This window comes from Lolliginicoccus suaedae, from assembly GCF_008312885.1.
Classification (GTDB): domain Bacteria; phylum Actinomycetota; class Actinomycetes; order Mycobacteriales; family Mycobacteriaceae; genus Lolliginicoccus; species Lolliginicoccus suaedae.
The window spans coordinates 115,343-172,666 of record NZ_VSSO01000006.1 but is presented as its reverse complement, the minus strand read 5'-3'; the positions used below and the strand labels follow the sequence as shown (position 1 = coordinate 172,666).

Annotated in this window: 53 protein-coding genes, 1 pseudogene and 1 riboswitch (2 of these 55 only partly in view); of the genes and pseudogenes, 30 read left to right on the top strand and 24 right to left on the bottom strand. The window is 68.8% G+C overall.

What is annotated here, in order from left to right; all coding sequences use genetic code 11:
- Positions 1–1,420, bottom strand: partial view of a 2-oxoglutarate dehydrogenase, E2 component, dihydrolipoamide succinyltransferase gene (gene sucB / locus FXO18_RS15740; protein WP_149362086.1) — the 5' portion only. The gene continues 335 nt to the left of window position 1, outside the view; only the first 1,420 of its 1,755 coding nucleotides appear in the window; its start codon is at positions 1,418–1,420; its stop codon lies beyond the left edge, outside the window.
- A 259-nt stretch (positions 1,421–1,679) separates the two neighbouring features.
- Between sucB and FXO18_RS15735 the strand changes: the two genes are divergently transcribed.
- A complete protein-coding gene (locus FXO18_RS15735) occupies positions 1,680–2,039 on the top strand; it encodes an oxidoreductase (protein ID WP_149362085.1) in 360 nt (119 codons plus the stop codon).
- Between the two features lie 237 nt (positions 2,040–2,276).
- Here FXO18_RS15735 and FXO18_RS15730 read toward each other — a convergent pair whose 3' ends face one another.
- Positions 2,277–3,830: a leucyl aminopeptidase gene (locus FXO18_RS15730; RefSeq protein ID WP_187774404.1), complete on the bottom strand. Its 1,554-nt coding sequence runs from the start codon at positions 3,828–3,830 to the stop codon at positions 2,277–2,279.
- 136 nt (positions 3,831–3,966) lie between these two features.
- Between FXO18_RS15730 and gcvT the strand changes: the two genes are divergently transcribed.
- Positions 3,967–5,091 (top strand): glycine cleavage system aminomethyltransferase GcvT, encoded by a 1,125-nt coding sequence (gene gcvT / locus FXO18_RS15725; RefSeq protein WP_149362084.1) that lies wholly within the window; start codon positions 3,967–3,969, stop codon positions 5,089–5,091.
- Positions 5,092–5,115: 24 nt separating this feature from the next.
- Positions 5,116–6,219, top strand: a complete 1,104-nt coding sequence (locus FXO18_RS15720; RefSeq protein ID WP_149362083.1) for a branched-chain amino acid aminotransferase — start codon at positions 5,116–5,118, stop codon at positions 6,217–6,219.
- Positions 6,220–6,297: 78 nt separating this feature from the next.
- Here the strand turns inward: FXO18_RS15720 and FXO18_RS15715 are convergent, their stop codons facing one another.
- From FXO18_RS15715 to FXO18_RS15700, 4 genes are read right to left on the bottom strand one after another with little or no spacing between them, the layout of a single operon-like run.
- Positions 6,298–7,047: an adenosylcobinamide-GDP ribazoletransferase gene (locus FXO18_RS15715; protein WP_149362114.1), complete on the bottom strand. Its 750-nt coding sequence runs from the start codon at positions 7,045–7,047 to the stop codon at positions 6,298–6,300.
- 41 nt (positions 7,048–7,088) lie between these two features.
- Complete coding sequence (gene cobT, locus FXO18_RS15710) at positions 7,089–8,153, bottom strand: nicotinate-nucleotide--dimethylbenzimidazole phosphoribosyltransferase (protein WP_149362082.1); 1,065 nt, start codon at positions 8,151–8,153, stop codon at positions 7,089–7,091.
- Between the two features lie 40 nt (positions 8,154–8,193).
- A complete protein-coding gene (gene cobU, locus FXO18_RS15705) occupies positions 8,194–8,718 on the bottom strand; it encodes a bifunctional adenosylcobinamide kinase/adenosylcobinamide-phosphate guanylyltransferase (protein WP_149362081.1) in 525 nt (174 codons plus the stop codon).
- A gap of 6 nt (positions 8,719–8,724) precedes the next feature.
- Entirely contained in the window at positions 8,725–9,408 is a 684-nt protein-coding gene (locus FXO18_RS15700; protein WP_149362080.1) for a DUF3043 domain-containing protein, read from the bottom strand.
- Positions 9,409–9,519: 111 nt separating this feature from the next.
- Here FXO18_RS15700 and FXO18_RS15695 point away from each other — a divergent pair, with 111 nt between their 5' ends.
- The 5 genes from FXO18_RS15695 to FXO18_RS15675 all read left to right on the top strand — a co-directional run bounded on the left by FXO18_RS15695 (position 9,520) and on the right by FXO18_RS15675 (position 13,269).
- A complete protein-coding gene (locus FXO18_RS15695; protein WP_149362079.1) occupies positions 9,520–10,650 on the top strand; it encodes a glycerate kinase in 1,131 nt (376 codons plus the stop codon).
- An 80-nt stretch (positions 10,651–10,730) separates the two neighbouring features.
- On the top strand, positions 10,731–11,081 hold the full coding sequence (locus FXO18_RS15690) for a HesB/IscA family protein (RefSeq protein ID WP_149362078.1): 351 nt from the start codon (positions 10,731–10,733) through the stop codon (positions 11,079–11,081).
- A gap of 196 nt (positions 11,082–11,277) precedes the next feature.
- Complete coding sequence (locus FXO18_RS15685) at positions 11,278–12,255, top strand: carbohydrate kinase family protein (protein ID WP_149362077.1); 978 nt, start codon at positions 11,278–11,280, stop codon at positions 12,253–12,255.
- A 181-nt stretch (positions 12,256–12,436) separates the two neighbouring features.
- Entirely contained in the window at positions 12,437–12,886 is a 450-nt protein-coding gene (locus FXO18_RS15680; protein ID WP_149362076.1) for a MarR family winged helix-turn-helix transcriptional regulator, read from the top strand.
- Positions 12,883–13,269, top strand: a complete 387-nt coding sequence (locus tag FXO18_RS15675; protein WP_149362075.1) for a DUF5313 family protein — start codon at positions 12,883–12,885, stop codon at positions 13,267–13,269. The genes FXO18_RS15680 and FXO18_RS15675 overlap by 4 nt, the downstream gene beginning before the upstream one ends.
- A gap of 15 nt (positions 13,270–13,284) precedes the next feature.
- Here FXO18_RS15675 and asnB read toward each other — a convergent pair whose 3' ends face one another.
- A complete protein-coding gene (gene asnB, locus FXO18_RS15670; RefSeq protein ID WP_149362074.1) occupies positions 13,285–15,216 on the bottom strand; it encodes an asparagine synthase (glutamine-hydrolyzing) in 1,932 nt (643 codons plus the stop codon).
- Between the two features lie 265 nt (positions 15,217–15,481).
- On the opposite strand from asnB, the gene ctaC reads away from it, so the two are divergent.
- Positions 15,482–16,558 (top strand): aa3-type cytochrome oxidase subunit II, encoded by a 1,077-nt coding sequence (gene ctaC / locus FXO18_RS15665; RefSeq protein ID WP_149362073.1) that lies wholly within the window; start codon positions 15,482–15,484, stop codon positions 16,556–16,558.
- Positions 16,559–16,590: 32 nt separating this feature from the next.
- Positions 16,591–17,007 carry a cytochrome c oxidase subunit 4 gene (locus tag FXO18_RS15660; RefSeq protein WP_149362072.1) on the top strand — a complete coding sequence of 139 codons (417 nt, stop codon included), beginning with the start codon at positions 16,591–16,593 and terminating at the stop codon, positions 17,005–17,007.
- A gap of 1,041 nt (positions 17,008–18,048) precedes the next feature.
- Here FXO18_RS15660 and qcrB read toward each other — a convergent pair.
- From qcrB to ctaE, 4 genes are read right to left on the bottom strand one after another with little or no spacing between them, the layout of a single operon-like run.
- Positions 18,049–19,698 (bottom strand): cytochrome bc1 complex cytochrome b subunit, encoded by a 1,650-nt coding sequence (gene qcrB / locus FXO18_RS15655; RefSeq protein ID WP_149362071.1) that lies wholly within the window; start codon positions 19,696–19,698, stop codon positions 18,049–18,051.
- Positions 19,695–20,873 carry a cytochrome bc1 complex Rieske iron-sulfur subunit gene (qcrA, locus tag FXO18_RS15650; protein WP_149362070.1) on the bottom strand — a complete coding sequence of 393 codons (1,179 nt, stop codon included), beginning with the start codon at positions 20,871–20,873 and terminating at the stop codon, positions 19,695–19,697. Before qcrA ends, qcrB begins: the two co-directional genes overlap by 4 nt.
- Positions 20,870–21,757: a cytochrome bc1 complex diheme cytochrome c subunit gene (gene qcrC, locus FXO18_RS15645; protein ID WP_149362069.1), complete on the bottom strand. Its 888-nt coding sequence runs from the start codon at positions 21,755–21,757 to the stop codon at positions 20,870–20,872. The genes qcrA and qcrC overlap by 4 nt, the downstream gene beginning before the upstream one ends.
- A 55-nt stretch (positions 21,758–21,812) precedes the next feature.
- Complete coding sequence (ctaE, locus tag FXO18_RS15640) at positions 21,813–22,421, bottom strand: aa3-type cytochrome oxidase subunit III (protein WP_149362068.1); 609 nt, start codon at positions 22,419–22,421, stop codon at positions 21,813–21,815.
- Positions 22,422–22,607: 186 nt separating this feature from the next.
- Between ctaE and FXO18_RS15635 the strand changes: the two genes are divergently transcribed.
- A complete protein-coding gene (locus FXO18_RS15635; RefSeq protein ID WP_149362067.1) occupies positions 22,608–23,012 on the top strand; it encodes a hypothetical protein in 405 nt (134 codons plus the stop codon).
- Positions 23,013–23,137: 125 nt separating this feature from the next.
- The gene (gene trpD / locus FXO18_RS15630) at positions 23,138–24,184 is read left to right on the top strand and encodes an anthranilate phosphoribosyltransferase (RefSeq protein ID WP_149362066.1); all 1,047 of its coding nucleotides are present in this window, start codon (positions 23,138–23,140) and stop codon (positions 24,182–24,184) included.
- Between the two features lie 48 nt (positions 24,185–24,232).
- On the opposite strand, the gene FXO18_RS15625 is transcribed toward trpD, so the two are convergent.
- Positions 24,233–24,508, bottom strand: a complete 276-nt coding sequence (locus tag FXO18_RS15625) for an Lrp/AsnC family transcriptional regulator (RefSeq protein WP_149362065.1) — start codon at positions 24,506–24,508, stop codon at positions 24,233–24,235.
- Positions 24,508–26,256, bottom strand: a complete 1,749-nt coding sequence (locus FXO18_RS15620) for a DEDD exonuclease domain-containing protein (protein ID WP_328593446.1) — start codon at positions 26,254–26,256, stop codon at positions 24,508–24,510. Before FXO18_RS15620 ends, FXO18_RS15625 begins: the two co-directional genes overlap by 1 nt.
- Positions 26,257–26,739: 483 nt before the next feature.
- Positions 26,740–26,901, top strand: a riboswitch (cyclic di-AMP (ydaO/yuaA leader).
- Positions 26,902–26,915: 14 nt separating this feature from the next.
- On the opposite strand from FXO18_RS15620, the gene FXO18_RS15615 reads away from it, so the two are divergent.
- The 4 genes from FXO18_RS15615 to FXO18_RS15600 all read left to right on the top strand — a co-directional run bounded on the left by FXO18_RS15615 (position 26,916) and on the right by FXO18_RS15600 (position 31,428).
- Positions 26,916–27,521: a C40 family peptidase gene (locus FXO18_RS15615; protein WP_149362064.1), complete on the top strand. Its 606-nt coding sequence runs from the start codon at positions 26,916–26,918 to the stop codon at positions 27,519–27,521.
- Between the two features lie 174 nt (positions 27,522–27,695).
- Positions 27,696–28,739, top strand: coding sequence for an NlpC/P60 family protein (locus FXO18_RS15610; RefSeq protein WP_149362063.1), 1,044 nt, complete (start codon positions 27,696–27,698; stop codon positions 28,737–28,739).
- Positions 28,740–28,789: 50 nt separating this feature from the next.
- The gene (locus FXO18_RS15605) at positions 28,790–30,202 is read left to right on the top strand and encodes a hypothetical protein (RefSeq protein WP_149362062.1); all 1,413 of its coding nucleotides are present in this window, start codon (positions 28,790–28,792) and stop codon (positions 30,200–30,202) included.
- Positions 30,203–30,282: 80 nt separating this feature from the next.
- The gene (locus FXO18_RS15600; RefSeq protein ID WP_149362061.1) at positions 30,283–31,428 is read left to right on the top strand and encodes a glycosyltransferase family 4 protein; all 1,146 of its coding nucleotides are present in this window, start codon (positions 30,283–30,285) and stop codon (positions 31,426–31,428) included.
- A 251-nt stretch (positions 31,429–31,679) separates the two neighbouring features.
- Here the strand turns inward: FXO18_RS15600 and FXO18_RS15595 are convergent.
- A pseudogene (locus FXO18_RS15595) lies at positions 31,680–33,474 on the bottom strand (AMP-dependent synthetase/ligase).
- A 149-nt stretch (positions 33,475–33,623) separates the two neighbouring features.
- Here FXO18_RS15595 and FXO18_RS15590 point away from each other — a divergent pair.
- From FXO18_RS15590 to FXO18_RS15560, 7 genes are all read left to right on the top strand, one after another.
- Entirely contained in the window at positions 33,624–34,031 is a 408-nt protein-coding gene (locus tag FXO18_RS15590) for a polyketide cyclase / dehydrase and lipid transport (RefSeq protein WP_187774403.1), read from the top strand.
- A 10-nt stretch (positions 34,032–34,041) separates the two neighbouring features.
- Positions 34,042–34,482 carry an SRPBCC family protein gene (locus tag FXO18_RS15585; RefSeq protein WP_149362058.1) on the top strand — a complete coding sequence of 147 codons (441 nt, stop codon included), beginning with the start codon at positions 34,042–34,044 and terminating at the stop codon, positions 34,480–34,482.
- Complete coding sequence (locus FXO18_RS15580) at positions 34,479–35,738, top strand: ArsA family ATPase (RefSeq protein WP_149362057.1); 1,260 nt, start codon at positions 34,479–34,481, stop codon at positions 35,736–35,738. The genes FXO18_RS15585 and FXO18_RS15580 overlap by 4 nt, the downstream gene beginning before the upstream one ends.
- Positions 35,723–36,229: a hypothetical protein gene (locus tag FXO18_RS15575; RefSeq protein WP_149362056.1), complete on the top strand. Its 507-nt coding sequence runs from the start codon at positions 35,723–35,725 to the stop codon at positions 36,227–36,229. The genes FXO18_RS15580 and FXO18_RS15575 overlap by 16 nt, the downstream gene beginning before the upstream one ends.
- 22 nt (positions 36,230–36,251) lie before the next feature.
- The gene (locus tag FXO18_RS15570; protein WP_149362055.1) at positions 36,252–37,256 is read left to right on the top strand and encodes an ROK family protein; all 1,005 of its coding nucleotides are present in this window, start codon (positions 36,252–36,254) and stop codon (positions 37,254–37,256) included.
- A gap of 94 nt (positions 37,257–37,350) precedes the next feature.
- Complete coding sequence (locus FXO18_RS15565; RefSeq protein WP_149362112.1) at positions 37,351–37,848, top strand: polyadenylate-specific 3'-exoribonuclease AS; 498 nt, start codon at positions 37,351–37,353, stop codon at positions 37,846–37,848.
- 93 nt (positions 37,849–37,941) lie between these two features.
- Entirely contained in the window at positions 37,942–39,327 is a 1,386-nt protein-coding gene (locus FXO18_RS15560) for a class II 3-deoxy-7-phosphoheptulonate synthase (RefSeq protein ID WP_149362054.1), read from the top strand.
- An 8-nt stretch (positions 39,328–39,335) separates the two neighbouring features.
- Here the strand turns inward: FXO18_RS15560 and FXO18_RS15555 are convergent, their stop codons facing one another.
- The gene (locus FXO18_RS15555) at positions 39,336–41,498 is read right to left on the bottom strand and encodes a protein kinase domain-containing protein (RefSeq protein WP_149362053.1); all 2,163 of its coding nucleotides are present in this window, start codon (positions 41,496–41,498) and stop codon (positions 39,336–39,338) included.
- Between the two features lie 133 nt (positions 41,499–41,631).
- Here FXO18_RS15555 and FXO18_RS15550 point away from each other — a divergent pair, with 133 nt between their 5' ends.
- Positions 41,632–42,018, top strand: coding sequence for an Rv2175c family DNA-binding protein (locus FXO18_RS15550; protein ID WP_149362052.1), 387 nt, complete (start codon positions 41,632–41,634; stop codon positions 42,016–42,018).
- Here the strand turns inward: FXO18_RS15550 and FXO18_RS15545 are convergent.
- The 4 genes from FXO18_RS15545 to FXO18_RS15530 form a co-directional block, all read right to left on the bottom strand.
- Complete coding sequence (locus tag FXO18_RS15545) at positions 42,015–42,953, bottom strand: phytoene/squalene synthase family protein (RefSeq protein ID WP_235900725.1); 939 nt, start codon at positions 42,951–42,953, stop codon at positions 42,015–42,017. The genes FXO18_RS15550 and FXO18_RS15545 overlap by 4 nt on opposite strands.
- Positions 42,954–42,966: 13 nt before the next feature.
- Positions 42,967–44,568: an alpha-(1->6)-mannopyranosyltransferase A gene (locus tag FXO18_RS15540; protein WP_149362050.1), complete on the bottom strand. Its 1,602-nt coding sequence runs from the start codon at positions 44,566–44,568 to the stop codon at positions 42,967–42,969.
- A 116-nt stretch (positions 44,569–44,684) separates the two neighbouring features.
- Complete coding sequence (gene crtI / locus FXO18_RS15535) at positions 44,685–46,241, bottom strand: phytoene desaturase family protein (RefSeq protein ID WP_149362049.1); 1,557 nt, start codon at positions 46,239–46,241, stop codon at positions 44,685–44,687.
- A gap of 23 nt (positions 46,242–46,264) precedes the next feature.
- Entirely contained in the window at positions 46,265–47,335 is a 1,071-nt protein-coding gene (locus FXO18_RS15530; RefSeq protein ID WP_235900724.1) for a polyprenyl synthetase family protein, read from the bottom strand.
- 161 nt (positions 47,336–47,496) lie between these two features.
- Between FXO18_RS15530 and metF the strand changes: the two genes are divergently transcribed.
- The 3 genes from metF to FXO18_RS15515 all read left to right on the top strand — a co-directional run bounded on the left by metF (position 47,497) and on the right by FXO18_RS15515 (position 50,371).
- Positions 47,497–48,453: a methylenetetrahydrofolate reductase [NAD(P)H] gene (gene metF, locus FXO18_RS15525; RefSeq protein WP_235900723.1), complete on the top strand. Its 957-nt coding sequence runs from the start codon at positions 47,497–47,499 to the stop codon at positions 48,451–48,453.
- Positions 48,454–48,739: 286 nt separating this feature from the next.
- The gene (locus tag FXO18_RS15520) at positions 48,740–49,342 is read left to right on the top strand and encodes a GNAT family N-acetyltransferase (protein WP_235900722.1); all 603 of its coding nucleotides are present in this window, start codon (positions 48,740–48,742) and stop codon (positions 49,340–49,342) included.
- Between the two features lie 9 nt (positions 49,343–49,351).
- Positions 49,352–50,371, top strand: a complete 1,020-nt coding sequence (locus FXO18_RS15515) for a hypothetical protein (RefSeq protein WP_235900721.1) — start codon at positions 49,352–49,354, stop codon at positions 50,369–50,371.
- Between the two features lie 45 nt (positions 50,372–50,416).
- Here the strand turns inward: FXO18_RS15515 and FXO18_RS15510 are convergent, their stop codons facing one another.
- Genes FXO18_RS15510 through FXO18_RS15490 form a run of 5 tightly spaced genes read right to left on the bottom strand, consistent with a single transcriptional unit; the run spans position 50,417 to position 55,282 of the window.
- Complete coding sequence (locus tag FXO18_RS15510) at positions 50,417–51,565, bottom strand: glycosyltransferase (protein ID WP_235900720.1); 1,149 nt, start codon at positions 51,563–51,565, stop codon at positions 50,417–50,419.
- A gap of 1 nt (position 51,566) precedes the next feature.
- On the bottom strand, positions 51,567–52,250 hold the full coding sequence (locus FXO18_RS15505) for an LppM family (lipo)protein (RefSeq protein WP_187774402.1): 684 nt from the start codon (positions 52,248–52,250) through the stop codon (positions 51,567–51,569).
- A gap of 4 nt (positions 52,251–52,254) precedes the next feature.
- Positions 52,255–53,130 carry a carotenoid biosynthesis protein gene (locus tag FXO18_RS15500; RefSeq protein ID WP_235900719.1) on the bottom strand — a complete coding sequence of 292 codons (876 nt, stop codon included), beginning with the start codon at positions 53,128–53,130 and terminating at the stop codon, positions 52,255–52,257.
- Positions 53,127–54,710 (bottom strand): phytoene desaturase family protein, encoded by a 1,584-nt coding sequence (locus FXO18_RS15495; protein ID WP_187774401.1) that lies wholly within the window; start codon positions 54,708–54,710, stop codon positions 53,127–53,129. The genes FXO18_RS15500 and FXO18_RS15495 overlap by 4 nt, the downstream gene beginning before the upstream one ends.
- A gap of 11 nt (positions 54,711–54,721) precedes the next feature.
- Positions 54,722–55,282 (bottom strand): GNAT family N-acetyltransferase, encoded by a 561-nt coding sequence (locus FXO18_RS15490; RefSeq protein ID WP_149362107.1) that lies wholly within the window; start codon positions 55,280–55,282, stop codon positions 54,722–54,724.
- Positions 55,283–55,590: 308 nt separating this feature from the next.
- Between FXO18_RS15490 and FXO18_RS15485 the strand changes: the two genes are divergently transcribed.
- The 3 genes from FXO18_RS15485 to mraZ form a co-directional block, all read left to right on the top strand.
- Positions 55,591–55,971, top strand: coding sequence for an SAV_6107 family HEPN domain-containing protein (locus tag FXO18_RS15485; RefSeq protein WP_149362044.1), 381 nt, complete (start codon positions 55,591–55,593; stop codon positions 55,969–55,971).
- A gap of 198 nt (positions 55,972–56,169) precedes the next feature.
- Positions 56,170–56,592: a DUF3040 domain-containing protein gene (locus FXO18_RS15480; RefSeq protein ID WP_149362043.1), complete on the top strand. Its 423-nt coding sequence runs from the start codon at positions 56,170–56,172 to the stop codon at positions 56,590–56,592.
- Positions 56,593–57,152: 560 nt separating this feature from the next.
- A protein-coding gene (gene mraZ, locus FXO18_RS15475) for a division/cell wall cluster transcriptional repressor MraZ (RefSeq protein ID WP_149362042.1) crosses the window boundary here: on the top strand, positions 57,153–57,324 show its 5' end (the start). The gene runs 260 nt beyond the window's last position; 172 of the gene's 432 nt are visible here — the first part of the coding sequence; it begins with the start codon at positions 57,153–57,155; its stop codon lies off the right edge, out of view.

Here is a 57,324-nt window from a genome sequence, read left to right as displayed (position 1 = left end):
CAGCGATCGCCTTGGCCAGCTCGGCCACCGACATGTCACCAGCGTTGTGAATGACGGGGGAGAGCAGCCCGTTCTCGGTATCTACCGCGATACCAAGATGCTCGGCGCCGTGATAGGTGATCTCCTTGGCGCTCTCGTCGTAGCTGGCGTTGATGTTCGGATGCAGGCGCAATGCCTCCACCGCAGCTTTCGCGAAGAACGGCAGGAACGTCAGGTTGACGCCGTGCTTGTCCTGGAAAGCAGCCTTCTGCTGGCCCCGCAGCGCGGCGACCCGGGTGAGGTCGGCCTCGTGGGTCTGGGTCAGCTGCGCGGTCTCCTGCAGCGATTCGCGCGTGAGCTTCGCGGTGATCTGCCGGATGCGGTTGGCCTTCTGGGTGGTGCCCCGCAGCTTCGCGAGCTCCGGACGGACGCCAGCAGGAGTGCCGGACTTCTTGGGCGCCGACGCCGCAGCAGGCTTCTTCGCCGATTCAGCGGCAGCGAGCACATCCTCCTTGCGGATGCGTCCACCAACGCCCGAGCCCTTCACCGAGGAGAGGTCCACGCCGTGCTCGGTGGCGAGCTTGCGCACTAGCGGCGTCACGTACGGTGTGCTGCCCGAAGACGCGGCGGCAGGCTTGGATTCCGGCTTCGTCTCGGCCTTGGGGGCTGGCTCGGGCTTCTTCTCGGGCTCGGGCTTCGACTCGGCCTTGGGCTCCGGTTCCGGCTTCTTCTCAGGCTCGGGCTTCTTCTCGGGAGCGGGCTTGCTCGCGGCGGGGGAGCCGCTGCCGATGATGGCGAGCTGGCCACCGATCTCGACTACCTCGTCCTCCTCCGCCGTGATCTCCAGCAAGGTGCCAGCCACGGGCGAGGGGATCTCGGTATCGACCTTGTCGGTGGATACCTCGAGCAGCGGCTCGTCGACCTCGACCTCGTCCCCGACGGCCTTGAGCCAGCGGGTAACGGTTCCCTCGGTGACGGATTCGCCGAGCGCGGGCATCGTGACGGGAGTCCCGTCGCCCCCGCCGCCCGATGCGGCAGGCTGCTCGTCGTCCTCGGAAGCACCGTTGTCGGATTCAGCATCGTCGGTCTCGTCGCTCCCGGCCTCCTCGGAGGCAGGCTCCTCCGCGGGAGCCTCATCGGTCTCGCTGGCAGTGTCGTCGGAGTCGTCAGAGCCCGAGCCGGAATCGTCCCCGCCGGACTCGTCGGCGTCACCGATCACTGCGAGCTCGCCGCCGATCTCGACGACGTCATCCTCCTGCGCGACGATCTTGGTCAGCACGCCCGCAGCGGGGGAGGGGATCTCGGTGTCAACCTTATCCGTCGATACCTCGAGCAACGGTTCGTCGACCTCGACGGTATCGCCTTCCTGTTTGAGCCAGCGCGTGACCGTGCCTTCGGTCACGCTCTCACCTAGGGCGGGCATTTGAACGGAGAAGGCCATATCCTTCGACTCCTCGGCGCTCGATGGGGTGTATGGCGGATCGCTTCGCGGCCGTAGCGAGGCGATCTCTATTCTGCTTGTGGCGCAGACGTTATGTGGGCAGATGGTCAGATCGACGCAAATCCCATGACGTCCACCACGACCCATCCTTGCACCCCTCGCTCCCGCGCGCACGACCGGTCCCGGTGGCGGCCCGTGCCGTTGTCGCGCTACCTGCCACAGGTAGGTGCTCGGGCGGTTTTCCTGGCAGCATCGGGATATGGGAATCTTCGGACGATTTCGTCAACCACGCGGCAGCGGCGCCGGCGCGCATGTGCGCGGCATGCGCGACAGCGACCTCGCCCACCTCGCGGAATGGGCCGCGGCGCGCACCGGAGTGGAGGGCTTCGTCGAGCCACCTACCTTTGTCAACGAGATGACCGCGGTGCTCGTGGCCAAGGACGGCGAATGGACGCGCCGCCGCGTCCACAACCCCAAGATCGCCCGGAAGGTCGGCGAGAAGCTGGGCATCCCGATGTATGACGTGCAGAAGACCGGTTATCCGCAACGCATGAGGGACTACAACGAGCGGCAGCGCATCCTCGAGAAGCGTGCCCGGCGGGAACGGGACCAGGAGTAGCGCCACGATCGGCCCGGGTCTGTGGGCTGCTCAGCCTTCGGGCCGCCGCCGCAAACGCCGTCCAGGGCCGCAAACGCCGTCCAGGGCCGCCCCCGCAAACGCGATAGAAGCCACCGGGAATCCCGCGTGGCTTCTATCGCGTCTAGTAGTTTCCGGTGCTTTTGCGGCGCGCGCGCCCGACGGCGCCCCCGCGCATTGGCCCACGCCGACGGCTTGCCAGCGCAGCACCTCCAGCGGTCAGCCGTTGGTGGCGATGTCCTCGATGACCGCGAGCATCGTCCGCACGGGCACCCCGGTGCCGCCCTTCGGCGTGTAGCCCCACGGCCCGCCGGTGTTGAACGCCGGCCCCGCGACATCGATGTGTGCCCAGTCGGTGCCGTCGGCGACGAATTCCTTGAGGAACAGCGAGGCGGACAGCATTCCGCCCCAGCGGTGGTTGGTCACGTTCGCGAGGTCTGCCACCCGCGAGGAGAGGTCGGCGCGCAGCTCGGCGGGCATGGGCATCGCCCAGCCGTTCTCGCCGGCCTGCTGGGACAGCGCAGCGACGCGGTCGCGGAACGCGTCGGTGCCCATCACGCCGGGCACGCGGGTGCCGAGCGCGACCATCTGTGCACCGGTGAGGGTGGCGGTGTCGATGATGTAGTCGGGGCCATCCTCGGCGGCGCGCACGAGGGCATCGGCGAGGATGAGCCGGCCTTCGGCGTCGGTGTTGAGGACCTCGACGGTGGTGCCCCCGTAGTGGGTGATGACATCGCCCGGGCGGGTCGCGTTGCCGGATGGCATGTTCTCGGCCATCGGCACGGTGGCGATCACGGTGATGGGCAGCTCGAGCCGGGCGGCGAGCAGGATGGTCGCGATGACGGCCGCGGCGCCTGCCATGTCGGAGGTCATGTTCTCCATCCCGGCGGCGGGCTTGATGGAGATGCCGCCGGTGTCGAAGGTGACGCCCTTGCCGACGAGCGATACGGTCTTGCCGCCGCTCTCCGGCCCGCCCCGGTAGGCGATGCGCACGAGGCGGGGCTTGCGCTCCGAGCCCTTGCCCACGGCGACGATTCCTCCGTAACCGGCGGACTCGAGGGCTTGCTCGTCGAGGACCTCCACGTCGAGCCCGGCGTTCGCGGCGAGCGTGGCGGCCCGCTCGGCGAACGCGCCCGGGTAGAGGTGGCTCGGCGGTGTGTTGACGAAGTCCCGGGCGATAGCGACAGCGTCGGCGATGGCCACGGAGCGCGCGATTGCCTTCTCGGTCTTCTTGGCGCCTCCCTCGGCAACGATGAGGTCCACGGAGCCGAGCGGAGCGGCGCTGGCGCCGGGCGCGGACTTGGGGGAGCGGAACTCGGTGAACGAGTAGGCCCCGAGGCAGAGGCCCTCCACCACGGGTGCGATTCCGCGCGAGTGCAGCAGCGTCGCGGCGGAGCCGACGCCGGTCAAGGATCGGGCGGCGGTGCCGGCGATGCGGCGGACCTGCTCGGCGCCGATGTCATCGCGGCGGGTGGCGCCGAGCCCGATTCCGAGGATCGCTTGTGCCGCGATGCCCTGCGGCGCGGGGACCCGGGTGACCTGCTCGGCCTTGCCCGTCGCGCCGGCCGCCTTCAGCGCAGCTACCACGGCGGACTGGGTGTCCTTGTCCCACACGGAGTCCGCGCCATCGACGGAGATGGACTTCTTGCCCTGGGTGACGCCGACGATGACCACCTCATGCCGCTTGGCGATCTTGCGGGCCACGCCGACCACCGGGGCGGTGGCCCGGTGGTCGGTCGACCGGGTATCGGTGGACTTCGGCTTGTCGCTCACGTGACGCTCCTCGGGATGATCAATGCGAATAGGGTGCGCTGGGCCAGCGCGGCGGGGTGCCCGGCGGGGCCGCGCCGCGCCATGGACGCCCCGTGGCTAGAGGCTACCGCTCGTGCCGCCGGCTAGCGTGGACGTCGTGAGTCCCGAGCCTTCCTCAAATTCCTTGCTGGCCAGTCCGGCGAACGATGTCCATGAGCGCGCGGGTGCCACCTTCGCGCCGTTCGCGGGCTGGTCCATGCCCATCTCGTACGGTGGCGTGGTGGCGGAGCACAACGCTGTCCGCGAAGCCGTGGGGATCTTCGATGTCAGCCATCTCGGCAAGATCCTCGTCACGGGCACCGGCGCGGCCGAGTACATCAACCGCACGCTGAGCAACGACCTGCAGCGCATCAGCCCCGGCAAGGCGCAGTACACGCTGTGCTGCGACGAGACCGGTGGCGTCGTCGACGATCTCATCGCCTACCTCGTCAGCGAGAGCGAGGTGTTCCTCATCCCCAATGCCGCCAACACTTCCGAGGTGGCGCGGCGCCTCGAGGCCACCGCTCCGGCCGGGGTGAGCGTGCAGGACCAGCACCGTGACCATGCTGTGCTCGCCGTGCAGGGGCCGCGCGCGGCGGAGCTGCTCGAGCTCGAGGAGCTGCCCACCACCATGCCGTACATGGCGTTCGCGGACGCCTCCTGGCCGGGCGCGGGCGACTCTGCCGTACGGATCTGCCGCACCGGCTACACCGGGGAGCAGGGCTACGAGCTCGTTCTCCCGAGCGGTGATGCCAGCGCTGCCTTGCAGCGGCTCGCCGATCGTGCCGAGCAGCTCGGTGGACGGCTGGCCGGACTTGGTGCGCGCGACACGCTGCGCACCGAGATGGGCTACCCGCTGCATGGCCATGAGCTATCCCTCGAGATCACCCCGGTCGAGGCGCGCTGCGGGTGGGCCGTGGGCTGGCGCAAGCCCGCGTTCTGGGGGCGGGAAGTCCTGCAGCGGCAGCGCGAGGCCGGTCCGGTCCGCTCGTCGTGGGGCCTGAAGGCACTGGGCAAGGGCGTTCTGCGCCCCGGCCTGGCTGTCCTGGGCGCCGAAAACGAGGTGATCGGGACGACCACGTCCGGTACCTTCTCACCAACGCTGAAAACCGGCATCGCGCTCGCGCTCCTCGACACCTCCGCGGATATCACCGCGGGCGCCACCGTGACGGTCGACGTACGGGGACGCCACATTCCCTGCGAAGTCGTCCGGCCCCCGTTTGTCACTCCGAGAACCCAGTGACTTCTCGCGATAGGATTTCCGCTCATGACGACGCTGCCCGAGTTCACCCGTTCCGCCCATCCCGCCCCCAGGCCACAGGCCGATCGGGAGCAGATCCTGCGGTCACCGGGATTCGGTACGCATTTCACCGATCACATGGTCGCGATCCGCTATACGCGGCAGCGTGGATGGCATGACGCCCACGTGCAGCCCTACGGCGCGATCACCCTTGATCCAGCAGCGATGGTCCTGCACTACGGACAGGCCATCTTCGAGGGATTGAAGGCCTACCGGCAGCCGGACGGCAGCATCGCCTCGTTCCGTCCCGACGCGAACGCCCAGCGCTTCCGTTCCTCGGCGCGCCGCATGGCGATGGCCGAGCTGCCCGACGAGCTTTTCCTCGGCTCGCTGAAGGAGCTCCTCGCTGTCGATCAGGCGTGGGTGCCCGAAGCGGGCGGCGAGGAGTCGCTCTACCTGCGGCCGTTCATGTTCTCCACCGAGGCAGGGCTTGGCGTCCGTCCCGCCGCGGAGTACCAGTACCTCCTCATCGCATCGCCAGCGGGCGCGTACTTCAAGGCTGGCATCCGGCCGGTCAGCGTCTGGCTGTCCACCGAGTACGTGCGCGCAGCTCCTGGTGGCACGGGTGCCGCCAAGTTCGCCGGGAACTATGCCGCCTCCTTGCTCGCCCAGGCGCAAGCCGCCGAGCAGGGCTGTGACCAGGTCGTGTGGCTCGATGCGATCGAGCGTCGCTTCATCGAGGAAATGGGCGGCATGAACCTGTTCTTCGTGTTCGGCTCCGGCGCGGACGCGCGACTCGTCACCCCCGAGCTCTCCGGCTCGCTGCTGCCCGGCATCACGCGGGAATCCCTGATCCACCTCGCGGAGGACTCCGGCATCCCGGTCGAGGAGCGGCGCATCTCGGTCGAGGAGGTCGAGAAGAAGGCCCGCAATGGCGAGATCACCGAGGTCTTCGCGTGCGGCACGGCTGCGGTGATCACCCCGGTCGGCCGGGTCAAGCACACCGGTGGCGAGTACATCATCGCTGACGGGGAGCCGGGCGAGGTGACGCAGGCCCTGCGCGATACCCTCACCGGGATCCAGCGCGGCACGTTCGAGGACACGCGCGGCTGGATGCAACGGCTGCTCTGAGCCCGCCCGCTCTGGGCCCGCCTGCTGTGGGCCACGAAGCAAGCCAGGGGCCTGGCCACCCGCGAGGTGGCCAGGCCCTCACGCTCCCAGCAGCAATCCCACGGCGACGATCAGTACGGTCAGCTCCAGCACTGCTCCGAGCACATCGCCGTTGATCCCGCCGAGGCGCCGGGCGCAGTGCGTCACGAAGAGCAGCGCCAGGGCGAGAGCCAGCACCAGCACGATCACTCCGTGCAGCGGGCTGCCGGGCACGGCGACGGTCGCGATGAACAGGGACGCCGCTACCCATGAGCCGATCGTCGCCCATGACTGGCTCCCGGCGACCAGGGCCCCGAACCCCTCGGGACGCGCGGCCCGCAGCCCGGGACGGCACGCGATGACCACCGCGACCCGCCCGGCGGCGACGGCGACCGCGATGGCGACGAACATTCCGGCCCCGGCCAGCGCGCCCAGGGCCAGGCCCTGCCCGATGAGCACGATGACGAGGGTGGCGATGCCGAACGGCCCCGAACCGCCGGCGTGCATGATTCGCTGGGCATGGTCCGGAGGCCCGAAAGTCCCTAGTCCATCAGCGGTATCGGCGAGGCCATCGATGTGCAGGCCGCGCGTGGCGAGGGCGAGGAAGCCCACCCCCAGGATTCCCGCGAGCATGGCGGGCAGGCCAACCGCCAGCATCCCCCATAGCAGCAGCGTCGTGGCGATTCCCAGTACCAGGCCGATCAGCGGGGTCACCGCGATCGCCCATGCGCCTGCCTGCCGGTCCACGAGCCGCGGTCCGCGCACGGGCAGCACCGTCAGCCACGAGAATGCCAGGCGTGCCCCGTCCATAGTGGGATTGCTGCTCGCGCGGCCACGAGCTCGACGGTCGCTCATCGATCACTCACCCCGGCCTCCTCGAAGGTGGCCATCCCGGCCAGGGTCGATACCGCCGCCGCGAGGACGGGCAGCGCCACCGCGGCGCCGGAGCCCTCGCCGAGCCTCATGCCGAGGTCCACGATCGGTTCGAGCTGCAGTCTCCGCAGCGCGATCGAGTGCGCGGGCTCGGTGGAACGATGCCCGGCCACCCACCAGTCGCGCGCGCCCGCCGCGAGATCCTCGGCGACCAGCGCGGCAGCGGTTACCACTAGCCCGTCGAGGATCACGGGTGTGCGGCGCAGCGCTGCCTGGGCGAGGAATCCAGCCATGGCCGCGATGTCCGCGCCCGCGCTCGTCGCCAGCAACCGGATGGGATCGCGCTCCACGATCCTGCTGCGGCGCATCGCGTCGCGCACGGCGGCTGTCTTGACCATCCAGGCATTGTCATCGATCCCGGTGCCCCGGCCCACGGCCGCGATCGGCTCGGTGCGGGTCAGCGTGGCGATGAGCACTGTTGCCGGGGTGGTGTTGCCGATGCCCATGTCGCCGGCGATGAGCAGGTCCGCGCCCGCATCGATCTCCTCGTCCGCGATGGCGCGCCCCGCCGCGACCGCCGCCACGGCCTCGTCGTGGGACATGGCGTCCTCGGTGTCGATGCGTCCGCTCGAGCGGCGGACCTTGTGCGAGCGCACCGAGGGCGGGGTGTCGCCGTCGACGCTGAGGTCGACGACACGCACGGTGGCCCCAGCGTTCTCGGCGAGGCAGTTGATCGCGGCCCCTCCGTCGAGGAAGTTCCGCACCATCTGCACGGTCACCTCAGAGGGGTAGGCGGACACACCGTGGCGGGCGATGCCGTGGTCACCGGCGAAGATGACGATGCGGGGGCGAGCGAACGGAACGGGCGGGCACTGGCCCTGGCATGCCGCGATCCAGGTGGAGAGCTCCTCGAGCCTGCCCAGCGAGCCAGCGGGCTTGGTGAGCGCTCCCTGCCTCCGCCAGGCCGCGCGCCGCGCCTCGCGATCCGGTTGCGGGATCGGATCGAAGAAGCTGGGATCGTCCGGGCGTTCCTGGTCAGTCAACTGCTCGAGCCTTTCTCGCCGGCCGCGCGACAGGCGGGGATCACTTCAGCGGCAACGGGATTCCCGCGACCACCAGGACAACTTTCTCGCACTCCTCCGCGATGCGCGCGTTCAACACCCCGATCTCGTCGCGGAATGCCCGGCCCGACAGCGTCCCGGGCACGATGCCCATCCCTACCTCGGGGGTGACGAGCACCAGCGGCGCCGGGTAGCGGGCCACCGCGTCGACGAGCCCATCGATCGAGGCGCGCGCTCGCTGCGGCTCCGCCCACGCGTCGAGGCGATCGATCACGGACGCGAGCCACATTCCCAGGTCGTCGATGATCGTGGGAGTGTTCGGTTCACGGTCGAGCGCCTCGACAAGGTCATCGGTGCGCTCGGTGATCCAGTGCGCGGGCCGCCTCGACCGGTGTGCCTGCACGCGCCGCGCCCATTCGTCATCGCCGGGACGATCGGGTGCCGTCGCGATATAGCGGACCTGCTGGCGCGCGGCCCAGTCGGAGATCAGTTGCTCGCCATGCCCGGACTTGCCGGATCGCGCGCCCCCGAGGACCAGGCAGCGCATGGCGGGCTAGACCGCGTCGCCGGGGCGGACCTGCGGCTTGGGCACCCGCAGGCGGCGGATCTGTGTCGCGCGGACGAACGCGTACCAGCCGATGCCCAGGCCCGTATCGTCGCTGTCCGGGAATCGGGCACGGACCCGGTTGCTGATCTGCCTGCCGAGCACGATGCCCTCGACGATCATGAAGATGAGGAACACCATCATGCCGAGGGTGATGACGGCCTGGATGTCCGGCGGCATGAACAACGTCAGGAGGACCAGCAGCGCCAGCGGCATGAACATGCCCGCCAGGTTGCGGCGCGCATCGACGTAGTCGCGGGCGAGCTTTCGGGTCTTGCCCCGGTCCCTGGGCAGCAAGTAGTCCTCGTCGCCGGCCATCATGCGGGCGCGGCGCTCGTTGGCCCGCGAGCGGCTCTCGGCGTTGAAGCGCTTGCGCTCCTCCTTGGACATCTTCGGCTTCTTGCGCTGCTCCGCCTTGAGCGCCTTCCTGCGCGCCCGTGCCTCGGCCCTCGTCATCGGCGGAGGCGTGAGGGGAGCGCGCGCGCCCCGGCGGGCCTCGTTGCGCTTGGGCGTGGGGCGGCCCTTGCCGGGAGTGTGCCCGGACGGCTGTGCCGACGGTTCCTGCGCAGGACCCTCCTGCGCGGAGGGATCATCAGGATTGCTGCCACTGCTGCCACGTCCGGAGAGTTTCACGGGTTTTAGGGTAAGCGATCCGGTGATCCGGGCAAACCAGGGCACGCTAGCGGGCCTATAGCGCCACGGGCACGAGCGCTGCGGCGACCGGGCTCAGCGATACTGGCAGGCATGAGGATCGTGCTGGCGCCGGACTCCTACGGGGGCACGCTCTCGGCGCGCGAGGCCGCGCTCGTGATGGGCGAGGCGTGGTTGGGGGAGCGGCCCGGCGATCGGGTCCAGGCGCTCCCGCAATCAGATGGTGGCCCTGGTTTCATCGACGCGCTGGCTGCCGGGGGCGGGAAGGTGCTCGAGGCGACCGTGCCGGGCCCGATGGCCGGGAACGTCCGGGCCCGATGGCTGCTGGCGAACTCGGACAGGGCGCGTGGCGCGGTGGCATATGTGGAGGCCGCGCAGGCATGCGGGCTGCACCTGCTGCAGGGCCCGCCCTCGCCCGCCTCGGCCTGGGCAGCCACGAGCGCGGGGGTGGGCGAGCTGCTGCTCCGCGCGGCCGGGCAGGGGCCTGCATCGATCGTCGTGGGGCTCGGCGGCACGGCCTGCACGGACGGGGGCGGGGGCATGCTCGACGTGCTCGGTGGGGTGGAGGCTGGACGGAAGGCGCTGGCGGGGGTGGCGCTGGTCGCCGCGACCGATGTGACGAGCCCCCTCCTGGGACCGCACGGTTCTGCTCGGGTGTTCGCTCCGCAGAAAGGTGCCGATGCCGGGATGGTCGGTCGGCTGGAGCAGCGGCTTGCCCGGGCCAGCGCGGGGCTGATCGACGGGCAGGGGCGCGCTGTGGCCAAGCGCGAGGGTGCGGGGGCAGGCGGGGGGCTCGGGGCCGCCCTGCTCGCCCTGGGGGCCGAGCGGATCTCGGGCGCCCGCCTAGTGGCCCGCGCGACGGGTCTGGCCGATGTGCTGGAGCAAGGCCGCGGGGGTGGCGCGGCAGACCTCGTGATCACTGGCGAGGGGCGCCTGGATGCGCAGACACTGGCCGGGAAAGTCGTGGCAGAGGTGGCGGGCTGGTCGCTCGCGGCGACCGGGAGGGATCGCGCGCCGGTGATCGCGGTGGTGGGCAGCTGCGAGCTCAGCGAGCAGGATTGGCGCCGGATCGGGCTCGATGACGTAGTGTCGCTGGCGGCTCTGCGTGGTTCGGCGAGCGCTGCGATCCGTGATGCCCCGGCGGCGCTGGCGGAGGCCATGGCGATGATCGCGCGTCGGTGCCGCCAGGGAGCGGGCGGGCCGGATGGTCCTCGGGACGGGTAGGGGAATATCCGGAACTGGAGTACCGTTGGATCAAGCACCGGAATGTGCACGGTAATTCTGTAGGACCCGAGGGAGAACGCATGACTGTGCAGAACGAGACCACCACCCAGGGCGTGACGCTCACCACCACTGCTGCGGCGAAGGCGAAGGCGCTGCTGGAGCAGGAGGGTCGCACTGACCTGTCGCTGCGCATCGCGGTGCAGCCCGGCGGTTGCGCGGGCCTGCGCTACCAGCTGTTCTTCGATGACCGCTCGCTTGATGGCGACCACACCCTCGAGGTGGAGGGCGTCACGCTTGCCGTGGACCGGATGAGCGAGCCGTACCTACATGGTGCTGTCATTGACTTTGTTGACACGATCGAGAAGCAGGGATTCACGATCGACAACCCGAACGCAACGGGCTCCTGCGCGTGCGGGGACTCGTTCAACTGACACGCTGAGAACGTGGCGAGGCGGTCTGGCTAAGAGTCAGGCCGCCTCTTGCCATGCCGCGAGCACGCGGGCGCCGAGCGGCAGCTGGCAGCATCGCCTGGTGCGCGTGCTTGCGTGAGCGCTGCTGAGCCGGGGTACTGTAGTGCGGCGCGCGCCACACTCCGGCGCGCTGCTCACCAGCGCGGAAGGGGCAAATGTGGCGATCGCGGTCAGCGGTTCCATCGCGACAGACCATCTGATGACGTTTCCCGGCACGTTCGAGGAGCAGCTCGTCGCCGACAAGCTCAGCCAGATCTCGCTGAGCTTCCTCGTCGATGACCTCGTCGTGCGCCGCGGCGGGGTGGGCGGCAACATCGCCTTCGCGATCGGCGTGCTGGGCGGCAACCCCATGCTCGTGGGTGCCGCGGGCGCGGACTTCGCCGAGTACCGGACGTGGTTGCAGCAGCACGGCGTGGATTGCGATGGGGTTCGGATCTCCGCGACCGCGCACACAGCACGCTTCGTATGCACGACGGATACCGCGATGGCGCAGATCGCCTCGTTCTATCCAGGCGCGATGAGTGAATCGCGGGACATCTCGATCGCGGGCCTCGTGGATGGTCGGCCAGACATCGACATGGTCCTCGTCGGCGCGAACGATCCCGAAGCGATGGTCCGGCACACCCGCGAGTGTCGCGAGCTCGGCATTCCCTTCGCGGCTGATCCCTCGCAGCAGCTCGCCCGCATCGATGGCGACACCGCGCGCGACCTGATCGACGGCGCGGCCTACCTGTTCACGAATGAGTACGAGTGGGGACTGCTGCGGCAGAAGACGGGTCTCACTGAGGCGGACGTCGCCGAGATGGTGGGCATCCGCGTGACCACCCTGGGCGCGGGCGGCGTGGATATCGTCGTCCGGGGCGAGGACCCCGTGCATGTCGATGTCGTGCCGGACGAGGGTCGCGTGGATCCCACGGGCGTGGGCGATGCGTTCCGCGCGGGCTACCTCACTGCGCGCATGTCGAAGCTGGATCACGAGCGCGCGGCCCAGCTCGGTTCGCTGGTCGCTGTGCTGGTTCTCGAGACGGTCGGTACCCAGGAATGGGAGTGGAACCGCGAGAAGGCGCTCGATCGCATCAAGAATGCCTACGGCGCGGATGCAGCGCGCGAGATCGGCGACATCCTGCCTGCCTGACAGCTGATGGCCTGATCCGGAGCCGGGTGCCTCTCGAGGTGCCCGGCTCTTTTTCATGGCTGGGGGCCTGCGTCTAGGGGAGCCCTGTGCCGACGAGGCCAGCGACCACATGTGACGAGTGCCCTAATAGATAGTGCACTAAGTAGTTGTGCGCGATTAGAGTGGGCGCTATATTTAAGGCATGCCCGCACCGGACCCGCTCGCCCTCGACCGCCAGGTCTGCTTCGCCCTCGCGGTCACCAACCGTGCCGTCCTCGCCGTCTATCGGCCACTCCTCGAGCCCATGGGGCTCACGCACCCGCAATACCTCGTCATGCTCGCCCTCTGGGAGCAGGAGCCACGGTCGGTCCGCAACATCGGCGAAGCCCTCCAGCTCGACTCGCCCACGCTCTCGCCGCTGCTCAAGCGGCTCGAGGCCGCCGGACTCCTCACCCGGGCCCGCAGCCAGCATGATGAGCGCCAGCTCGAGGTCCACCTCACCAGCGCGGGACGAGCACTCCGTGCGGAAGCCGAGAAGATCCCGCCCGCCGTCATGCGCAGCCTTGGCGTCACCGAGGCGCAGGTCACCGAGCTCCACGATGTCCTCACCCGCATCAACACAGCCGCGCTCAAGGCAGGAGCCCTCTCATGACCAGCACCGCCACACGGCCCAGTCCGCTGCAATGGATCAGCTACAGCTTCGGTCGCACCCTCCCGCCGAGCATGCAGGACTGGGTGCGCAACGATCTCACCGGCGACCGCGCCGTGCCCCGGCACCTGGTTCGCAGCATGGTGCCGTACCTGCCGATATTCGCCCTGGGATTCCTGCTGCCCGGCCCCTTCGTCCTACGGGGCGCAGTGGTGCTCCTCGGTGTGCTGCTCGCTCTGTTCTACTCGGCCGCCTACATGGAGCCCAACCGGGCCCGGCGGCTCGAGCGCCACGGCCTGCCCCGCGATCTGCAGAACCCCAAGGTGCTCGAGCGCCAGGCGCGAGAGAGGCAGCGCTACAACGAGGCGCACGGCAAGAACGCCTAGAGGCCACGCAGCGCCCTACAGGGTGACGGGGTACTCGTGGTCCTCGATCGACGGGGTGATCCGCTCCTCGATGAAGATGCCATGCCACACCATGAAGGTGAGCAGGGTCCACAAGCGCCTGCTGTGGTCGGAGACGCCCTCGCGGTGCTCCTCGAGCATCCTGCTGACCGCGGCGAGGTCGAGGATGTGATCGGTACCGGATTCCGCGATCTGGTCGCGCGCCCACTCATACAGCTCGGGCCCGCGCAGCCAGTGCCGCAGCGGCACCGGGAAGCCCAGCTTGGCGCGATGCAGCACATGGTGGGGGACGATGCCCTCGAGCGCCTGCCGCAGCGCGTGCTTGGTGGTCTCGCGGGTGATCTTCTGCTTGTAAGGGATCTTCTCCGCCACCGCGAGCACCTCGGGATCGAGGAACGGCACGCGCAGCTCGAGCGAGTTCGCCATCGTCATCTTGTCCGCCTTGACGAGGATGTCGCCGCGCAACCAGGTGAACAGGTCGAGGTGCTGCATGCGCGCCACCGGGTCCCAGCCCTCGGAGCGGGCGTAGATCGGTGCCGTGACGTCCATGTGCGTCCACTCGGGCCGGAAGTCACGCAGCACCGCGCGCAAATGGTGATCCTGGAAGCTGCGCGCATTGCCGTAGTAGCGCTCCTCGAGCCGCTGGGAGCCGCGCTGCAGCAGGCTCTTGCCGCGCTTGCCCTCCGGCATCCGGTCCGACAGGCGAGCAGCGGCGCGGCGCATTCCAGGGGTCAGCGCGCTGAACGGCCGCAGCGACAACGGCTCGCGGTAGATCGTGTAGCCACCGAACAACTCGTCCGCGCCCTCGCCGGAGAGCACGACCTTCACATGCTTGCGGGCCTCGCGAGCCACGAAGTACAGGGGCACCAGCGCAGGGTCGGCGACCGGGTCATCGAGGTACCACACGATCTCGGGGATCGACTTGGCGAACTCCTCGGGGCCGACGATCTTCACGACATGCCGCGCGCCGATCGCCTCGGCGGACTCCGCGGCCACATCGACCTCCGAGTAGCCCTCGCGCTCGAACCCGGTGGTGAAGGTGATCAGGTCCGGGTTGTGCCGGATCGCGAGCGCGGCGATAGCTGTCGAATCGATGCCCCCGGACAGGAACGAGCCGACCGTCACATCGGCGCGCATGTGCTTGGCCACGGAGTCCTCGAGCGCGGCCGCGATCTCGTCGTAGCGCTTCTGCGCGGCATCCTTGCCCTTGGCGAACGGCACCACCGGGAACGAGGGCTTGAAGTAGCGGGTGATGCGTGGCGCCTCGCCCGGCCGCACCCAGGCGTAGCAGCCTGATTCGAGCCGCCGGATGCCAGTATGCAGCGACTCGGGCTCGGGGACGTACTGCAGCACCAGGTAGTGCTCGGTGGCGCGCGCATCTATGCCGAGGTCGAGCTTCAACAGTTCCGCGGCCTCGAGCAGGCTCTTCTTCTCCGAGCCGAAGCCGAATCCACCCGGGGCATCGGCGATGAACAGCGGCTTGATGCCGAACGGGTCGCGAGCGATGAACAGCTCGCGCGTCTCGGTGTCCCAGACCCCGAAAGCGAACATGCCCCGCAAGCGCTCCACCGCGCCCGGTCCCCAATGGTGGAACGCCGCGACGATCGTCTCGCTGTCACCCTCGGTGCGGAACACCGCGCCATGCTCGCGGGCCAGCTCGTCGCGGAGCTCCAGGTAGTTGTAGATCTCCCCGTTGAACGTCAGCGCATAGCGCTCCGGGTTCTCCGGCGGGCCCCAGCGCAACGGCTGGTGCGAGTGCGCGATATCGATGATCGACAGCCGGTTGAAGCCCAGCGCCAGATCAGCGTCATGCCACGTGCCTGCCTCATCCGGACCGCGATGGCGCATGCAATGCAACGCCTCTCCCAGCCGCGGCGCCACCTCCGCGGCGCACCCGTCCGGAGTCAGAATTCCCAGGAGGCCACACACAGCGCACAACACCTCAATCCACGATCAGCGCAGGGGCCACCAGGGCGCCCCCGGACAAGCTGGGCAAACTCTTCCGCTAGGGAGTATGCCGCAAAACTTTCGCCCGCATGAGGAGACCCGATAGTGCCGGCTGCAAACGCGTGGTCTACGCTGCGTAGTATTCAGGCTCAAGAGTTTGATCCGTGCGGATCCGCGCGCTCGCGGGGTCGGCACACGGTAGGTCTGAACAGGTTAGGTCTGCACAAGGTGTGGCAACCAGGAAGGCGTGAACGTGGCACACGGTAGTCGGCGTCGGATTGCGCGACGGACTGGGCTAGCGGCGACTCTCGGTATCGCTGCCGTGCTCCTTTCGGGCTGCTCCATCGACAATACGGTTCTTCGATTCGGCTGGCCCTCGGGCGTTACCCCGCAGGCCGAGATGATGCGCGAGTTGTGGACCTGGTCGGTGGTCGCTGCTCTCGTAATGGGTGTACTGGTCTGGGGACTTACCTTCTGGACGGTGGTGTTTCACCGGAAGAAGAAGGGCGACCCCGACTTCCCGCGGCAAACGGGCTACAACGTGCCCCTCGAGCTGCTCTACACGGCGGTGCCCTTCATCATCATCGCGGTGCTGTTCTACTTCACCGTCGTTGTGCAGAACTATGTCAACGACAAGGAGCACGGCGAGGCCGACGTTGTCGTCGACGTCACCGCCTACCAGTGGAACTGGAAGTTCGGCTACCGCACCATCGACATGGGCGACGGTACCCCGAGCTACGACGGGCTTGATCCCGACGGCGGTCCCCAGCTTGGCTCCGCGAGCGACGAAGGCGATGACGACCACGGCAGCAGCGTCGGTCCGATCCACGGCGCTGAGCGCGGCGAGCTCGACTACCTGACCTACAACACCATTGAGACGCTCGGCTCCAGCGAGGAGATCCCCGTCCTCGTGCTGCCGACCAACCGGCGCATCGAGTTCGTACTCGCCTCCGCGGATGTCGTTCACTCCTTCTGGGTTCCCGAGTTCCTCTTCAAGCGCGACGTGATGCCGAACCCCGAGGCAAACCGTTCCGACTTCTCCTTCCAGATCAGCGAGATCGAGGAAGAAGGAGCGTTCGTCGGGCGCTGCGCCGAGATGTGCGGCACCTACCACTCCATGATGAACTTCGAGGTCCGCGCCGTGAGCCCCGAGCGGTTCGCCGAGTACATCGAGCTGCGCAAGCCCACCGTCGACGGCGGCCAGGGCCTGTCCAACGCGCAAGCTCTCGAAGCCATCGGCGAGGAGCCACTCTCCACCAGCACCGTGCCCTTCAACACGCAGCGAGAGGCACAGACCGCGATCCCCTTCCGTTCCGGCAACTGACGCCCCCGCACTGAACAAGGACGTGTTCTGACATGAAGATCGAAGCCAAGCTCTTCGAGCTGCTCACGATGTTCTTCTTCCTCACCGCCATCCTGTACGGGGTGTTCACCTACACCTCCCGTGCCGGGCTGGAATGGGCAGGGCTCACCGCTATCGTGCTCACCGCGGGCCTGACCCTCATCATCGGTACTTACTTCCGGTTCGTCGCACGACGCATCGACACACGCCCCGAGGACTACGAGGAAGCCGACATCGAGGACGGCACCGGCGACCTTGGCTTCTTCAGCCCTGGTAGCTACTGGCCGGTGCTGCTCGCTCTCTCCGCCGCGCTGGCAGGCATCGCCGTAGCGTTCTTCTACATGTGGCTGATCGCCGTCGCCGCGGTCGTCGTCCTCGTCGCTGCCGCAGGACTCGTCTTCGAGTACCACTGGGGCCCCGAGAAGCACTGACCGAGAAGCTCTAGCTCACGCCGACGCCCGCCCGTGCGCAACACCGCGCACGGGCGGGCGTTTGCCGTTTCCGGCAAAGGGGTCACGTTCCGCTGGCGGAACTGGTCATCCTCCGCCGGCGAGTGCCTGCGAGCGTGCGAGTGCCTGCGAGCGTGCGAGTGCGGGCGGGGCCGCGAGTGTGCGCGTGCTCCCACGGCCACCCGCGAGTGTGCGAGAGCTCCCACGGCCACCCGCGAGTGTGCGAGAGCTCCCACGAGTGTGCGAGAAACGACAGGATGATCGCGGAATGCAGTCGTTTTTCGCACACTCGCGGGTGCTTTCACTGCCTCGCGACGAGCTGGCATCCCTATGCTGGCATCCCCACGCTAGCGGATGGCGCGAGAAACCCCTTCCCGTCGCGGTGGCAATGGAGGCCCAGCCAACCACGTGCAGCGGAAACGCTCCTCACGGCGTGCAGCGAGAGCCGACTCGTCTCCAGGCCTCCAACGCGAGGGAGGGCGCTAGAAGGAGCCGTAGGGGCGAATCTAGGCCGAGCAAGCACGATTCTCGGTCAACTGTGACGGCGCAGCCACAGAGCGCGATCGGGGCGGGGCAGATGCTCCCACGGTTGCGCGTCGCATTCGATCCAGGCCCCACGACCTTGAACTAGCCCGGCTCGCACACCAAAGGAGCCACCACCGGATCTGGGCGGCCAGCGATCATCACGCCCGGTACAGGCGGCCATCATCACGCGCCAGTCGGCACCGGCGGGCGGAGGCCCGGGCTGCTACGGCGGCATGCACGCCACGGCCATGCCTCGCTCGGCGCTTCCGCGTGCAGAGGTGCGCGTGGGGCTTCCTCCCCAGGATTCGCGTTGAGACTTCGCCAGTTGGGCCCCGCCGCCAAGTGGGCCCCGCCGCGTCGCCCCTGCCGCCAACTGAGACCTGGCGGAGATCATCTTCCCGCAGCGGAAAGGAAAGCGGCAGCAATAGAAGAAGGCCCCCAGGAGGTGATCTCCCGGGGGCCTTCTCTCATTGCCGGTATGGCGTTGGCTAGGACGGATCAGTGATCGTCGTCGCCCTTCTCGATAGCGCGCTGCTGGAGGGCGCGGAGAGCCTGGGCCTGCCTGACGTGGGCCTCGTGCTCCTCGTGCTCGAGCAGTTCGCGCTCGTCGGCGGGATCCGCTGTGAGCAAGCCACCGGAACCGGGGGCTCCTGCAGCTCCGAGCAGGTTCATCCGCTTGGGCACTGTCGCGCCCTGGTAGGGGAGCGGGATGGGGTGCCCGTGCTCATCGACGGGTCCGAGCGGCTGGTGCAGCTCGATGTACTCGCCGTGCGGCAGGCGGGTGATGATGCCTGTCTCGATGCCATGCTCGAGGACCTTGCGGTCGGAACGCTGCAGGGCGATGCACCAGCGGTAGGCGATGATGTACGCCAGGGGCGGCAGCACGATCAGGCCTATGCGACCGAGCCAGGTGGTCGCGTTGAGCGAGATGTGGAACTTGAACGCGATGATGTCGTTCATGGCCATCAGGAACAGCACGGCGTAGAACGCGAGGGCCATGGCGCCGAGCGACGTGCGCACGGGCACGTCGCGGGGACGCTGCAGGATGTTGTGGTGCACATCATCCTTGGTGAGCTTCGCCTCGATGAACGGGTAGGCGAACAGCAGCATGAAGATGATGCCGAGGATCACAGCGACGCCCACCACCGACGGGATCATGTAGTCGCCGATGTAGATGTCCCACGCTGGCCAGATGCGCGCCATTCCTTCGGTGAAGAACATGTAGAAGTCCGGCTGGGAGCCTGCGGAGATCTGGGAGGCGTTGTACGGCCCGAGGTTCCAGATGGCGTTGATCTGCAGGAATCCGCTCATCAGGGCGAGGATGCCGAAGATGATGCCGAAGAATCCACCGGCCTTCACGCCGAACACCGGGAGGACGCGGACACCGACAACGTTGTTCTCGGTGCGGCCGGGGCCGGGGAACTGGGTGTGCTTCTGGTACCACACCAGCGCGAGGTGCGCGGCGATGAGCGCGAGGAGCAATCCCGGGATGATCAGGATGTGCGCGACGTAGAGCCTCGGGATGATCAGCTCGCCGGGGAACTCTCCACCGAAGACGAACCAGTGGATCCAGGTGCCCACGACGGGGAGGGAGAGCATGATCGCGGAGGTGATCCGGAGGCCGATGCCGGAGAGCAGGTCGTCGGGGAGGGTGTAGCCCATGAAGCCCTCGGCGATGGTGAGGACGAAGATCATGGAGCCGATGACCCAGTTGGCCTCGCGCGGCTTGCGGAATCCGCCGGTGAAGAACACCCGCAGCAGGTGCAGGATGATCGACGCGGCGAACAGCAGCGCTGCCCAGTGGTGCAGCTGCCGGACGAACAGGCCGCCGCGGACCTCGAAGGACAGCTGGAGGGCCGTCTCGTAGGCGCGGGACATCTCGACGCCACGCAGCGGCTGGTAGGGGCCCTCGTAGACGATGTGGGCGAGCGATGGGTCGAAGAACAGCGTCAGGTACACGCCGGTCACGAGGAGGATGACGAAGCTGTAGAGCGCGACCTCGCCCAGCAGGAAGGACCAGTGGGTGGGGAACACCTTGTTCATCTGGCGGCGCATGCCTGCGGCCATGCGATACCGCTGGTCCATGTTTATCGCGGCGCTAGCGGCTTCCTTGTTGGCGCGATCCTGGATCGCTTGACTCGTGCTCATGATTCACGCTCCCCGAGGTCTGGGATCTCCGTGTAGCCGGGCCGTTCCCAGAAGGCCGGTCCGACGGGTTCGATGAAGCCGCCGCGCGCCACGAGGAAGCCTTCCTCGTCCACGGTTATCGGAAGCTGGGGGAGCGCTCGGGTCGCCGGTCCGAACACGGGCTTGGCGTACTGGAGCGCATCAAACTGTGACTGGTGGCAGGGGCACAGGATTCGCTGCGTCTGCTGCTCGTACAGCGAGGTCGGGCAGGCGAGGTGGGTGCAGATCTTCGAGTAGGCGAAGTAGTCGCCGTAGTTGAAGTCTTCCTGGCCCTGTCGCTTGACGACGCGCGCGGTGTCGGAGCTGCGCAGGCGGATCAGCATGACTGGCGCGTACTGGTGGCGCAGGGAGTAGCGCAGCTTGTAGAGGTCGCCGCGCCATTCCTCCTTGAAGGGGAATACGGTCTCCATGGCGCCGGCGTCGAGGTCCTCGGGACGGACGAGCACGATGTCGTCGATGCGTCCCGTGTCGCGACGCAGGTAGACGGTCTGGCCCGGGTAGTCGGGATCCCACGGGGAGGTCCACATCGGCGAATCGTCGCCGTCGGCCCAGGGGTTCTTCACCATGCCACCGGCGAGAGCGACGGGGGCGGCGACGGCGAAGGTGCCCACACCGAAGATCGCCGAGAGCTTGATCATGCTGCGGCGACCGATGGTGGAGGTGTCGTAGGCATCCTTGAGGAGCGCGACGGTGGTCTTCTGATCGACCGCATCGGACGGGCCGTCGTGGCGCTGCTGGACGGAGATCTCCTCGGGGATCATCTTCTTCGCGATCAGCACCGCGGCGATGCCGATGCTGAGGATCGCCATGCCGAAGGTGAGCCCGTAGAGCGGGGTGGCCCAGTTGTAGAGGTTGTAGCCCTCCTCGCCGAGACTCTTGTGCTCCCACGGCCAGAAGAGGAATACCGCGACGAAGGCAAGGGCGGAAATGCCCGACAGCGCGAACCAGAATGCGATCTGGCGCTCCGCGCGCTTCTCTGCCTTGGTGCCCTTCGCGGGCCAGCGATTGCGGCGGAAGATGACGTCGACGTCATCGAGGTTCGTGCCGAGTCTCGCTAGCTCTTCCTGGCTCATGCTGGCCAGCTCTTCCTCCGAGGGATTCAGGTTCCCGGGAGTGTTCCGGTCAGCGTCGCTCATGACCTTGCTCCGATCCACATGGTGGCGCCGATGACCACTGAGATGCCGAGTACCCACATCGTCATGCCCTCGGAGACCGGGCCGAACCCACCGAGGCCGTAGCCTCCGGGATTGCGGGTCTCCTGGACGGACTTGACGAAGGCGATGATGTCTTGCTTGTCCTCCGGTGTGAGCTGGCGGTCCGAGAACTTCGGCATGTTCTGCGGGCCGGTCAGCATGGCGGTGTAGATGTCGGGCTCGGGCACGCCGACGAGCGAGGGTGCCCACTTGCCGGAGGAGAGAGCGCCGCCCTGGCCGGTGAAGTTGTGGCAGGAGGCGCAGTTCTGGCGCCAGAGCTCGCCGCCGCGAGCGGGATCGTTGCCACGCAGCGAAGCGGTGGCGACCTCTCCGTCGGCGGTGCGCGGCACGACGGGTCCGCCACCGTTGGCCTGGATGTAGGCGCCGAGAGCGTCGATCTGCTGGCCCTCGAACTTGGGGATCTTCCGCATGGCCTGGGCCTCGTTGCGCATGGCGGGCATGCGACCGGACGCGACCTGGAAGTACACGGATGCCTCGCCCACGCCGATCAGGCTCGGACCGCGGTCGGCGACGCCCTGCAGGTTGACACCGTGGCAGGTGACGCAGGAGACGTCATAGATCTGCTTGCCCTCGCGGATCAGTGCCGCGCTGTCCTCGTTGGCGGTCGCGACGTGCGCGTCCGGGGTGATGGCGGCCGCGAACAGGCCCGCGCCGGTGAGTCCAGCGAGGAGCAGGGCGGCTCCGGTGGCGCGACGGCGCAGTTTGCGCGCGCGGCGGGAGGGGCGGGGCGGCTTGCCGGTCGGTGTGACCGGTGCTGCTGCCTCTCCGCCGGGGGCATCGGCTGGGGGTGGAGGAGATGAGCTCATCGAGATCCCTTTGGTGATGGGGGACGGGCTGGACGGGGCTGGCGCTGTGTGGTCGCTACTGGATGAAGTAGATCGTCGCGAACAGCGCGATCCACACGATGTCCACGAAGTGCCAGTAGTAGGAGACCACGATCGCGGCGGTGGCTTGAGCAGGCGTGAACTTGCTCATCTGGGTCCGCGCGATGATGTACAGGAACGCGATGAGGCCGCCGATCACGTGCAGGCCGTGGAAGCCGGTGGTCATGTAGAACACCGAGCCGTACACGCTGCCCGAGATCGTGGTGCCGGTATGCACGAGCTCGTAGTACTCGTAGCCCTGGCCCAGCACGAAGAACAGGCCCATCAGGAAGCTGAGGTAGTACCACTTCCGCAGGCCGAACACGTCGCCACGCTCCGCCGCGAACACACCCATCTGGCACGTGAACGATGACAGCACCAGCACGGTGGTGATCATCAGTGCAAAGGGCACGTTGAGATGCGTGGGCGGTGGCGGCCACTCGGTGGCCTGGGCCTTCGACACGAAGTACATCGCGAAGAGGCCGGCGAAGAACATGAGCTCGCTTGACAGCCACACGATCGTGCCCACACTGACCATGTTTGGGCGGTTCAGCGAGTGCACACGTTGTGTGATTGCCGTTCCTGAGTTCCCTACTGCGCTCGTCACACTTGGAAGTATGACGGCTCGTCGTACTAAACGTGCAGCCGGGTCCTGATTTGGGTTGATGTTGGCATCGTTTTCCCAGTTGGTGGACGTCTGCTTGCCCTGGTTCCCGAGCGGAGCGTGTCGCGTAGGCTGGTTCGGGCGCACCGCGAGGTGCGTGCCAGGAGTCTCGCGGAGGAGCGTGGCGCGATGCTGGATCGCCTGCTGGCCCGGTGGCGTCGCCGGACTGTGGAGCCCCTTGACCCGGATGCTGGGGATCTCGTGCTCGTGGCGGGCACGCGGGATCCCGCGGCTTCGGTCGTGGCGCTCATCGAGTCGTCGCCGAGCTGGCGGCAGGGCGACCAGGGGGTGCTGCGATTCATCCTCTCCGTGCCGGGCGACCGGGCGGGGTCCGTGGTGGAGGCGCTGGCGGCCGAGGGCTATGCCCCGCGCCGCGCCGAGCAGCTGGGACAGGATGGTGGCGAGATCGTGGTGCAGCGCGTGAGCGTCATCTCGGGGCTGTGGTGCGCCCAGGAAGCCTCGAGGATGGCGAGCCTGCTGTCGCGCCAGGGCGGCGATGTGCTCGGCTGGGAGGCGTGGCAGCGCGCGGGCTGAGCAGCGCTCGGGAGCTTCGCGCATGGACGAAATGGCGTCGGTTCGAGCGCGCGGGGGCACTACGATGTCCTCGATGCTGCACCCCACGACCTGAGACCCCACGATCCGAGACGAGGGACACCGACGTGACACTGGATACCGAGCCCCTGGCATGGCCGATCGTGCTGGAGGCCCTGACCTCCCGCAGTGACCTGCCCGCGGAGGCGACCGCGTGGGCGATGGACGAGATCATGTCGGACCGGGCTACCCCGGCGCAGATCGCGGCGTTCGGCGTGGCGATGAAGATGAAGGGCCCGACGTCGGCGGAGCTGAGCGGCCTCGCGACCGGCATGCTCGCGCACGCGCGCCGGGTAGAGGGCTGCGTGGATGCGGTGGACATCGTGGGCACGGGCGGCGACAAGTCGAACACGGTGAACATCTCGACCATGTCCGCGATCGTGGTGGCCGCCACCGGTGTCAACGTGGTCAAGCATGGCAATCGGGCGGCTTCGTCGCGCAGTGGCGGGGCTGATGTGCTCGAGGCGCTGGGCATCCGCATCAATCTGGGCCCGGAGGAGGTCGCTCGGAGCGTCCGCGAGGTGGGCATCGGATTCTGCTTCGCACCGGTGTTCCATCCGGCGTACCGGTTCGCGGGCGCGCCGCGGCGCGAGATCGGGATCCCGACGGTGTTCAACGTGCTGGGGCCCTTGACGAATCCCGCGCAGCCCCGGGCCGGACTCGTGGGTTGCGCGTTCCCTGGGTTGCTGCCGGTGCTGGCGGGAGTGTTCGCCGACCGGGGGAGCTCGGTGCTGGTCGTGCGGGGCGATGATGGCCTCGATGAGATCACCACGACCACCACGACCACGATGCAGGTGGTGGTCGATGGAACGGTGCGCGAGGAGAGCTTCGACCCGGCCCGCGTGGGCATCCCGCTCTCGGGACCGGGGGACCTCACGGGTGGGGACGCCGAGGACAACGCGGAGATCGCGCGGCGGATGCTTGCTGGCGAGAAGTCCGCGGTGCGGGATGCGGTGGTGCTGAACTCTGCCGCAGCGGTCGCTGCCTACAAGGGCGTGCGCGGGGATGTGCACGAGGCGATCGGGGAGGCGATGCGCGAGGTCGAGGCCGCGATCGACGGTGGCGCGGCCGCGACGCTGCTGCACACGTGGGCGGACTGGACCCAGCGGGCCTAGCGGGAGCTGGCCGACCGGGCCCTGCTGGACTCGGTCGGGGCGCGGCTCTCAGTCCCCGAGGGAGAAGGCCGCCTCGACGTCGCTGCTCGCGTACTGCTTGAACGCGATCTGGGTGCTGCTCGACCGCACGCCGGGGATCTTGGTGATGCGCTCGGTGACGACGTGCGCGATCTGCTCGTGGTCCGCGACCCGGAGGATCGCGATGAGATCGATGTCGCCCGCGCATGAGTACACCTCGGATACCCCCGGCAGGTCGGCGACGGCCTGCGCGGTCTCGGGAATGCTGTGCGGGTCGGTGTGGATCAGGACTATCGCGGTGATCATCAGGTGAGGGTATCGGTTCGGCGATCCGGGCGGAGCAGTTGGTCGCGGCGCGCCCCGGTGCGTGCTTGCTGGCACCAGTCGGCGTGCTGGGCTGCTCCGCGAGCGGGCTGGTGGAACCCGTGGCTGGTGGTGACGATGCGGGTGCCTGGGGTGTCGAGCCACGAGAGCAGGAGCGCGATCTCCTCGGGGTGGGTCCCCTCCAGTGGCTGCTCGCTGGGCAAGGTGGTCTCGGCTGCTGCACGGAGGTGCTCGGCGATGAGGAGGGGCGAGGTGCCCTGGCGCGCGACGCCTGCCGCTGCGAGGCGCCCGCGCCGGATGACCACGAGCTCCCACCCGCGATGACCGTCGGGGCGGCCGACGACGAGCTCGTCGATGCGGATCAGCGAGGCGAGGCGCTGGCTGCGGTGCAGCGCCAGGCCCAGGGTGGCCGTGCGATCGCGCAGGCGCGCCGCGGTCTCGAATTTCTCCGCTGCCGCGAGATGCTCGAGCTGCGCGCGGAGCTCGTCGAGGACTGTGTTGTCGTGCCCGGCGATGGTGGCGCGAGCTTGGTCGGTGATCGCGGCATACTCGTCCGCGGAGAGGCTTCCGTGCCGGCTCGCCGCGCACGGCGAGGCGCTGGTGGTGCCGCAATCGGCGGGGTGGGTGGCGTTGGCGCCGAGTCGCGCGCGGCAGGTGCGCAGCCCGAGGCCGGTGGCGAGCACCTCGGCTGCTTCCTGCGCGCTGGCCCGGCTGGAGAGCGGCCCGATGGCGGGTCCGCGCGCGGTGCGGGCCACCGCGAGGCGGGGGAATGCCTCGTCAGTGAGGCTGATCCACCAGGCACGCCGGGGGCTCGTGGAGCGTCGGTTGTAGGGCGGGCTGGTGGCGGCGAGCAGGCGTAGCTCGCGGACCCCGGCCTCGATGGTGTGCGAGCAGGGGACGTGGTCCACCCGGGTGGCGAGCGCGATCATCTCGCGCATCGCCGTCCGCTTCTCGGATCCGGTGAAGTAGCTGCGCACGCGCTTGCGCAGGTTGCTCGATGTCCCGATGTAGAGGGGCTCGTCGGATGGTCCGCGAAAGATGTAGACGCCGGGCCCGTCGGGGAGGTCATCGGCAAGGGTTCGCTTCGCGCGCACGGTGCTCGGGACGCGCGGGTAGTACTCCTCGAGCTCGTTGAGGGTGTGCACGCCCTGGTTGCCGACGCGCTCGAGGAGGGCGTGGAAGACGTCGACGGTGGCGCGCGCGTCGTCGAGAGCACGGTGGGTGGGCGAGTTGGGCACGTTGAAGTGCGCGGCGAGCGCGGACAGCTTGGCCGACGGAGCTTCTCCCCGATCGAGGATGCGGCGGGCGAGGACAACGGTGCAGAGCGTCCGGGGGAACGGCCAGTCGAACGAGAGGCGCGTCGCGGCGGCCCGGAGGAACCCGGTATCGAAGCGCGCGTTGTGCGCGACAAGGATGCTGCCGCGGGCGAACTCGAGGAACGCGGGCAGCACCTCGTTGATGGGGGGTGCTTCGCGGACCATCGCGGTGGTGATGCCGGTCAGCTCGATGATGTAGGGCGGAATGTCGCGCTGGGGATTGACGAGGGTGGCGAACTCGCCGATGCGCGCGCCGCCGCGAACCTTGACCGCACCGATCTCGGTGATGGAGTCGTTCTCGGGGCTGCCGCCGGTCGTCTCAAGGTCAACGATGACAAAAGTGGTGTCTCGCAGGGTCTCCTCGAGCTCGGGGAGGCTCATCTGGCCTGCTGGCAGGGGGCGCGGGGTGGGCACGCCGGTCACAGTAGCGGGGTGGTCCGACAGCTGTCGCCAGGCCCGTGGCGCCCGCGCGGCGCGCCCGGGGCGGAAATTGAGAGAAGGACCACAGGCTTTTCTCAGTGTGCAGGGCATCTCGTGGCTGAGGCTTGCCAGGGAAGCCAAGGCTCACTATGCGTTTTCGTGCTGATGCCCTGCTGCCAGTGCTTTTGCTGGCACTCACCAGGAGTCATCCCATGATTCACCTGTAACGGCCGGCGGCGCGTGGGCAATGCATGCCTGTGGCGCTCCCATTGCGGCGCGCTGGCGGCCGGGTGGGGTCATCAATCGCGCTGACCGTGGGTTATGCGCGAAATCGCTGGGGCAGCAAGTGTTACCACATTCGTGTGTGACGGCTACCACACTCATGGGGCGCCGTTTGGGTGATGGACGAAGCCGAGTCCTTTTCGTAATCTTTTCGAGACACAGCGGAGTCCTGCCGACCCGACCGGGATGGCGCCGCTCTCAACACCGCTTAATCGCGTGGCACCCGACCGCCACGCGAACCGGGGAACCACCGTTACGTGGGGTGAATCCCACGCTGGACAGCGATCCCGCGTGGGTAGGGCAATCTTCCAGGCCCGAACCCGTCAGCTAACTCGGTCAGCGGAACCAGGAAGAAACGGAGAACCATCACTATGGCCACCACGTCGCTCAAGCGGACCGTTCGAAACGCAGTCGCAGCCGGAGTACTCTCGGCCGGCGTCATCGCGATTCCCGCCGCGCCCGCCATGGCAGCGCCCGTGACCATCCCCGGCATTGGCACCTTTGATGTCCCGGACAACCTCGCGATCCCCACCAACTTCGAGGTCCCGGTCATCGAGGTCCCGCAGATCCCGAACCTCCCGCAGGTCCAGGCTCCTAACTTCGCGCCGCAGCACATCGCTGCCCCGTTCTCGCGCGGCAACCAGGTCGCTGACATCGCGCTCACCAAGGTCGGCTCCCCCTACGTGTGGGGCGCCACCGGCCCGAACGCCTTCGACTGCTCCGGTCTCGTCCAGTGGGCCCACGGCCAGGCCGGCATCAGCGTTCCGCGCACCAGCCAGCAGCAGGTCAGCGCCGGCATCCCGGTCGGCTACAACGACCTCCAGCGCGGCGACGTCGTCGGCTTCTACGGGGGCGCGTCGCACGTCGGGATCTACATCGGCAACGGCCAGGTCGTGCACGCGCTGAACTCCTCGTCGCCCGTGCGCGTCGACCCGATCAGCATGATGCCGTTCCACAGCGCTCGCCGCTACGCGTGATCCGCAGCTAGCCCTCGAGGCATCGTGATGGGCGGGAGCCATGAGCTCCCGCCCATTCGCATGCGCGGCACCCGAATGGACACCCGGCGAGCGGGATCGTAATCTGATCGAGACTTAACGGGGCGTGCGGCCCGCGCGCGAGCGAATCCGTCCAGGAACTGAGGAGCAACACTAGTGATCGCAGGTTCACGCCGCGCGCTGATCGCGATGGTGCTGGCCACTCTCGTCCTCGCTGGGCCCATCGGCCTGACCGGAACGCTGACAGCCAGCGCGGATCCCATCATCACTGACTCCACCGAGGCTTTGAACCGGCTCTCGGAGCTCAGTCGCGCGGCCACCAAGGCCAACGACGACGTCCTCGTTGCGGAGGAAGAGCTCTCGCGCCTCCAGGACGAGCTCGCCGAAGCCGAAGCGCGCCAGGAGGGCAACCTCCGGACGGAGACCGAGGCCAGCAGTCGGATCGAGACCCTGCAGGTGCTCGTGGACGCGCATGCCCGTGCCAACTACCGAGGCACCCGGGTGGATCCCATCTATGCGCTCCTGACCAGTGATTCGCCGCAATCCGTCATCACCAGGATGTCCGCCCTCGATGTGATCACCCGCGACACCGGCGAGCGGGTCAAGGACTTCCGATCCGCGCGCGAGACCTTCAAGAGAGCCGCTGCCGAGGCTGCTACCACCGCGGACCAGCTCCGTGACCTCGCTGCCACGGCAGCGGCCCGCCGCGACGAGCTCGAGCGGCACCGCGCGAGCCTCGAGCAGCAGATCGCCGAGATCAAGGAACTCTTCGAGACCCTCACAGCCGAGGAACGGGCGGAGTGGGCCGGCGCGATCATTCCCCCCGGCTTCGATGCCGGGGCGGTCCGTGGCTCGGGAACCGGGGCGGCGATCGTGAAGGCCGCGCTGACACGCCTTGGTCGTCCCTACGTGTGGGGCGCGACCGGGCCCGAGGAGTTCGATTGCTCCGGCCTCGTCATGTGGGCCCATAATCAGGCGGGTCGCTCCGTTCCCCGCACCAGCCAGATGCAAGCGGTCGGCGGCATGCCCGTCTCACCGTCGGAGATCCAGCCGGGCGACGTCATCACCTACTACTCCGATGCCTCGCATGTTGGCCTGTATATCGGCGATGGGCAGATCGTCCATGCATCGACCTTCGGAGTCCCGGTCAAGGTCGATACGGTTAACAACGCCCCTATCCATTCGATCCGCAGGTACTAGCCGCAGGCGGGCCGACAGCCCGAGCAGGCAGCCCGCGATAGCCTGGTCACGTGCCTCGCCCGTGCCGCTCGATCAGATTCCCCCGCGCAGCGTCCGCGCGGCCGGGCATCCGAGGTGCTCACCCCTGGCGCGGGGGCCTCATCGCATTGCTGCTCGTGCTGGTCGTTCCTGCTTGCGGGAGCAATAGCCAGACCACGACCAGTGAGACCTCCCGCGCCGACAGGACCAGCGAAGGGGAGAATCCCTCGCCCCAAGGCGCTCCGGGCCAAGCCGCCAGCTTCGACGAGCAGCGGCGGCAGGCCGCGCAGGATCTGCTCGACCGCTTCGCGCAAGCCCAGCTCGCCGGCGACACCGAGCAGATCAGCAGCATGATCCATCCCGGTGCGCCGCAGCAGTTCCGGGATTTCCACCTCGAGCGGGCCCGCAACCTCGCCTCATCCGATCCCGACGAGTGGGCCTACACCGTTACCGACGGCCCCGAGGCCTTCGTCGCGACCGAGCTCGTCGAGGCACTGGGAGTCCGTGATGCCTGGGCGCCAGCGATCCGGCTCCGCTACAGCGTCGGGGGAGAGGAATCGCGCGTCGACCGGCCCAGCGACATCATGCTCGTGCTCGACGGCACGGAATGGCTGATCGGGGGAGCACAGGACAACGACGCGGCACGCTGGGCACAGGTGCCGTGGGACCAGGGTCCGACCGTCGAGCGCTCCTCCCCGGACGGTTCCAGCGTGATCGCGCACCCCAGCGATGACGTGCTCGCCGCACAGGTCGTTGATCTGCTGCCCGAAGCCGTATCGGGGGTCACCCGGCGATGGTCGCAGCAGCGGGACGATGCCAGGATCATCGTCGAGATCGCCAGCAGCCGGGAGGAGTTCACCACCCTCACGGGAGGCGGGCTGGCGGCCCACGACGGCGCCACCCCGCGGTCGGGCGCCGACGTTGTGGCTGCGGCGATCGCTAACCCCGCTGCTTCCGCCTCGCCCGGCGAGGGACAGCGCATCGTCATCGCTGGAGAAGCATTCTCCAGCCTCGGCCGAGAGAGTCGGCTTGCCGCGCTGCGGCATGAGGTCGCTCATGTGCTCACCCGCTCCCGCAACCCCATGCCGTTGTGGCTCGTCGAAGGCATCGCGGAGCTGGCCGCCAAGGGCGACCAGCATCCAGATCCCCGGGCCAGTGCCGCCCGCGTGATGGATCTCGTCGAGCGATACGGTCCCCCCGACAGCCTGCCGCGCGATGATCACTTCACTGGGGGCGGCAACGCCTCGCTCCTCGCGTACGAGCTTGCCTGGACCTTCGTCGCCTATCTGGCCGAAGCGCACGGGGAGGCCGCTGTGATCGAGGCGTACTGGTCGGCAGATGCTCGGGGCGGGGGAGCGCAGGAGTTCTCGAATGCCCTCCAGGACAGCGCCGCGGTGTCCCTGCCGGAAGCCATCAATGAATGGGGCCGTTGGCTCGCGCGATAGCGGCCCCCTCGGGAGCGGCGGCCGATCGAAGCCCGCGTCTTGGCCTGTGGGGCGAGCGCGGAGCGCATACGGTATGAAGCATGCGTCGCACGTTGCTCGTCACCAATGACTTCCCGCCGCGGCCGGGGGGCATCCAGTCCTACATCCACACCCTGGCCTCGCTCGTCCCGCCGGAGGACCTCGTGGTGTACGCGCCCCGGTGGCGGGAGGACTCGCACATACGCTTCGATGCCGAGCAGCCGTTCGAGGTGGTGCGGCATCCCACCACACTGATGGTGCCCTCGCCGGATGTGCTGCGCCGGTCCAGGGAGCTCGTGCGCGCCCACGATTGCTCGGCGGTGTGGTTCGGCGCCGCAGCACCACTGGCACTGCTAGCGCCGATGCTGCGGCGGGCCGGGATCGAGCAGGCCGTAGCCTGCACCCACGGGCACGAGGTGGGCTGGTCGATGGTGCCAGCGGCCCGCCAGGCGTTGCGCGTGATCGGCGATTCCACGGACGTCGTGACCTACGTGAGCCGCTACACGCGCGGCCGGTTCGCCTCGGCGTTCGGCCCGGACGCGGCGCTCGAGCATCTGCCACCAGGCGTGGACACGGAGGTGTTCCGCCCCGATGACGCCGCGCGCGCGGAAATGCGATCGCGCTACGGCCTCGGTGATCGTCCTGTCATCGTGTGCCTCTCGCGGCTGGTTCCCCGCAAGGGGCAGGACATGCTGATCCGGGCACTGCCAGGAATCCAGCGCAGGATTCCTGGCGCGGTGCTCGTCATCGTTGGTGGCGGCCCGTACGGGGACCAGTTGCGCGCCCTCGCGCGGGAGCATCACGTGGCCGATGACGTCATCTTCACCGGGACGGTGCCTACCGCGGAGCTTGCCCCGCACCACGCGATGGCGGACGTGTTCGCCATGCCGTGCCGCACGCGGGGCGCCGGGCTGGATGTAGAGGGGCTCGGCATCGTTTTCCTGGAAGCCTCGGCGTCCGGCGTCCCGGTGGTGGCGGGCCGGTCGGGCGGCGCCCCGGAGACGGTGCTCGATCACGAGACCGGCCATGTGGTGGATGGCCGATCGATCAGCGAGATCACCGATGCGATCACCGAGGTGCTGGCAGATCCGGATCGCGCGCGCGCGATGGGACGCGCTGGCCGTGAATGGGTCACCGAGAACTGGCAATGGCAGACCATGGCCGAGCGGTTGCGTGGCTTCCTCGACGGCACCGGCGTGCACGCCTAGGGAGCAGAGCGGTCGGCAGCTCCAGGCGGCGGTCCTCGGCGGGTCCGGGCAGCAAGCCCGGGGCAGCAAACGCGGGGCAGCAAGTCCGGGGCAGCAAACGCGATAGAAACGACGGCGATCCCGCCGAGATTTCTATCGCGTTTGGCCGTTTCCAGTGCTTTTGCCGGAAATCGCACCCAGCAACCAGCAGCCAGGAAACGAGCGTGGCCCGCCGCGATGAGCGGCGGGCCACGTCCTTCGAGGGCCGGGTGCTACTTGGTGTAGAGGGCCTCGATCTCGTCGGCGAACTTCTTCGCGACGACATTGCGCTTGAGCTTCATCGACGGGGTGAGCTCGCCGGTGGCCTCGGTGAAGTCGATCGGCAGGATCTTGTACTTCTTGATCGACTCCGCGCTCGATACCGTCTGGTTGGCCTGCTTGACCACGGCGTCGATCTCGGCGATGAGGTCCGGATCGTTGCGCACCGCATCGACAGCGGTGTCGGCGGGCTTGCCGTGCCGCTCCAGCCAGCCGGGCAGCGCTTCGGGGTCGAGAGTGAGGAGCGCGCCGATGAACGGCTTCTGGTCACCCACGACCATTGCCTGGCTGATGATCGCGCTCGATCGAAGCACGTCCTCGAGGCCAGCGGGGGAGACGTTCTTGCCACCAGCGGTGACGATGATCTCCTTCTTCCGCCCGGTGATGGACAGGAAGCCGTCCTCGTCGAGGGAGCCGAGGTCGCCGGTGTGGAACCAGCCATCCTCGATGGATTCCTTGGTCGCCTTCGGGTTCTGCCAGTAGCCCTCGAGGACCACGGGGCCGGAGAGAAGGATCTCGCCGTCCTCGGCGATGCGGACCTTGGAGCCGGGAAGGGGGCGCCCGACGGTGCCGATGCGGTTGTGGTCCGGGGTGTTGACGGTGATCGCCGCGCTGGTCTCGGTGAGGCCGTAGCCCTCGAAGACGGTCAGGCCGGCGCCACGGAAGAAGTGACCCAGGCGGGCGCCGAGCGGTGCGCCGCCAGCGATGGCGCCGGTGCACTCGCCACCGAGCGCGGCGAGCAGCTTCTTGTACACGAGCTTGCTGAACAGCGCGTGCTTGGCCTTGAGGCCGAACTTGGCGCCACCCTCGTCGAGCGACTTGCTGTAGGCGATCGCGGTGTCGGCGGCGGCGTCGAAGATCTTGCCCTTGCCCGCGGCGTGGGCCTTGGAGCGGGCGCCGTTGAAGACCTTCTCGAAGATGCGCGGCACCGCGAGGAGGACGGTGGGCTTGAAGGTGCCGAGGTGCTCGACGATGTTGGGGATGTCGGAGGTATGGCCGACGGTCACGCGCGCCTCGACGCACGCGATGCTGATGACGCGCGCGAAGATGTGCGCGAGCGGCAGGAACAGCAGGGTGCGGGAGTCCTGCTGCAGGTAGGACGACAGGCTCGAGGCGAGGATCGACTTGACCTCGGCCTGGAGGTTGTAGTGGGTGAGCTGCACGCCCTTGGGCCGACCGGTGGTGCCGGAGGTGTAGATCAGGGTGGCGGCGTCGGATGCCTTGAGGCTGTTGACCCGCTCGGTCACGACGCTGTCGTCGAGATCGGCTCCCGTGGCGACGAGCTCGTCGAGCGCGCCCTCGTCGATCACGAGGACCTTCTTCAGCGCCTTGGCGGCGTCGGTGACGGCCTTGTGGGTCGAAGCGTTCTCAGTGGTCTCCACGATCAGGCCCACGGCGGCGGAGTCCTCGAGGATCCACTCGACCTGGTCGGACGAGGAGGAGGCGTAGATCGGCACGGTGACGCCGCCCGCGCTCCAGATCGCGTAGTCCAGGACGGTCCACTCGTAGCGGGTGTTGGCCAGCAGGGCCACGCGGTCGCCCTGCTTCACGCCGAGCGCGATGAGGCCCTTGGCGACCCCGGTCACGTCCTTGGCGAACTCGGCGCTGGTGATGTCGGTCCAGGCCCCGTCGACGAGACGCTGGAATAGGGGGGTAGGCCGGATCCTCTGTGGCATTGCGCGCGACGGCATCGGCGCATGACACATCCTCGGGGATCGTAAACGTGGCCGGGACGCTGAACTCGTGCACTAGGCACCTCCGGATCATCCGTGCATCGTTGGTGTGGTGCCCCACACTTTAACGTGTCTTTGCCCTGGGCGGCGGAGCGGCGAGGCGGGTTCAGTGGCCACGGCAGCGCTGGAGCCGTGCTGGTGCGCGGGCAACGCGTGTGTGATGCTATGGGGGTGAGCAGCATTCATGTCGCCGATGACACGTTCGTCGCTGCGGCGCCCGCGAGGGTCGCGGTGATCCTCGGTGACCGTTCCGCATGGCGGCGCTGGTGGCCCGGCCTGGACCTCGTGGTGCGCGAGGACCGCGCGGAGAAAGGCGTCCGCTGGCAGGTCCATGGCCCCCTCGACGGCACCATGGAGGTGTGGCTCGAGGCAGTCCTCGACGGCACGATCCTGCACTATTTCCTCCACGCGGAACCGGCCGGACCTGGCGCGGAAGCAGTGCTGAAAGACCTGGCCACGGCCAATCGAGCTCGGCGCGCGCAGGGCCGGGCGATGGCATTCGAGGCGAAGCTGGGAGCCGAGCGGGGCCGTCGAGTCGGCGAGCCCGCTGTGGCGGCCCCGGCAGCAGGGTAGCGTTTGCGTCATGACGGAAAGGACTACGCAGTCGATCGTGATCGAAGCCCCGGCCGAGCGTGTCATGGCGGTGATCGCGGATTTTGCCGCCTATCCGGATTGGGTCTCGGCCGTCAAAGAGGCCACCGTGGTGTCGACGCTGCCCAACGGGCACGCTGCCCGCGTGCACTTCGAGCTCGACGCCGGTGTCATCAAGGACAGCTATGACCTCCTGTACCGCTGGACGCCGGATGGCCTCGCGGTGAGCTGGGAGCTCAAGGACGGCACGATCCAGAAGGCCCAGTCAGGCTCGTACGTTCTCGACCCGCTGCCCGACGGCAAGTCCACGCGGGTCACCTATGAGCTGATGGTGGATCTCGCGATCCCGGTCATCGGGCTGCTCAAGAGGCGCGCGGAGAAGGTCATCACCGACACCGCGCTCAAGGAGCTCAAGAAGCGGGTCGAGCGCTGACCGACGACCAGGGCGCCACCCGTGCCCCGATCAGGCTTGTCGTCGGCAAGGGCGGGGTGGGCAAGACAACTCTCGCCGCGGCGCTCGCGGTAGCGAGCGCGCGGGAGGGCCGCCGGACACTCGTGGTATCGACCGATCAGGCACACTCCCTCGCGGATGCCTATGGCCTCGACGGTCCCCCGGGCGAGGATGGATCCTGGCATCTCGAGGAGGGTCGGCTGCATGCGCGCCATATCGATGCGGTGGCCCTCGCGGAATCGCTGTGGCACAGCCTCGTCGAGCGGATAGGTCCCCAGCTCGGTCCCGAGGGGGATGACGCCATCGATTGGTTGTCGCTGGAGCCCGAGGAGATCACCGTGGTCCCCGGCGCGGAGGAACTGCTCGCGCTCATCGAGATCATGCGGCTCGCCGGGAGCGGGCAGTGGGACGACGTGATCGTCGACTGCGCGCCCACCGCCGAGACCCTGCGGCTGATCACCCTCCCCGAGACGGTCCAGGCGTACGCGGACCGGGTGTGGCCCCAGCACCGGCGGTTGCAGTCCATCGGGAATCCTGGTGGAGCCGGGATGCTGGCCGAGATCCTTGACGCCATCACTGCGAGCGCGGCGAGGCTGCGCTCCTGGCTCGCCAGCGCGGGCACCGTCCGCGTAGCGCTCGTGCTCACACCGGAGAAAGTCGTGATGGAGGAGGCCCGGCGCACCGTGACAGCCATGGCGCTGCTCGGCATGAACCTGGACACGGTGATCGCCAACCGGGTCCTCGAGCCCCATCCGTGCGCTGCATCGGACGACCCGATCCACCATTGGTACAGTGCGCGCCTCACCGAGCAGCAGGCCGTCCTCGATGAGCTGGGCGAGGCGCTCGGAGCCGTGCCACTGCTCCGGGTCAACCACGCGGCGGCCGAGCCGGTCGGCCCCGATGCCCTGCATGGGCTCGCGGCCGCGCTGCCCGGCCTTGGTGCGCGCGACGCCGATCCAGAGGAGGTCGCGCCGCGCCGTGCCCCGCGGGTATCGTGCGAGTCCGGGGAGGACCTCAATGCGGTATACCTCATGAGGATGGAGCTGCCGCTGGTGGATCCGGACTCGGTGCGCCTCGGCCGGATCGGTGACGATCTCATCGTGGGCGCGGCGGGGATCCGTCGGCGGGTGCTGCTCGCCCCGGTGCTGCGGCGGTGCCTCGTCATTGGCGCGCGCATGAATGGCAGTGAGCTCCAGATCCGCTTCAGACCCAATCCGGAGGTATGGCCACAGTGGTAGACGGTCCGCCCACCGCCGATCCCCAGCCCGCCCTGCGCGCGGCGGCGCGCGAGCTGCGCATGCTCGCCCAGGTGATCATCGACAAGTTCGAGCCAGCCCTGCGCGCCTACTCCGACCACGAGCATGAGCCCCCCGGTGCGACGGCCTGCTCCTGGTGCCCGGTATGCGCGGTCGTGGCCATCGCGCGGGGGGAGAACCACGAGCTCGTCATCGCGCTTGCCCGGCACGGAGCGACGGTCCTGGGGTTCCTGCGCACGATCGTGGAGAACGAGGACGAGGAATCGATCGACGATATCCTGGTCGATCAGCTGAACTCGATGTTCGACCTCGCCCGAGGGTTCGCGCCTTCGTCGAGCACGCGGGAATCCGCGCCCCCGCGGGCAAGCGCGAAGCAATCAACGCCCCGACCACGATCGGCAGCGGAGCCTCCGCACGAACAGCCGGTCCGCGAGAAGCGGTTCCAACCGATCCCCGTGCTGATCGGCACCTAGCGCCAGTGGCAGGATCGGGTCCATGAGCGCTCGATCAGGGCAAGGGCATTCCGGCGCCGCCGAGCGCCTGGCCGTCGGCGTCGACATCGGCGGCACGAACATCCGCGCAGCGGTCGTTGCCGCGGACGCCACCATCATCGACACCGTCCACGCTCCGACCCCTCACACGGTGCGCTCCCTCGAGAAGGCCGTTGCCGGTGCTGTCCGTGGCCTGATGGCGCGCCACGACATCGCTGCGACGGGACTCGCGGTAGCGGGCTTCCTCACCAGGGACCGGCGCACCGTGCGGTTCGCCCCGCATCTGCCGTGGCGGGGCGCCGCGGTCGGCGAGATCATGCAGCAGGCCCTCGGAGTGCCGGTCGTCGTCGAGCACGATGCCAATGCCGCGGGGTGGGCCGAGTACCGCTTCGGGGCCGGGATGGGCGGCGAGAACGTAGTGACGCTCGCGATCGGCACCGGCATCGGCGTGGCATTGCTCATCGACGGAGAGATCTACCGGGGCAGCCACGGCATCGCGCCCGAGCTCGGCCACCTCCAGGTCGTGCCCGACGGGCGCGCGTGCCCCTGCGGGAAGCGCGGCTGCCTCGAGCGCTACTGCAGTGGCACCGGGCTCATCGATTCCGCGATCGAGCTGCTCGCGAACGATCCAGGGCTTTCCTCGCCGCTCGCCCGCGAGCTCCGGAGCGACCCCGAGTCCGTCTCGGGGCGGCGCGTGATGTCCGCGGCCCAGGACGGGGACGTGCTCGGCGAGGCCACCGTCAGCGAGTTCGCGCGCTGGCTCGGCATTGGCCTCTCCATGGTCAGCGATATCTACGATCCGGATCTCATCGTGCTTGGTGGCGGGGTGGGCAGCGCGGCCCCCTTGTTCCTCGACGAGGCGCGCGAGCACTACGCGACGATGATCACCGGGGCGGGGCATCGGCCGCTCGCCCGGATCCGCCGGGCCCAGATGGGCGAGGACGCCGCGGTGATCGGCGCGGCGGACCTCGCGCGCGCCGCGGTGCTGGGCGAGCCCGGGCCCCGGTGACGCGAGCACGAGCGGCCGCCAGCCAATAGAATGCACCCCGTTGCCAGGGCGAGCCAGCCCCGGGACAGGAACAGACAGGTGGTTGCAGCTACTCGTGCGCTATTTCTATGACTGTGAGTTCATCGAGGACGGACGCACGATCGATCTGGTCTCGATCGCGGTGGTCGCCGAGGACGGCAGGGAGTTCTATGCCGTTTCCGCCGAGTTCGATGCCGCTCGCGCGGGCACGTGGGTTCGAGCCAATGTGCTGCCGAAGCTCCCGCCGCCGTCCTCGCAGCTGTGGCGCAGCCGCAGCCAGATCCGCGAGGACCTGACGGCGTTCCTCAAGCCGGGCGATGGCGATGTCGAGCTCTGGGCGTGGGTCGGTGCCTACGATCACGTGGCGCTGTGCCAGCTCTGGGGACCGATGACGGCCCTGCCCCGCGGGATGCCGCGCTTCACCCGCGAGATCAAGCAGCACTGGGAGACGCACGGCAAGCCCCCCTTGCCCGCAGCGATGGGCGAAGCACATGATGCGCTCGCCGATGCCCGGCACAACGCGCAGCGATTTCTCACCATCGAGGCGCTCCGCGACCGCAGGTCCCGCAGCTGACGGTGGCCGGCCAGCCGGGTGCGCGCCCGCTGGCGAACGATGAATTACCACCCTCGCGAGCGAAGAAACCCTTCCACGTCCTAGGCTAGAGGAGTGAACTGGACTGTCGACGTGGCGATCGATGAACTGCCACAACTCCCGCCCCTGCCCGGTGACCTGCGCGAACGGCTGGATGCCGCGCTCGCCAAGCCCGCCATGCAGCAGCCGGGATGGCCCGCCGGGCAGGCCGCGACCATGCGCACCGTGCTCGAATCGGTGCCGCCCGTCACGGTCGCGCCCGAGGTGGACGCGCTGCAGGACAAGCTCGCAGCCGTCGCGCGGGGCGAGGCATTCCTGCTGCAGGGCGGCGATTGCGCGGAAACGTTCGCCGACAACACCGAGCCGCACATCACGGCGAACATCCGCACGTTGCTGCAGATGGCGGTGGTCCTCACCTATGGCGCGAGCCTTCCCGTGGTGAAGGTCGCGCGGATCGCTGGCCAGTACGCCAAGCCTCGCTCGTCCAACGTCGACGCGCTCGGCCTGCCCTCGTACCGGGGCGACATGGTCAACTCGTTGGCGCCCGATGAGCACACCCGGCAGCACGATGCCTCCCGCCTCGTGCGTGCCTACGCCAACGCGAGCGCCGCGATGAACCTCGTCCGCGCGCTCACCGGGTCCGGCCTCGCGGATCTGCGGAAGGTCCACGAGTGGAACCGCGAGTTCGTCCGCACCTCCCCGGCCGGAGCCCGCTACGAGGCGCTGGCCAGCGAGATCGACCGCGGGCTGCGGTTCATGGATGCCTGCGGGGTGACTGATCCTGCTCTTCATGCCGTGGAGATCTTCGCTAGCCACGAGGCCCTGGTCATGGACTACGAGCGTGCCATGCTGCGCCTCGACAAGCGCGGCGATGAGCCACGTCTCTACGACCTCTCCGCGCACTTCCTGTGGATCGGGGACCGCACCCGCCAGCTCGATGGCGCCCATATCGCGCTGGCCGAGCTGGTAGCGAACCCGATCGGGCTGAAGATCGGTCCATCCACCACTCCCGACATGGCTGTCGAGTACGTCGAGCGGCTCGACCCGCACAACAAGCCGGGCCGACTGACCCTGGTCTCGCGCATGGGCAACGGCAAGGTGCGCGAGCTGCTGCCCCCGATCATCGAGAAGGTGCAGGCCACCGGTCACCAGGTGATCTGGCAGTGCGACCCGATGCATGGCAACACCCACGAGTCCACCACGGGATACAAGACCCGCCATTTCGATCGCATCGTCGACGAGGTGCAGGGATTCTTCGAGGTGCACAACTCGCTGGGCACCTATCCGGGTGGCATCCACATCGAGTTCACCGGCGAGAACGTCACCGAATGCCTCGGGGGTGCCCAGGAGATCTCCGACCTTGATCTCTCGGGCCGGTACGAGACGGCGTGCGATCCGCGGTTGAACACCCAGCAGTCGCTGGAGCTGGCGTTCCTCGTGGCGGAGATGCTGCGCGGCTAGAAGAGCAGCTAGGGCAGGGCTGTCACGGTGACAGTGCTGCCCGGCTGGGCGCGCGAGCCCGCGCTCGGGCTCTGGCCGATGACCAGCGACGAGCTGGAGTTGACGAGCTGGCGCACGGTGACGCGGAACCCAGCGTCCGTCAGCGTCGACCGCGCATCGGCGACCGAGCTGCCTAGCACGCCCGGCACGCGCGCAGCGTTCGAGACGACGAGCGTGACGGCGGTATCGGCACCAGCCTCGCCGCCGATCGGGGGCCGGGTCGCGGAAACCTCGCCCGCATCGATCCCGGAATCGAACTCCTCCACGACCTCGCCGACGTTCAATCCGGCATCAACGAGGGCAGCGCGCGCCTCGCTGGTGCTCATGCCGCGCACATTGGGAACGATGATCGGCTCGCCCAGGCTCGGTGTGATCGTCACCTGCGATCCCACGGCGAGCACCGATCCAGGAGGAGGCCGCAGCGACACGACGGTTCCCTCGGGGCGCTCGCGATGGTAGGCACCATCGCCGATCACGGCGGCGAACGTCCGTTCCCGCAGCTGCTCGATCATCTCGTCAACTGGTATGTCGTCGTCGATCGCAGGAACCTCGGGCTGGCCCAGCGAGACGGACACTGTCACATCGGAGCTGCGGACGACCCGGCTGCCTGGCGGTGGAGCGATGCCGAGGATCGCATCGACGGGCTCCGAGTCGCGATACTGCCCGTCACGGACCGGATTGAGCCCGGCGTCCTCGAGCGCTGACTCAGTGGCGACGAGGCCGAGTCCCGCGACGGAGGGCACCGTGACGTAGCGGCCGGAGCCGAACCACCACCCGGCCACGCCAACGAGCGCGGCGAGCAGCACCACCACGATGATCAGCACAAGCGGGGAGCGGGCACCACGGGAGGCCGAGAGCCCGCGATCGGGCGGGGCAGGTGATCGGGGCGGCGGGGAATGGGTGTGCGGCTGCTGGTGCTGGCCCGGCGCCACCGGTTGGTGGCCGGGCATCGGATCGCGTCCTGCCGGGGGCTGGTAGGGGCCGCCCACGGGCAGGACCGTGGTGGGTGATCCCTGCACGGCCGGGATGGTCGTGGTTTGCTCGTGCGGGCCGCGGCCGGGCTCGCCCGCATCAGCAGCGGGCGGGGTGGCAGGCGTGCCCGTCGGGATCACGGTGGTGCTATGGCTACCATCCGCGGGCCCGTTTTCAGCAGTGCCCGGGCCCGCGCCTGGCTTGCCCGCAGTGCCGGTACCGCCCGGCGGGCCCAGCATCGAGGAGACCGCCACGTGCTGCGCGGACTGGCGCGGGGCGGGAACCCGGTACGGCGGCAGCGCGAGCTTCTCCGATACGGCGATCAGGGCCTGCACCATCGCGCCCGCGTCCGCGAACCGGTGCTGCGGCTCGCGCGCGGTGGCGCGCAGGATGAACTCATCGAGCTCCTGCGGCACTCCCGGAACGATGGAGCCAGGAGCGGGCACATCCTGGGAGGTCCGCTGGTAGGCGACGGAGATCGAGTTGTCGCCACTGAAGGGCACGCGCCCGGTCAGCATCTCGAACATGACCACGCCGAGTGCGTAGACATCGCTGCGCGCATCGGCGCTGCCCGTGGTGACCTGCTCGGGAGCGAGGTACGCGGCGGTGCCGAGGATCATCCCGCCGGTGGTGGTGCCCGAGGCCGCGATCGCCCGCACCAGGCCGAAGTCCGCGACCTTGATCGCGCCAGCGTCGGAGATCAGGACGTTCTCCGGCTTGATGTCGCGGTGCACGAGGCCCGCGCGGTGCGCGACGGCGAGCGCGCGCAGCACAGGACGCGCTACGGCAGCGGCGGCATAGGGTGGCATGGGCCCGCGCTCGCGCAGCAGCTCGCGCAGCGTGCCGCCCGGCACGAGCTCCATCACCAGGAACACATGCTCGCCATCGGTGCCCTGGTCGAACACCGCCACCAGCGAGGGATGCGTGAGCCGCGCGATGCTTCGTGCCTCGAGCTCGAACCGGTCGAGGAACTGCGGATCGTCGGAGAACCGGGGATCCATGACCTTGATCGCCACGGGACGATCGAGGCGCAGGTCCATTCCCTGGTAGACGACGGACATGCCGCCGCGGGCGATCGGCGCGTCGATGCGGTACCGGTTATCGAGCAGGGTGCCGACGAGATTGAGCGAGTCCGAGCTCCGCTGGCCCCCTGTGCTCATGGACGTCAACTCCTAGGATGTTTGGTGGAACCATCCTGGTTCCCTGCCGTACCGATGGTACTGGCCCGCTCGAACCGCTGTCGCGCGCTAGCCCGGTACCTGCTTTGGCGCTCCCAACCGCTACGGTAGCCGTGTGAGCACCTTTCCTGTCTGCGAGGACGTCCTCGCTGAATCGGACGAAGTCCTGCCCCTGCCCGATGTCGCTGAAGCGCTGGGCATCCCTGTCACGCGCGTGCACCAGTTGCTGCGCGAGGACCAGATGCTCGCGGTGCGCCGCGACGGCATCGCCATGGTCCCCGCGGTGTTCCTCGGCCCCGACGAGGAGCGCCCTGGCCGCAACCGCATCCTCAAGCAGCTGCCTGGCCTGATCGCCGTCCTGCGCGACGGCGGGTTCGACCACGACGGCGCGCTGGCGTGGATGTACGAGGAAGACCCGAGCCTGCCCGGTCGTCCCGTCGACGCCCTGCGCACGCATTCCGCGCGCGAGGTGATGCGTCGCGCGCAGGCGCTCGCGCTCTAGCCGCTCGTCCGGGAACGTGGCCGGGCACCGGAGATCGCGGCGCGGGCCATGCGTGGTGCCGCGACGGCGAGGCGAGTGCGCTGCGGCACCACGGCTCGGCGCGCGAACACGTTGTACCCGGCGGACTCGATCTCATCGAGAATGCCGCGGTAGAGGATCAATGCAGTCTCCACGCACATCCGCGGCTCGGTGGGCAGCTCCGCGCAGCCAGTCTCTGCCTGCCGGTAGTACGAGCGCGTGATGGCGATGAGGTGCGCGATGGCCCGCTGTGCCTGCGGCGTGGCCTCTCCGGTGGACACGCACCGCGCGAGCATGTCCTCGTCCACCCCGAATGCTGCGAGCTCCGAGAGGGGCAGGTAGATGCGGCCGCGCCGGTAGTCGTCGGCGGCATCGCGGAGGAAGTTCGTCAGCTGGAACGCGTCGCCGAGCGCGGCTGCTCCTTCCCGTGCGGCCTGCGTGTCCATGCCGAAGACCGGGAGCAGCTGCAGGCCGATGACCGCCGCCGAGCCGTAGGTGTACTCGTGCAGCTCCGCGAGGGTGCGATACCGCGTGCGGTGCTCAGCCGTGCCGGGGATATCCATTCGCATGGAGGCGAGGAAGTCCCAGAAGTACTGGTGCGGGATGCCATGGCGGATGATCGTGGTGCTCAGGGCGAGGAGGATCGGGTCCGCCGGCGTGTCCCCATGCTCGAGAGCGTCACGCAGCTCCTGCTCGACGGTGTCGACGAAGGCAGCCTGTACCGCCGGCTCGACGTCTCCCTCGTCGATGACATCGTCGACATGCCGGGCAAAGGCATAGAGGGCGTGGATCGCCGGGCGTTGCTGGCCGGGCAGGAGCCTCGCCGCGAGATAGTAGGTCCGTGCATGGTGCTCGGTGATGCGGCGGCACAGCTCGAAGGCGCGCTTGAGCTCGGCGTCGGTTGCGGTGTTTGTCACGGCTCCAGGATTCCTAGGCGGTCGGGGCCTGCGTGCTCGGGGATTGGGTGCCCGGGTCATGGGTGCCCGGCACAGCAGCCTGCTTGGGCTTGACCCGCACGAGCTGCCGCAGGCGCAGCGGGTCCTCGACGGTGAGGGAGCGTGCCGCGATGAAGGCGGCGGCGAAGGCGAGGGCCACATGTATCGGGTCGTACATCCCGTGGGCCCCGTCGGGCCGGAAGATGACCATGAGCCATACCGAGAGGCCCGCGAGGATCACTAGCGACCGGGTGGACAGGGCGAAGCCCGCAGCGATAGCGATGGGCCACGAGTAGTACCAGGGCAGCGCGGCGGGGGAGAGCACCACGATGGCGAGGAGGGCGAGGAGGAGGCCGAGCACGGCATCGCGCTGGCTGTGCCTGCCCCGCCACCACACGGTGACCAGGATGATGACCATGGCCGCCCCGCAGATCAGGCGCGTGATGTCGAGGACGCTCATCAGGGGGAAGCTGGTGAACCAGGTGACGATGTGGGCGAGGATCGTGGGCAGGGAGAGCCAGTTGACGATCAGCGCCGAGCCCTGGAGGGCGGTGAGCCAGCCCAGGCCCAGCTGTGCCGCGAAGGAGATCGCGGCCAGCACGATCGCGAACACGGCGACGCCGGGGATCGCTGTGCGCGCGAACAGCACCAGTGGGTGGGACGGGGTCTCGCCGCGCTCGGCGGCATCCTCGCGCAGGTGGACCATCCAGATCCACACGATGAACGGCAGCGCGACCCCCGCCGTGGCCTTCACGGCCAGCCCGGTGGTGACCACGGCGATGCCCGCCGCATGGTGGCGCTGCAGGGCGAGAACGAGGCCCGCGGTCATCAGTCCCACCATGAGGACCTCGTTGTGCACCCCACCGATCAAATGGATCAGCACGAGCGGATTGAGCACGGCCAGCCAGATCGCGACCGCGGGATTGCCACCGAGGTAGCGCGCGAGGCGTGGCACCGCCCACAGCGTGAGCAGGAGCCCCGGCAGCATCGCGGCGCGCATGAGCAGGGTGCCCGCGACGACGTTGTCCCCGGCGATCATGGTGACGGTCTTCGCGGTCAGCATGAATGCCGGGCCATAGGGCGCGGGCGTGGTGGTCCACACCGTGGAGACGTTGTCGAGGATCACCCCGGGATTAGCGACAGGCCCGACCTTGTAAGGATTGAAGCCGTCCCGGAGCAAGGCGCCCTGGGCTATGTACGAGTAGGCATCGCGGCTGAACAGGGGAACGGACAGCAGGAGCGGCACGGTCCAGATGAGCACCGTGAGGCGCAGTCCCGCGAGGGTGACGCCACCGCGCAGGGTGAGCCGGCCGAGCCGTGCCCAGGCCCAGATCATCACCAGCACCCCGGCCCACAGCAGGATGCTGGAGATGACCATGCCGTGCCCGTAGCGGAGCCAGCCGAGCTGCATGTTCTCCAGCAGGGCATCGTGCCGGCGCAGGCTCCCGGAGCCGAGGCCACCGATCACCAGCACGATCGCGCCGAGCAGGCCGAGGAGCGCGGCGCGTCCCTGGGGACTGCCGAAGAACTCCCGCAAGCTGCCGATGCGCCGCTCCTCGGCGGTGGTATGCAGCGAAACACGGTGTGTGGCGTTCATCGGTGTCGATCATTCCCCAGACTGGAGGCCGCGGTGGCCAGGATCGGGATCATAGTATCCATCGACCCTATCCCGGAGCCTGCCAGGCGGCGCTGCGAGGCTCACGGCTACCAGGCTCACGGGGCGCCGGTGATGCGCTGCGCGGCGAGGCGGCCGGAGATCATCGTGGTGGGGACCCCCACCCCTGGTGTCGTGCCGCACCCAGCCAGGACGACGTTGTCGACTCCGCGAGCCAGGTTGCGGCGACGGAACGGGCCGGTCTGCGGGAACGAGTGCGCCGCGGAGAAGGGAGTCCCGGCCGCCATGCCCTGCGCTGCCCACGTCCGTGGCGAATCGACGTGATCGACGGCGAAGTGCTCGCCGATGCCCTTGTAGCCGCGCCTCTCGAGCGTGCCCAGCAGCTCGGCCTGGTAGGACGGCTCGAGCGAGTCCCAGGCCAGGGGTGCCGAGACGAGGTTGGGCGCGGGGGCGAGCACCGAGAGCAGCTCCCGTGGCCCGGTCGCGCCGCTGGCGATCATGGTGGTGTCGGTGAGCGTGGGCCGGGTGATCAGCAGCGAGGGATCGGACATGACGCTTCCCGTGCCGCGCCGCGCGGTGAGCTGCTCGAACGTCGAGTCCCAGGCGTCGCCGAAATCGATCGTGTGGTGCGCCTGCGCGTCCCACAACGCGGTGACCGACTGGGGGATCGTGCCGTGCAGGATGAATGCCGACGGCGACCAGCGCGTGGCACGCCGGGGCAGTCTCGCGGGCGTGGGGGCGAGCAACTGGTCGGTGATGGGCAGGTCCCCGGTGAGGATGAACGCGTCGCCGGCCACGCGCTGCCCATCGGCCGTGGTGACGGCCGTGATGCTGCTGCCACTGTGCTCGAGGCCGGTGACCTCGGTGTCGTAGTGGATGCTGCCGCCCGCCGCGATGAAGGCATCGGCGAGCGCCTCGCTGATCCGGTGCATGCCGCCTTCGGGAAAGAACACCCCGAGCGAGGTGTCCATGTGGGCGATGGCGCCATACACGCCGAGCGCCCGAGCGGGCGGCATCCCGGCATACAGGGCCTGGAAGGTGAAGATGCGCCGCAGCCGGGGATCCTCGATCCGCTTGGCCACCTGCTTGCCGAGGCGGCCGAAGCCACCGAGCGCGATCAACCGGGCCATGTCGCGCAGGGCGGACGGCGAGTTCGCCAGGTCGAGGGGGGAGTCGAAGTTCGCTGCGATGAACCGGTCGTACTCGGTGTCGAACATCGCGCTCAGCCAGGCACGAAGCTCCCGGTAGCGAGCAGCCTCGGCAGCCCCGCACACCCGCCGGACCTCCTGCTCCATCGCATCGGGGTCGCTGTGCACATCGAGGGTCGTGCCATCGGCGAAGCGCCCGTGATAGGCCGGGGCGAGCTGCCGGATCACCAGGCCGGTGCGCGCGCGGTCCGAGCCGACCGCCGCGAGGGCCTCATCGATGAGCCCGGGCATCGTCAGCACGGTGGCGCCGCTGTCGATGCGGTAGCTGCCATCGGGGCCGGCGTAGGCGCCGACCCGGCCGCCCGGCGCGCTGGCGCGCTCCACGACAGTGACCTCTGCTCCGGCGCCGCGCAGGTGCAGCGCGGCGCTGAGCCCGGACAACCCGGCCCCGACAATGACGACGTGGCTCGCGGGCCGGGCAATGGTGTTGATGCGGCGTGCTGGCATCGTGGATGCTCCTCGGGATGGATTCAGTGGTCGCGCCGGGTCACGGACAGTGCCATCTCCTGCAGCTGCCGCTTGGGCCCGGCGGCCATGCTGGAGGGCTCGAGGATCGCGAGCGCCTGGTCGGTGAGCGAGGCGATGCGCTCCTCGATCGCGCGGACCGCCCCGAGCTGATGCAGGATGCCGCGGGCCTCGTCGACCTCGCCCGTGGTGAGCTCGCGCCCGAGCAGAGCGCGCAGCCTGCCCGCCGCTGCCGGATCATGCTGATCGCCGTGGTCGAGGGCGCGGGCGAGAAGCTCGGTGCGCTTTCCCTCGATGAGGTCATCACCGGAGGGCTTGCCCGTCACCCCGGGATCGCCGAACACGCCGAGCAGATCGTCGCGCAGCTGGAACGCCACACCGATCGCTGCGCCGAACCCGCGAAGGTCATCGATGAGCGGGGCCTCGGCCCCCGCGATCGCGGCACCAAGGTGGAGCGGCCGCTCCACGGTGTAGGCGGCGGTCTTGAACCGATTGATCAGCTCGGCCGTCCCGCGCCGACCATCACCGGACGCCTCCGCGACGATATCGAGCAGCTGCCCGCCGAGCACCTCGGTGCGCATGGCCGCCCACACAGGCCGCGCGCGCTCCACCGCGGGGCCGGGCAGGCCGCAGCCGGAGAACATATCGTCAGCCCAGGCGAGAGCAAGGTCGCCGGTGATGATGCCCGCGGCCATTCCGAAGCGATCGGGGCTGCCGGACCATCCGTTGTCGGCATGATCGGCGGCGAACCCGACATGCACCGTGGGACGGCCGCGCCGCGTCGCGGAGTTATCGATGATGTCGTCGTGGATCAGCGCGCACGCCTGCACGAGCTCCAGCGCCGCGCACGCGGTCACCATCTGCTCGGCATCAGGCCCGGAGGGATCGCCGCCTGCCGCGGCCCAGCCCAGCCACGCGAACATCGGGCGCACCCGCTTGCCGCCATCGAGCACGAAGGCCTCGAGCCGTGCCACCGCCGTGGCGTAGGCCGGCCCGATCGGCTCCACGAGGGGCCTGCGCGAGGCGAAGAACGCCTGCAGCGCACTGGTCACCAGCGGCGGCAGATCGCGCGCCACGAGTGCGTCTCGATGTGTGCTCAGCGCAGGCTCCTGTCGTTGTCGGGCCGAACCCGCGCACCAGAGTAGCGACCGGCCCGCGGATGGGCGACATGGAGCCGCGCCAGCGGGCGGTGCGCTCCGTCACGGTCACCGCTCGACGGAATCCGTATGCTGTGTGTGTGGCAATCAGGGCAAGTCAGTCGACAGAGCGAACCAGCCGGACACCATCGATCGTCGAGCGCATCCGCGAGCACCGCGGCGGAACGCCGTTCTCGGTCGAGTTCTATCCACCTCGCAACGAGGTCGAGGAGCAGCGGCTGTGGCGCGCCGTGCGCACCTTCGAGCAGATGCACCCGGCTTTCGTCTCGATGACCTACGGCGCGGGCGGATCGACCCGCGACCGCACCGTGCGCATCGCTGGGCAGCTCGCGCAGGAGACCACCCTGCTGCCGGTAGCCCACTTGACCGCCGTGAACCACAGCCTCGACGAGCTGCGCGGGCTCGTGGGGTCCTATGCCGACCGCGGGATCGTCAACCTGCTCGCGCTGCGTGGGGACCCGCCGGGCGATCCGCTGGGGAACTGGGTGAAGCACCCGCAGGGCCTGGAGTACGCCGAGGAACTGGTGCGGCTCATCCGCGAGCTCGGTGACTTCCACGTCGGGGTGGCGTCCTTCCCCGAGGGCCACTATCGTGCCGCGTCGCTCGAGGAGGACACCCGGTTCCTCCTGGGGAAGCTCCGCGCGGGCGCCGAGTACTCGATCACCCAGATGTTCTTCGAGGTGGACGATTACCTGCGCTTGCGGGATCGGGTCGTCGCGGCCGATCCCGTCCAGGGCGAGAAGCCGATCATCCCCGGCATCATGCCGATCACCTCGCTGCGGCAGGTGCGCAAGATCGTGGAGCTCTCCGGCTCCCAGATCCCCTCCCGCATCGAGGAGCGTCTCGCCCGCGCCGCCGGCAACGGGCCGGAGGAGGACAAGGCCGAGGTTCGCAAGGTCGGCATGGAGCTCGCCACCACGATGTGCGAGCGGCTGATCGCCGAGGAGGCCCCCTGCCTGCATTTCTGCACGCTCAACTTCGCCAAGGCCACCCGCGAGGTCCTGTCGAACCTCGGCATGGCAGCAGTGCCGGCCTAGCCAGTCACGGCAGCAGCAGCGGACTCGGCGGCTCTCACGTACCCTGCCGGTAGCACATGAAGAGTCCCCGGGATTCTCATCACGTTGGAGCCTGGAAGCTGCTGGCTGTTGCCTGCGCCAGACCCTGTGCGGCGCAGGATCTGCCTATCAGGACCGCTGCGTCGCACGCACCGCTTGCTTCCGTTGTTGTTAGGAGTTGCTGGTGGAGCCCTGCGGAGCAAGCCGGAGCAGCGTGCTGATTCGCTGGGCGACAGCAGAAGACATGGACGCGACTGCACGAACACACATGACGCTTCTGCCCCAGGGGCTGTTTCCCGCGCTCGGTAGGAGCTTCATGCGGCGCTGGCATCGCGCCGCGCTGGCCTCGCCTCATGTGGTGTTCCTCGTTGCGGTTGATCGCAGCGCGAATGGTGGCGTCGCAGGTTTTCTGCTGGGATCCACGGATCACGACGCGCACACTCGTGCCGTGCTGGGCAACCGGCGCAGCCTCGCCTTGCTCCTCCTGCAGGGCGCACTGTCGTTGATGATGCGGCCCGCCCTCTTGCTCCGTTTCGCACGCTCGCGGGCCGTGCCGTGGACAAAGCGAATCCTCGGGAGCTCGAGGCCTGTCGCAGATCCTGATGGCGTCGCTCCGCGGGTCGCCGTCTTGTCGGATCTCGCCGTGCGCGACACTCTTCGCGGGCAAGGTGCTGGCGCCGCGCTGGTCAGGGAATTCGCAGCGCAGTGCCGACAGGCTGGTGCGAGTTCCGCCGAGCTGGTCATATTCTCGGACAACTCCAGCGCAGCGCGGTTCTACGAACACCTCGGCTGGACCCCCGTCAGCGAGCTAGCAACCCGGGACCACGGGAAAGTCCGGCTATACCGGACCCAGCTGAATGCCAGGAGCTAGGGCGGAGCAATGCATCTGGATCGCCGACGGTTTCTGGCGTTGATCGCCACCCTGCCAGCCGGGGCAGTAGCAGGCTGCGCAGCCGGTGGCTCGTTCCTGACCGATCAAGGCTCCCCGGCGCCGACGCTGGCAGGCAGGCAGCCCGCCGACGGGCTGGCAACTCTTGCGCCTCCTCCGCGCCCCTTGTCGGCGGGTGCCAGTCACTGGATACCGGGACCGGGAGAGGTATCCCCGGAGATCAAGCGGACGGCGGCGGCGTTCATCGAAACAGCCGGATCATGGGGGCCGGGCGGCAGCAGTACCGAGAGCCTTGCAGCTGCGGGGGCGTCGCCCGGAGCCACCGAATCCGCCGCCGCGCTCCACGTCGAGGATGCCAGGGAAAGCACAGTCGCAGTGGTCTATCCGCAATATGGCGGACTGTCGGGCGACCAGGCTGCCGTCATTACCTTGTTCAGCCAGCATCTGGCGCTACCGCAAGAAGCCACGACCCGTCAGCTTGCTCTTGATGTTCGTGTGCGCCGTCGGGGAGCTCTGTGGGAAGTCGAGAGAATCAACCCGCTTACTACGCTAGGAACACCTGTCGGCATTCTCTCTGGTCCCTCCCTCGCTGTCCTCTCCGAGCCACGGATCACCCTCTCCGGGCCCTCCTTGGTCGACATCCGTTCGGGAAGGATGCATGACCCACTATTGAACGTCCTCCTCGGACTAGCGCGTGAATACACCTTCTCCGTTCAGGTCATGCACACCGGCCATATCCAGACTGTCTTCCCGACGAACCGGGTGTCCAATCACGCGGTTGGCCGGGCCGTCGATATCAGGGAGATCAATGGCATCAAGGTGGTGAGCCCCGAGATGGAAGCGGGACTCGTCGAGGTATTCATGCGCCGCGCCGCTAGCCTCGGAGCTACGGAAGTGGGCGGGCCGATCGACTTGAACGGAACGCGCAAGGGATTCTTCTCGGACGATGTCCACCGGGATCACATACATATAGGCATAACGCCTGGCCTTCCACGAGCTCATCTGCGCTAGCCCGCGCCCGAGCGATGCCACGCCTGTCCCTGCGGGGCGCGGCCATCACGGCAGCCGGAGCGGCCTTTGCCGCCAGGTCGCCTGGCCGCGCCGATGGCGCGCGCGCGAGTCGAGCACCAGCGCTATCACCACGGCAGCTCCCGCAGGGTGCGCGACGGCGCTGGCTATCCGGGTGCATTGCAGCCTGGCACCTCGCTCCACCTGGCTCGCCACGAGCCGGGACGCCACCAAGAATGCGTAGCCAACGCGCGCGAGCTCTCGCGCGCGCGGGTCGCGGGCACGGAAGAGCAGCACAGGGAGGACCTGGGTCGCGACGATGCCGGCGAGCACCATTGTGGTGCTGGCCCTTCCCCCGAAAGCATGGCCCAACCACCTGCCGTATCCCTCGCGGAGCGTGCGCGCGCTGGAGTACATGCGACAGCTCGCGACCGCGCCGCCCAGCACGACAGCGGTTCGGTGGCCGTTGCGGCGGTACTCGCGGGCGAGGTCGAGGTCGTCGACGAGGGAGCCGCGAATTCGCGCGTGGCCGCCGATCGATCGATAGGCATCGGTGCTGGTCACCAGGAACTGGCCGCATGCGACGGCGAGAGAGGGCCGGAGGCTCCGGTTCGCCAGCCGCACCGGAACCATTGCGAGCCAGGACCAGGCGAGCAATGGCTGGAGCAGGTTCTCGGCAACGCTGCCGGTGACCTGGTGCGGCCAGATGCTCACCAGGCCTGCAGAGGATTCCTCGAGCGCATGCACCGCCGAGTCGAGCGCAACCGGGGAGAGGCGCACGTCAGCATCGAGGAAGACGAGTAGCCCAGACTTGTCACGGGCCGCATCGTCGGCGAGGCGCTGGCATGCCCACTGCTTGCCCACCCACCCCGGGGGTGGCTCGTCCTGGCTGGTGCGCACCGTGAACCGCGGATCGTTGCCAATGGCCTCTTGCGCTGCCGCGGCCGTGCCATCCGTGGACGCGTCGTCGAGGATGAGCACGCGAAGGTCGTGGCCCGTCTCCTGCTCGCGGAGATCGGCGATCAGGAAGGGGAGCGTGTGGCGCTCGTTCCTCGCCGGGATGCATACCGTGACGTTGCGCCGACCACTCTGGCCCCGGCGCGCACGGGGGGCGGCAGCAGCGTTGAGCACTGTCATCGCGAGGAGCGCGGCCGCGGTGGAGGCACCGATCGCTGCTAGCCATCGCTGGGCCGGCACGTCAGTGAACGAGGTCGCCCGGCTTGGGGGAGCGGTTCCGGCTGAACCACGCGAGCGCGCCCACCACGACCGCGGCGGCGACGCTGCCGCCGATCACGAAGCCCGCCCAGCCGGCGAAGCTGCGCGTGTTCGGGTCGGTGTAGCTCGTCTCGGCGCGGAACGTCGAAAGCTGCCCCGCGGTCGGGGTCCAGGTCACCGAACGATTGCTCGTCTGGTCCCCGTTGGTGGAGTTCACCGAGGACGGGAAGGTCACCGAGATGCGAATCTGCGCGTCCTCGCCGATGTTCCGCAGATCGGCGCGCCCGGTCAGGGTGACGTCCGAGCCATTGCGGACCAGGCGCACATCGAAGCTGCCCGGTACGTCGCTGCTGGTCTGGGCGAGCTGCCGGAAATCGGCGAAGCTGAGATCGCTGAAGATGAGCTCGCTGCCCACGAAGCCCTCGTCGGTCCACGGCTGGACCCGGGCCCGGGTGCGCAGGGAATCCTGGATGCGCAACTGCGGTCCCGCGAAGTCGTCGCCCGCGCCACGCTGGGCAACGACGATCCGGCCCGACACGCGATCATCGCTATTGATGCTGACATCGACGTCAGCGCGCAGGCATCCGGAGAGGAGCAGGGCGAACGTGGCGACGAGCAACGTGGCGACGACGGTGCGCGCGCGCCGAGGCAATGCGGTTTGAGACACAGGGCTATCGTGCCAGGTCGCTGGAGCGCCGCGCGCGAGGGTCGGCGGGTTTGCCGTGCATCCGTGATCTCCAGGGCCGGATCCGGCGAGCAGCGAGCAGCAGTGGCACCCCCGTGATGGCCATGCCGACGAATCCATATGCTGCTGAAAGGCGCAGGTCAGGCAGGAACACTAGGTGCGCGAGGGCAGAGCCCAGCCACGTCCAGGCGAACAGAGCCAGGGGAGCCGCGTCGCGCCGCATCCGGGTCCGCGGCGTGGGCGACGGGGCGCGATCGGTGACCGCGAGGAGCAAGGTGATGCATAGCGCCACGAGCGCCCATCCCGCATAGTTCGACAGCGGGATGGGAAAACCGGGCAGAGCCGGGCCTTCCGCGCACCAGGTCCAGTAGCCGGCCGTCACCATCTGCGGATCGAGGTACAGGTCCCACGCGACAATGGTGGCCGCCGCGAGCGGCACGCGGATCCATCGGCGGTGCCGGGGCAGCACGGACACCACCGCAGAGGCGGCGCACCACACTGGATAGCTTCCGCCCACCCATGCGAGCGGCACGATCACCGGGACGTCGGCGACGGCGGGGCCGAGACGGTCGAGGGCGTAGTCGTAGCAGCCGAACGGGAAGCCCGTTGCGACGCCAACTGCCTCGGCGGCAAGTCCGCCCCCGGCCGCACCGACCAGCAGGGCGAGCGCGAAGACGGCACCGCGGGAAGCGAGGGCATGCACTAGGGCCGCGCCGGCGAGGAGCACCACCACGAGCGCGGTCACCGCATCGGCCGCGCTGCCCTCGGCCAGGGGAAAGACGATCTGGGCAAGGACCGCGGCGACCGATAGCAGCACCGCCAGGCCAGCGAGCCAGCGCCCAGCAAGCAGGGGAGAGGTCACCGTGGCCACGCGAGCCGTTGCCGCAGGTGCCCGAACCGCGCATCGCGGAGGGCGAGCCGGGCCGCGCTGCGCCCGCTGAACCCGGAGACGCCCCCGCCCGGATGGGTCGATGCCCCGGTGAGGTACAAGCCAGGGGCTGCCGGGAACCGGTGCTGCGCGAGCGGCGGCACTGGTCGCCACAGCATCATCTGGTCGAGCCCCATCTCCACGTGCATCACGTTGCCGCCGATGAGGCCCAGCTCGCTGGCCAGCAGCTTGGGTGTCTGGACGTAGCGGTCGAGCAGCCCGCCGGTGAGGCCGGGCGCGTAGCGCTCGAGCTCCGCGATGATCCGGTCGGACTCCTGCTCGGCGACATCATCCCAGTCGTTTCCCCGCAGCTCGTAGGGCTGCCACTGGGACCACAGGGTGAGCTGGTGCTCGCCGGGCGGGGCCAGCGTGGGATCGATCGCGCTGAAGGTCATCGCGAGGGCGACGGGACGCTCGGCACGATCCCCGGCGAGCATCGCGCCATGGGCCCGCCGCAGGTGGGAGCGATCCGTGGCGAGGAGCTGCAGGCCTGCGAGCACGGAATCCCCGGCGGTCCCCGCGGAGGGATACGACGGCAGGGCCGAGGATCGGAGGCGCACCGCCATGCCAAGCCCAGGGCCCACCCGGATGCGGCGCCGCCACGTATCGAGCCGTTCCTCGTCGTAGCCGCCGCGCGCGAGCATCCCGAGAGTGGTGAGCACGTGGCATCCCGCGATGACGGTCGCGGCGCGGTGCTGCTTGCCGGATGCGGTGGTCGCGACCCACTCGTGGCCGTCGCGCTCCAGGCAATCGACGGCATCACCGAGGTGGATCCGCCCACCCTCCTCCCGCAAGCGCGCGGCGAGGGCCTCGGTGAGCGCGCCACTGCCCCCTACCGCGCGACCTGGGGGCAGGGTATGCATGAGTGCTGCGAACCCCACCATCGGTGCGGTGCCCGGCTCGGACGTGGGCGGGCCGGACTGGGCGCCGAACCAGGCGAGCGCTGCCTTGAGCCGCTCGCTGTCGAAGTAGTAGTCGAGAAGAGCATCACCGCTGGCGAGGAAGTCCCGCGAGAGCTGGGCGGGGTCGCCGTCGGTCTCGAGTCCCCAGAACGATCTGATGAGAGAGGACGGTGCCGGTGGTCGCGCGAACGCGCGCATCACCTTCTGGCTGCGCGGTGCCCAGTCCTGGACGAAGGCCCGGTAGGCGCGCGCGTCCCGGGTCCCGCACGCGCGATCGATCGAGTCGCACGTGGCGTCGAGGTCCTGGTGGAACACGATTCCGGGTTCCCCGGTGCCAGGCTCGGCGGGGGAGAATGCCCACGGATCGCACTCCAGGTAGCGCAGGCCATGCCGCGCCAGGCCGAGGTCCTCGATGATTCCGCTGTGACGAATCATCAGGTGGGCCGACGACCCTCGATCGACGCGATGCCCCGGGAAGCGCTCGACCGTCGATACCGCGCCGCCAATGACGGTATCGCTCTCGAGGACCGTGGTCCGCCACCCCTCCCGGGCCAGGTAGCAGGCGCTGATCAGAGCATTGTGGCCGGATCCGATGATGATGGCGTCGCTCACGATGCCCGAGCCTATGCGGTAGTCATCGTGAGTGGCAGGGCACGGCCGAGCACGGCGAAAGCCCGGGGGTCCCCGTCGAACCGGAAATCCCGCAGCACGTCCTCGAAGCCACGGCGCCGGTAGAGCCGCCATGCGCGGTTGGCCTCGCCCACCACTTCCGGGGTCGAGAGCAGCACCCGGGATGCCGGGCATCCGCCCAGGAGCTGGCCGAGCAGGGCATCGCCAAGCCCCTGGCCCTGTGCCGAGGGATGGATGTGCAGCTCGGTGAGCTCGAAGTAGTCCTCGAGCACTTGCTCGGCGGCTGTGCTGCCACGTGCGCGGGAAAGGCCGCGATGGACCTGCTCGTACCACCATTGGTGGCTGGCTCCCGTATAGCCGTAGGCGATGCCGAGCAGCGTGCCACGGAGGGCGGCATGGTCCTCTTCGGCGGCGGGCGCGAGGACGGCGGCCGCGCGCCAGCCGGGGCGCAGCGCGTGCTCGGCCCACATCGGGGCTCGCCGCCGGGCGACGGACGCGGGGTACCCCATGGCGCGGACATAGATAGAGAGCGCCTCGTGGAGGCGGTCGCGCATCTGTTCAGGGGCAAGATCGGCGACGTACGGCTGCTGCACTGTGGTAGCGGTCCTCGGGAGGCGGGGAATGGACAGGGAAAAGTGTCAGGCCTGCGCGTTATCGTGGTTGTATCGAACATGGGTTCGATGCCGCAGCTCGTCCTGCTGGAATCGCGGCTCGACCTTCAGCCCCAGGCTCTCGGTCGATCCTACTGGCTGCTTGGCGGGCTTCGCGATCGCCGCGCGCCGGGTTGCCCGGCGGGAAGGGAGGCTGGCGCATGCGCCCGGAAACGCGCCGTAGGTTGTCCTGTGACAGGCATGCGGGCCCCGTGCCCGATTCCGCGCAGGCCCGGTCCATGCTGCGCAGGGCTGACGCACTGTGCGCGGAAGCGGGGCTCGCCGAGACCGCGGAGGAGCGGTTCCGTGCCTCCTACCTCGCCGCGCTGCGTGCCGCGGGCGCGGTGATCCTGCTCAGCGTCCCGCGCAGCAGGAGGCGGCGCCCCCGGAGCGCGTGGGCGATGCTGGCGGCGGAAGGCTCTCCGTGGGATGACTGGGCGGCGCGGATCGCGCCCTACTCGACGCGCCGCGCCATCGTCGATGCCGGCAGCGCACGGCCTGTGACGGAGGCGGAGGCTGATGCGCTCTTCGTGCTCGCCGGCGAGTTCGTCGATGCGGTCCATCGCCATGTCGATGTGGCGCGCAGCGCGTGACGCGATGGCCAACCGGATCCGTGGGGCTCGCATGGGCGGCTCGCGTGGTCGATTTGTCGCTGGTGCGACAAATCGCACAGGTGATCCGTGTGGTAAGTGGCGGCGGAACGCCTTATCATAGTGGTAAGTTCTTGTCCGAATCAGGAGCCCGCCGCCACCACCGGTGCGGCTATCACCATCAAGTGCGGGGGAGGGACCGTGCCACTCTCCGAGCACGAGCAGCGAATGCTCGAGCAGATTGAGAGCGCGCTCTACGCGGAGGATCCAAAGTTTGCCTCCCAGGTGCGCTCCGCGGGAACGAGGGGCCCGTCGACGCGTCGGCGCATGCAGTTCATCGCGCTGTTCGCCGTGGGTCTTGTCCTGCTCATCGCCGGGCTCGCCCTTCCGGTCCTGATGGTGGGAGGCTTCCCGGCCGTCAGTTTCCTTGGCTTCCTCGTGATGTTTGGTACCGGCGTCTGGGCGCTGCTGGGCAAGCATAATTCCACCGAGGGGAACGAGGGCGACAAGCCGGATGCGCCCGCGCCACCGCCGGGCAGGACGACGAAGAAGCCACCGAAGCGCACGTCGGGCAGCTTCTCCCAGCGGATGGAAGAACGGTTCCGCAAGCGCTTCGAGGAGTAGTCCACCGCGCGCCTCACGGCCACGTTCATGCCGGGTCCAGCTATTGCAGCTGGGCCCGGTCTTGTCGTTCCTGGCCGAGCTCCAGGGTTCCCCACTTTCTCCCACGGGCGGCGCGGGGATGCTGTGCTCGGCCACCTCGCGCGGTCGGCGGTCGGGGCGCCGTCGGTACTCGGGGCGGTCGGCCCTCGGGGCGCCGTCGGTACTCGGGGCGGTCGGCCCTCGGGGCGCGAGTGTGCGAAAAGCGACAGGTTTTCGGCCTGGACCTGTCGTTTTTCGCACAGTCGCGGCGTTGCAACGCGCACAGTCGCGGCGCTGCAACGCGCACAGTCGCGGCGCTGCAACGCGCGAAGCACCGCAGCCGAGACGCCGGAGCGGCGACGGCGCGGGGGCGACCGAATCCTCCCCACCATGCCTCGATCCCGCTAGCTGAGCTTATCCTCCGTTTTCGTTGGCAACACGTCTGTAATTGATTGCAGGTGGGGGAAAGTGGGGTAACGTGGTGGCCGGTGGAACACGAGGGTGAATCACCTGGGCTTGCGTGTTGAGGAGGTGTCGACGACGTGTTCTTCGGCACGTACACGCCCAAGCTTGATGACAAGGGACGACTGACGCTTCCGGCTCGGTTCCGGGAACTACTGGCAGGAGGGGTGATGGTGGCCAAGGGCCAGGATCACAGTCTTTCTGTCTACCCGCGCGCCGAGTTCCTGGAGCTCGCGCGCAAGGCTTCCGCGA

Excerpts from the sequence above, each read along its gene's own strand:
- FXO18_RS15735 (WP_149362085.1), top strand. The coding sequence starts at position 1,680 with ATGGGAATCTTCGGACGATTTCGTCAACCACGCGGCAGCGGCGCCGGC.
- FXO18_RS15720 (WP_149362083.1), top strand. The coding sequence starts at position 5,116 with ATGACGACGCTGCCCGAGTTCACCCGTTCCGCCCATCCCGCCCCCAGG.
- FXO18_RS15715 (WP_149362114.1), bottom strand. The coding sequence starts at position 7,047 with ATGGACGGGGCACGCCTGGCATTCTCGTGGCTGACGGTGCTGCCCGTG.
- cobU (WP_149362081.1), bottom strand. The coding sequence starts at position 8,718 with ATGCGCTGCCTGGTCCTCGGGGGCGCGCGATCCGGCAAGTCCGGGCAT.
- FXO18_RS15695 (WP_149362079.1), top strand. The coding sequence starts at position 9,520 with ATGAGGATCGTGCTGGCGCCGGACTCCTACGGGGGCACGCTCTCGGCG.
- FXO18_RS15690 (WP_149362078.1), top strand. The coding sequence starts at position 10,731 with ATGACTGTGCAGAACGAGACCACCACCCAGGGCGTGACGCTCACCACC.
- FXO18_RS15680 (WP_149362076.1), top strand. The coding sequence starts at position 12,437 with ATGCCCGCACCGGACCCGCTCGCCCTCGACCGCCAGGTCTGCTTCGCC.
- FXO18_RS15675 (WP_149362075.1), top strand. The coding sequence starts at position 12,883 with ATGACCAGCACCGCCACACGGCCCAGTCCGCTGCAATGGATCAGCTAC.
- FXO18_RS15660 (WP_149362072.1), top strand. The coding sequence starts at position 16,591 with ATGAAGATCGAAGCCAAGCTCTTCGAGCTGCTCACGATGTTCTTCTTC.
- qcrB (WP_149362071.1), bottom strand. The coding sequence starts at position 19,698 with ATGAGCACGAGTCAAGCGATCCAGGATCGCGCCAACAAGGAAGCCGCT.
- qcrA (WP_149362070.1), bottom strand. The coding sequence starts at position 20,873 with ATGAGCGACGCTGACCGGAACACTCCCGGGAACCTGAATCCCTCGGAG.
- qcrC (WP_149362069.1), bottom strand. The coding sequence starts at position 21,757 with ATGAGCTCATCTCCTCCACCCCCAGCCGATGCCCCCGGCGGAGAGGCA.
- FXO18_RS15635 (WP_149362067.1), top strand. The coding sequence starts at position 22,608 with ATGCTGGATCGCCTGCTGGCCCGGTGGCGTCGCCGGACTGTGGAGCCC.
- FXO18_RS15625 (WP_149362065.1), bottom strand. The coding sequence starts at position 24,508 with ATGATCACCGCGATAGTCCTGATCCACACCGACCCGCACAGCATTCCC.
- FXO18_RS15615 (WP_149362064.1), top strand. The coding sequence starts at position 26,916 with ATGGCCACCACGTCGCTCAAGCGGACCGTTCGAAACGCAGTCGCAGCC.
- FXO18_RS15600 (WP_149362061.1), top strand. The coding sequence starts at position 30,283 with ATGCGTCGCACGTTGCTCGTCACCAATGACTTCCCGCCGCGGCCGGGG.
- FXO18_RS15590 (WP_187774403.1), top strand. The coding sequence starts at position 33,624 with ATGGGGGTGAGCAGCATTCATGTCGCCGATGACACGTTCGTCGCTGCG.
- FXO18_RS15585 (WP_149362058.1), top strand. The coding sequence starts at position 34,042 with ATGACGGAAAGGACTACGCAGTCGATCGTGATCGAAGCCCCGGCCGAG.
- FXO18_RS15575 (WP_149362056.1), top strand. The coding sequence starts at position 35,723 with ATGGCCACAGTGGTAGACGGTCCGCCCACCGCCGATCCCCAGCCCGCC.
- FXO18_RS15570 (WP_149362055.1), top strand. The coding sequence starts at position 36,252 with ATGAGCGCTCGATCAGGGCAAGGGCATTCCGGCGCCGCCGAGCGCCTG.
- FXO18_RS15555 (WP_149362053.1), bottom strand. The coding sequence starts at position 41,498 with ATGAGCACAGGGGGCCAGCGGAGCTCGGACTCGCTCAATCTCGTCGGC.
- FXO18_RS15540 (WP_149362050.1), bottom strand. The coding sequence starts at position 44,568 with ATGAACGCCACACACCGTGTTTCGCTGCATACCACCGCCGAGGAGCGG.
- crtI (WP_149362049.1), bottom strand. The coding sequence starts at position 46,241 with ATGCCAGCACGCCGCATCAACACCATTGCCCGGCCCGCGAGCCACGTC.
- FXO18_RS15520 (WP_235900722.1), top strand. The coding sequence starts at position 48,740 with ATGACGCTTCTGCCCCAGGGGCTGTTTCCCGCGCTCGGTAGGAGCTTC.
- FXO18_RS15515 (WP_235900721.1), top strand. The coding sequence starts at position 49,352 with ATGCATCTGGATCGCCGACGGTTTCTGGCGTTGATCGCCACCCTGCCA.
- FXO18_RS15490 (WP_149362107.1), bottom strand. The coding sequence starts at position 55,282 with ATGCGCGACCGCCTCCACGAGGCGCTCTCTATCTATGTCCGCGCCATG.